Origin of the sequence: Candidatus Ponderosibacter sp. Uisw_141_02 (assembly GCF_048087665.1) — a bacterium.
In the GTDB taxonomy this organism is placed as follows: domain Bacteria; phylum Pseudomonadota; class Alphaproteobacteria; order Puniceispirillales; family Puniceispirillaceae; genus UBA3439.
Genome location: NZ_CP159807.1, coordinates 1206908 through 1262327, shown reverse-complemented (window position 1 = coordinate 1262327; position 55420 = coordinate 1206908). Strand labels below are relative to the sequence as shown.

Annotated in this window: 62 protein-coding genes and 1 riboswitch (2 of these 63 cut by a window edge); of the genes, 43 read left to right on the top strand and 19 right to left on the bottom strand. The window is 48.5% G+C overall.

Translation table 11 applies throughout. The features are described from left to right. The 10 genes from frc to ABXT40_RS06390 all read left to right on the top strand — a co-directional run. On the top strand, positions 1–286 hold the 3' portion of the coding sequence (gene frc, locus ABXT40_RS06435; RefSeq protein ID WP_443646971.1) for a formyl-CoA transferase. Its footprint begins 977 nt before the window's first position; the window shows 286 of its 1263 coding nt (coding positions 978–1263); its start codon lies off the left edge, out of view; the stop codon is at positions 284–286. A 76-nt stretch (positions 287–362) separates the two neighbouring features. Next, the gene (locus ABXT40_RS06430; protein ID WP_443644809.1) at positions 363–1277 is read left to right on the top strand and encodes a methionyl-tRNA formyltransferase; all 915 of its coding nucleotides are present in this window, start codon (positions 363–365) and stop codon (positions 1275–1277) included. 2 nt (positions 1278–1279) lie between these two features. Continuing rightward, positions 1280–2956 (top strand): formate--tetrahydrofolate ligase, encoded by a 1677-nt coding sequence (locus ABXT40_RS06425; protein WP_443644808.1) that lies wholly within the window; start codon positions 1280–1282, stop codon positions 2954–2956. 69 nt (positions 2957–3025) lie between these two features. After that, positions 3026–3883: a universal stress protein gene (locus ABXT40_RS06420; RefSeq protein WP_443644807.1), complete on the top strand. Its 858-nt coding sequence runs from the start codon at positions 3026–3028 to the stop codon at positions 3881–3883. Positions 3884–3990: 107 nt separating this feature from the next. After that, positions 3991–4992, top strand: coding sequence for a Bug family tripartite tricarboxylate transporter substrate binding protein (locus tag ABXT40_RS06415; protein WP_443644806.1), 1002 nt, complete (start codon positions 3991–3993; stop codon positions 4990–4992). Between the two features lie 40 nt (positions 4993–5032). After that, positions 5033–5563: a tripartite tricarboxylate transporter TctB family protein gene (locus ABXT40_RS06410; protein ID WP_443644805.1), complete on the top strand. Its 531-nt coding sequence runs from the start codon at positions 5033–5035 to the stop codon at positions 5561–5563. 30 nt (positions 5564–5593) lie between these two features. Further along, positions 5594–7114 (top strand): tripartite tricarboxylate transporter permease, encoded by a 1521-nt coding sequence (locus ABXT40_RS06405; protein WP_443644804.1) that lies wholly within the window; start codon positions 5594–5596, stop codon positions 7112–7114. 59 nt (positions 7115–7173) lie between these two features. Further along, positions 7174–8949: a hypothetical protein gene (locus ABXT40_RS06400; RefSeq protein WP_443644803.1), complete on the top strand. Its 1776-nt coding sequence runs from the start codon at positions 7174–7176 to the stop codon at positions 8947–8949. Between the two features lie 68 nt (positions 8950–9017). Beyond that, complete coding sequence (locus tag ABXT40_RS06395; RefSeq protein ID WP_443644802.1) at positions 9018–9248, top strand: hypothetical protein; 231 nt, start codon at positions 9018–9020, stop codon at positions 9246–9248. A 38-nt stretch (positions 9249–9286) separates the two neighbouring features. Further along, positions 9287–9973 (top strand): fumarylacetoacetate hydrolase family protein, encoded by a 687-nt coding sequence (locus ABXT40_RS06390; RefSeq protein WP_443646970.1) that lies wholly within the window; start codon positions 9287–9289, stop codon positions 9971–9973. Positions 9974–10017: 44 nt separating this feature from the next. Here ABXT40_RS06390 and ABXT40_RS06385 read toward each other — a convergent pair whose 3' ends face one another. Further along, positions 10018–11409 carry a multicopper oxidase family protein gene (locus ABXT40_RS06385; protein ID WP_443644801.1) on the bottom strand — a complete coding sequence of 464 codons (1392 nt, stop codon included), beginning with the start codon at positions 11407–11409 and terminating at the stop codon, positions 10018–10020. A gap of 105 nt (positions 11410–11514) precedes the next feature. Further along, the gene (locus tag ABXT40_RS06380) at positions 11515–12321 is read right to left on the bottom strand and encodes a substrate-binding domain-containing protein (RefSeq protein WP_443644800.1); all 807 of its coding nucleotides are present in this window, start codon (positions 12319–12321) and stop codon (positions 11515–11517) included. A 189-nt stretch (positions 12322–12510) separates the two neighbouring features. Here ABXT40_RS06380 and ABXT40_RS06375 point away from each other — a divergent pair, with 189 nt between their 5' ends. The 8 genes from ABXT40_RS06375 to ABXT40_RS06340 all read left to right on the top strand — a co-directional run bounded on the left by ABXT40_RS06375 (position 12511) and on the right by ABXT40_RS06340 (position 17456). Then, complete coding sequence (locus ABXT40_RS06375; RefSeq protein ID WP_443644799.1) at positions 12511–12894, top strand: winged helix-turn-helix domain-containing protein; 384 nt, start codon at positions 12511–12513, stop codon at positions 12892–12894. A 102-nt stretch (positions 12895–12996) separates the two neighbouring features. Further along, positions 12997–13299, top strand: a complete 303-nt coding sequence (locus tag ABXT40_RS06370) for a DUF3144 domain-containing protein (RefSeq protein WP_443644798.1) — start codon at positions 12997–12999, stop codon at positions 13297–13299. A 17-nt stretch (positions 13300–13316) separates the two neighbouring features. Further along, positions 13317–13703, top strand: a complete 387-nt coding sequence (locus tag ABXT40_RS06365; RefSeq protein ID WP_443644797.1) for a c-type cytochrome — start codon at positions 13317–13319, stop codon at positions 13701–13703. A 73-nt stretch (positions 13704–13776) separates the two neighbouring features. Continuing rightward, on the top strand, positions 13777–14004 hold the full coding sequence (locus ABXT40_RS06360; protein WP_443644796.1) for a DUF6494 family protein: 228 nt from the start codon (positions 13777–13779) through the stop codon (positions 14002–14004). Next, entirely contained in the window at positions 14005–15093 is a 1089-nt protein-coding gene (locus tag ABXT40_RS06355; RefSeq protein WP_443644795.1) for an Mrp/NBP35 family ATP-binding protein, read from the top strand. It begins immediately after the preceding gene. Continuing rightward, positions 15090–15863 (top strand): biotin/lipoate--protein ligase family protein, encoded by a 774-nt coding sequence (locus tag ABXT40_RS06350; protein ID WP_443644794.1) that lies wholly within the window; start codon positions 15090–15092, stop codon positions 15861–15863. The genes ABXT40_RS06355 and ABXT40_RS06350 overlap by 4 nt, the downstream gene beginning before the upstream one ends. Positions 15864–15903: 40 nt before the next feature. Continuing rightward, the gene (locus ABXT40_RS06345) at positions 15904–16425 is read left to right on the top strand and encodes a DUF6505 family protein (protein ID WP_443644793.1); all 522 of its coding nucleotides are present in this window, start codon (positions 15904–15906) and stop codon (positions 16423–16425) included. Positions 16426–16466: 41 nt separating this feature from the next. Continuing rightward, complete coding sequence (locus ABXT40_RS06340; RefSeq protein ID WP_443644792.1) at positions 16467–17456, top strand: DUF6352 family protein; 990 nt, start codon at positions 16467–16469, stop codon at positions 17454–17456. Between the two features lie 75 nt (positions 17457–17531). Here the strand turns inward: ABXT40_RS06340 and ABXT40_RS06335 are convergent, their stop codons facing one another. Continuing rightward, positions 17532–19562 (bottom strand): 4Fe-4S dicluster domain-containing protein, encoded by a 2031-nt coding sequence (locus ABXT40_RS06335; protein ID WP_443644791.1) that lies wholly within the window; start codon positions 19560–19562, stop codon positions 17532–17534. Between the two features lie 164 nt (positions 19563–19726). On the opposite strand from ABXT40_RS06335, the gene ABXT40_RS06330 reads away from it, so the two are divergent. The 10 genes from ABXT40_RS06330 (at position 19727) to ABXT40_RS06285 (ending at position 28898) form a co-directional block, all read left to right on the top strand. After that, on the top strand, positions 19727–20365 hold the full coding sequence (locus ABXT40_RS06330) for a DUF3305 domain-containing protein (protein WP_443644790.1): 639 nt from the start codon (positions 19727–19729) through the stop codon (positions 20363–20365). A 68-nt stretch (positions 20366–20433) separates the two neighbouring features. Next, positions 20434–21348 (top strand): DUF3306 domain-containing protein, encoded by a 915-nt coding sequence (locus ABXT40_RS06325; protein WP_443644789.1) that lies wholly within the window; start codon positions 20434–20436, stop codon positions 21346–21348. Between the two features lie 148 nt (positions 21349–21496). Continuing rightward, positions 21497–22111: a TorD/DmsD family molecular chaperone gene (locus tag ABXT40_RS06320; RefSeq protein ID WP_443644788.1), complete on the top strand. Its 615-nt coding sequence runs from the start codon at positions 21497–21499 to the stop codon at positions 22109–22111. A gap of 59 nt (positions 22112–22170) precedes the next feature. Further along, positions 22171–22368: a twin-arginine translocation signal domain-containing protein gene (locus ABXT40_RS06315; RefSeq protein ID WP_443644787.1), complete on the top strand. Its 198-nt coding sequence runs from the start codon at positions 22171–22173 to the stop codon at positions 22366–22368. Between the two features lie 31 nt (positions 22369–22399). Further along, the gene (locus tag ABXT40_RS06310) at positions 22400–25291 is read left to right on the top strand and encodes a formate dehydrogenase subunit alpha (RefSeq protein ID WP_443644786.1); all 2892 of its coding nucleotides are present in this window, start codon (positions 22400–22402) and stop codon (positions 25289–25291) included. A gap of 11 nt (positions 25292–25302) precedes the next feature. Then, the gene (gene fdh3B, locus ABXT40_RS06305) at positions 25303–25893 is read left to right on the top strand and encodes a formate dehydrogenase FDH3 subunit beta (protein WP_443644785.1); all 591 of its coding nucleotides are present in this window, start codon (positions 25303–25305) and stop codon (positions 25891–25893) included. Between the two features lie 119 nt (positions 25894–26012). Continuing rightward, on the top strand, positions 26013–26213 hold the full coding sequence (locus tag ABXT40_RS06300) for a hypothetical protein (RefSeq protein WP_443644784.1): 201 nt from the start codon (positions 26013–26015) through the stop codon (positions 26211–26213). Between the two features lie 33 nt (positions 26214–26246). After that, entirely contained in the window at positions 26247–27302 is a 1056-nt protein-coding gene (locus tag ABXT40_RS06295) for a formate dehydrogenase subunit gamma (protein ID WP_443644783.1), read from the top strand. 109 nt (positions 27303–27411) lie between these two features. After that, a complete protein-coding gene (locus ABXT40_RS06290) occupies positions 27412–28704 on the top strand; it encodes a c-type cytochrome (RefSeq protein ID WP_443644782.1) in 1293 nt (430 codons plus the stop codon). A gap of 56 nt (positions 28705–28760) precedes the next feature. Further along, on the top strand, positions 28761–28898 hold the full coding sequence (locus ABXT40_RS06285) for a hypothetical protein (protein ID WP_443644781.1): 138 nt from the start codon (positions 28761–28763) through the stop codon (positions 28896–28898). On the opposite strand, the gene ABXT40_RS06280 is transcribed toward ABXT40_RS06285, so the two are convergent. Further along, positions 28895–30247 (bottom strand): S8 family peptidase, encoded by a 1353-nt coding sequence (locus ABXT40_RS06280; protein ID WP_443644780.1) that lies wholly within the window; start codon positions 30245–30247, stop codon positions 28895–28897. The genes ABXT40_RS06285 and ABXT40_RS06280 overlap by 4 nt on opposite strands. 70 nt (positions 30248–30317) lie before the next feature. Between ABXT40_RS06280 and ABXT40_RS06275 the strand changes: the two genes are divergently transcribed. From ABXT40_RS06275 to moaE, 5 genes are all read left to right on the top strand, one after another. Beyond that, positions 30318–31058 (top strand): S1C family serine protease, encoded by a 741-nt coding sequence (locus ABXT40_RS06275; RefSeq protein WP_443644779.1) that lies wholly within the window; start codon positions 30318–30320, stop codon positions 31056–31058. Between the two features lie 141 nt (positions 31059–31199). After that, entirely contained in the window at positions 31200–32204 is a 1005-nt protein-coding gene (moaA, locus tag ABXT40_RS06270) for a GTP 3',8-cyclase MoaA (RefSeq protein ID WP_443644778.1), read from the top strand. 3 nt (positions 32205–32207) lie between these two features. Next, on the top strand, positions 32208–32750 hold the full coding sequence (gene mobB, locus ABXT40_RS06265) for a molybdopterin-guanine dinucleotide biosynthesis protein B (RefSeq protein ID WP_443644777.1): 543 nt from the start codon (positions 32208–32210) through the stop codon (positions 32748–32750). 4 nt (positions 32751–32754) lie between these two features. Then, a complete protein-coding gene (locus tag ABXT40_RS06260; RefSeq protein ID WP_443644776.1) occupies positions 32755–33990 on the top strand; it encodes a molybdopterin molybdotransferase MoeA in 1236 nt (411 codons plus the stop codon). A gap of 24 nt (positions 33991–34014) precedes the next feature. Next, complete coding sequence (gene moaE / locus ABXT40_RS06255) at positions 34015–34467, top strand: molybdopterin synthase catalytic subunit MoaE (RefSeq protein WP_443644775.1); 453 nt, start codon at positions 34015–34017, stop codon at positions 34465–34467. Positions 34468–34492: 25 nt separating this feature from the next. On the opposite strand, the gene ABXT40_RS06250 is transcribed toward moaE, so the two are convergent. From ABXT40_RS06250 to ABXT40_RS06240, 3 genes are read right to left on the bottom strand one after another with little or no spacing between them, the layout of a single operon-like run. After that, complete coding sequence (locus tag ABXT40_RS06250) at positions 34493–35140, bottom strand: TIGR02466 family protein (protein WP_443644774.1); 648 nt, start codon at positions 35138–35140, stop codon at positions 34493–34495. A 45-nt stretch (positions 35141–35185) separates the two neighbouring features. After that, positions 35186–35428, bottom strand: a complete 243-nt coding sequence (locus ABXT40_RS06245; RefSeq protein ID WP_443644773.1) for a hypothetical protein — start codon at positions 35426–35428, stop codon at positions 35186–35188. Further along, positions 35428–35922 (bottom strand): HoxN/HupN/NixA family nickel/cobalt transporter, encoded by a 495-nt coding sequence (locus tag ABXT40_RS06240; protein WP_443644772.1) that lies wholly within the window; start codon positions 35920–35922, stop codon positions 35428–35430. Before ABXT40_RS06240 ends, ABXT40_RS06245 begins: the two co-directional genes overlap by 1 nt. Positions 35923–36155: 233 nt before the next feature. Here ABXT40_RS06240 and ABXT40_RS06235 point away from each other — a divergent pair, with 233 nt between their 5' ends. Then, positions 36156–38459 (top strand): xanthine dehydrogenase family protein molybdopterin-binding subunit, encoded by a 2304-nt coding sequence (locus tag ABXT40_RS06235; protein ID WP_443644771.1) that lies wholly within the window; start codon positions 36156–36158, stop codon positions 38457–38459. A 7-nt stretch (positions 38460–38466) separates the two neighbouring features. Here the strand turns inward: ABXT40_RS06235 and ABXT40_RS06230 are convergent, their stop codons facing one another. Continuing rightward, positions 38467–38979, bottom strand: a complete 513-nt coding sequence (locus tag ABXT40_RS06230; RefSeq protein WP_443644770.1) for a DUF2244 domain-containing protein — start codon at positions 38977–38979, stop codon at positions 38467–38469. A gap of 142 nt (positions 38980–39121) precedes the next feature. Here ABXT40_RS06230 and ABXT40_RS06225 point away from each other — a divergent pair, with 142 nt between their 5' ends. After that, entirely contained in the window at positions 39122–39457 is a 336-nt protein-coding gene (locus ABXT40_RS06225; protein WP_443644769.1) for a DUF952 domain-containing protein, read from the top strand. On the opposite strand, the gene ABXT40_RS06220 is transcribed toward ABXT40_RS06225, so the two are convergent. From ABXT40_RS06220 to ABXT40_RS06210, 3 genes are all read right to left on the bottom strand, one after another. Continuing rightward, a complete protein-coding gene (locus ABXT40_RS06220; RefSeq protein ID WP_443644768.1) occupies positions 39436–39840 on the bottom strand; it encodes an HIT family protein in 405 nt (134 codons plus the stop codon). The two genes, ABXT40_RS06225 and ABXT40_RS06220, sit on opposite strands and share 22 nt — an antisense overlap. A 9-nt stretch (positions 39841–39849) precedes the next feature. Beyond that, complete coding sequence (locus ABXT40_RS06215; RefSeq protein ID WP_443644767.1) at positions 39850–40926, bottom strand: tartrate dehydrogenase; 1077 nt, start codon at positions 40924–40926, stop codon at positions 39850–39852. Positions 40927–41041: 115 nt separating this feature from the next. Next, positions 41042–42085, bottom strand: coding sequence for an aldo/keto reductase (locus ABXT40_RS06210; RefSeq protein WP_443644766.1), 1044 nt, complete (start codon positions 42083–42085; stop codon positions 41042–41044). A gap of 143 nt (positions 42086–42228) precedes the next feature. On the opposite strand from ABXT40_RS06210, the gene ABXT40_RS06205 reads away from it, so the two are divergent. Genes ABXT40_RS06205 through ABXT40_RS06195 form a run of 3 tightly spaced genes read left to right on the top strand, consistent with a single transcriptional unit; the run spans position 42229 to position 45575 of the window. Next, positions 42229–43581 carry an NAD(P)/FAD-dependent oxidoreductase gene (locus tag ABXT40_RS06205; RefSeq protein WP_443644765.1) on the top strand — a complete coding sequence of 451 codons (1353 nt, stop codon included), beginning with the start codon at positions 42229–42231 and terminating at the stop codon, positions 43579–43581. Next, positions 43581–44381 (top strand): DUF1365 domain-containing protein, encoded by an 801-nt coding sequence (locus ABXT40_RS06200; RefSeq protein ID WP_443644764.1) that lies wholly within the window; start codon positions 43581–43583, stop codon positions 44379–44381. Before ABXT40_RS06205 ends, ABXT40_RS06200 begins: the two co-directional genes overlap by 1 nt. A gap of 3 nt (positions 44382–44384) precedes the next feature. Continuing rightward, positions 44385–45575 (top strand): class I SAM-dependent methyltransferase, encoded by a 1191-nt coding sequence (locus ABXT40_RS06195; protein WP_443644763.1) that lies wholly within the window; start codon positions 44385–44387, stop codon positions 45573–45575. 13 nt (positions 45576–45588) lie between these two features. On the opposite strand, the gene ABXT40_RS06190 is transcribed toward ABXT40_RS06195, so the two are convergent. The 7 genes from ABXT40_RS06190 to ABXT40_RS06160 are packed head-to-tail and all read right to left on the bottom strand — an operon-like array spanning position 45589 to position 52446. After that, complete coding sequence (locus ABXT40_RS06190; RefSeq protein ID WP_443644762.1) at positions 45589–46032, bottom strand: nuclear transport factor 2 family protein; 444 nt, start codon at positions 46030–46032, stop codon at positions 45589–45591. A gap of 29 nt (positions 46033–46061) precedes the next feature. Next, a complete protein-coding gene (locus ABXT40_RS06185; RefSeq protein WP_443644761.1) occupies positions 46062–46805 on the bottom strand; it encodes an SDR family NAD(P)-dependent oxidoreductase in 744 nt (247 codons plus the stop codon). A 7-nt stretch (positions 46806–46812) separates the two neighbouring features. Beyond that, positions 46813–47964 carry a hypothetical protein gene (locus tag ABXT40_RS06180; protein WP_443644760.1) on the bottom strand — a complete coding sequence of 384 codons (1152 nt, stop codon included), beginning with the start codon at positions 47962–47964 and terminating at the stop codon, positions 46813–46815. 17 nt (positions 47965–47981) lie between these two features. After that, entirely contained in the window at positions 47982–48692 is a 711-nt protein-coding gene (locus ABXT40_RS06175) for an ABC transporter ATP-binding protein (protein WP_443644759.1), read from the bottom strand. A gap of 1 nt (position 48693) precedes the next feature. Beyond that, complete coding sequence (locus ABXT40_RS06170; RefSeq protein WP_443644758.1) at positions 48694–49680, bottom strand: FecCD family ABC transporter permease; 987 nt, start codon at positions 49678–49680, stop codon at positions 48694–48696. Next, positions 49670–50542, bottom strand: a complete 873-nt coding sequence (locus ABXT40_RS06165) for an ABC transporter substrate-binding protein (RefSeq protein WP_443644757.1) — start codon at positions 50540–50542, stop codon at positions 49670–49672. The genes ABXT40_RS06170 and ABXT40_RS06165 overlap by 11 nt, the downstream gene beginning before the upstream one ends. Before the next feature lie 56 nt (positions 50543–50598). Continuing rightward, positions 50599–52446, bottom strand: a complete 1848-nt coding sequence (locus tag ABXT40_RS06160) for a TonB-dependent receptor plug domain-containing protein (RefSeq protein ID WP_443644756.1) — start codon at positions 52444–52446, stop codon at positions 50599–50601. A 130-nt stretch (positions 52447–52576) separates the two neighbouring features. Continuing rightward, positions 52577–52762, bottom strand: a riboswitch (cobalamin riboswitch). Between the two features lie 141 nt (positions 52763–52903). Here ABXT40_RS06160 and ABXT40_RS06155 point away from each other — a divergent pair. Then, a complete protein-coding gene (locus tag ABXT40_RS06155; RefSeq protein WP_443644755.1) occupies positions 52904–53113 on the top strand; it encodes a DUF2842 domain-containing protein in 210 nt (69 codons plus the stop codon). Positions 53114–53163: 50 nt separating this feature from the next. Further along, the gene (locus ABXT40_RS06150; RefSeq protein ID WP_443644754.1) at positions 53164–53706 is read left to right on the top strand and encodes a SprT-like domain-containing protein; all 543 of its coding nucleotides are present in this window, start codon (positions 53164–53166) and stop codon (positions 53704–53706) included. 98 nt (positions 53707–53804) lie between these two features. Here the strand turns inward: ABXT40_RS06150 and ABXT40_RS06145 are convergent, their stop codons facing one another. Next, positions 53805–54008: a hypothetical protein gene (locus tag ABXT40_RS06145; RefSeq protein ID WP_443644753.1), complete on the bottom strand. Its 204-nt coding sequence runs from the start codon at positions 54006–54008 to the stop codon at positions 53805–53807. On the opposite strand from ABXT40_RS06145, the gene ABXT40_RS06140 reads away from it, so the two are divergent. The 3 genes from ABXT40_RS06140 to ABXT40_RS06130 all read left to right on the top strand — a co-directional run. Further along, positions 53996–54340, top strand: coding sequence for a hypothetical protein (locus tag ABXT40_RS06140; protein ID WP_443644752.1), 345 nt, complete (start codon positions 53996–53998; stop codon positions 54338–54340). The two genes, ABXT40_RS06145 and ABXT40_RS06140, sit on opposite strands and share 13 nt — an antisense overlap. Positions 54341–54536: 196 nt before the next feature. Continuing rightward, entirely contained in the window at positions 54537–55148 is a 612-nt protein-coding gene (gene hpf, locus ABXT40_RS06135) for a ribosome hibernation-promoting factor, HPF/YfiA family (protein WP_443644751.1), read from the top strand. A 117-nt stretch (positions 55149–55265) separates the two neighbouring features. Then, positions 55266–55420 carry the beginning of a trimethylamine methyltransferase family protein gene (locus ABXT40_RS06130; protein ID WP_443644750.1) on the top strand. It continues 1411 nt past the right edge of the window, so only the first 155 of its 1566 coding nucleotides appear in the window; its start codon is at positions 55266–55268; the stop codon falls past the right edge of the window.

The window sequence follows — 55420 nt, the reverse complement described above, 5'->3', positions numbered from 1 at the left end:
ATGTAACCCGCTTGATATTCCGGTTGGCCCGATCTTGTCGATGAAAGAAATTGCCGAAGATGAAGGTCTTTATGCGACCGGAACTTTGGTAAAGGTCGATCATCCAGAACGCGGCGAATATATCTCGGTTGGCTGTCCGATAAAACTGTCCGACAGTCCGGCTGATGTTCAGCGCTCGCCATTGCTTGGTGAGCATACAACCGAAATTTTGACGGATGTTCTTGGTTATTCAGCTGAAGAGCTGGCCCAGATCATTGAATCAGGCGCGGTTGGTGCGGCTAAATAGGAACGTTATTTTGGTAGACCATTTATAAAAATGGTTTATCGGTGAAATTAAGCTTTGCACTTTAGGAGAGCAGGCAATGAGAATTGTATTACACGGACAGCAGGCTTTTGGTCAGGCTGTTTTGGAAAGACTTTTAGAACGCGGCGAAGATGTTGTTGCTGTTTGTTGTGCGCCGACAAAAGAGGGGAAGCCCGAGGACCCATTGGTCGAGCTAGCGCGTGAAAAGGGTTTGCCCGTTCATCAGCCTGCATCATGGAAAACCGCTGAAGCATTGGCGTTGATGCAATCATTCAATGCTGATGTTTGTATGATGGCATATGTTTTGTTGTTTGTGCCGCAGGAAGTGCGCGATGCACCGAAATATGGAACCTTTCAGTATCATCCGTCGCTTTGCCCAGAGCATCGCGGACCATCCTCGATCAACTGGCCGATTGCAATGGGGAAACCCCGCACTGGCTTGTCTATTTTCTGGCCTGATGATGGTCTGGATGAAGGCCCGATGATGTTGCAGAAAACCTGTGAAATCGGTCCTGATGAAACGCTTGGCGATGTTTATTTTAAAAAGCTGTTCCCAATGGGCGTTGATGCGATGATCGAAGGTCTTGAACTGGTCAAGGCTGGCGTCATCATCAAACATGACCAGCGTTTGGAAGATGGTTCATATGAAAGCTGGTTTGGCAAAGCCGCTGCCGAGATCGATTGGTCAAAGCCGGTGGCCGATATTTACAATATTATCCGTGCTGCCAATCCTGCGCCAGGGGCGTGGACAACAATTGCTGGTAGTGAATTGAAAATTTATGACAGTGCACGCATCGACGGCACTGGAACGGCTGGTGAAGTTGTTTCAGTTGACGAAGACGGCGTGACGGTACAGGCCGAAGGTGGACGTATTTTAATCAAACGTGTTCGGCCTGCCGATGGTGGAAAAATGGCGGCAAGCGAATGGGCTGCCGCTGCTGGAATTAACTCTGGAACAAAGTTAGGATCATAGCCGTGAGCTTCAAAACAGATATCGAAATTGCACGCGAAGCCAAGAAATTGCCAATTCAGGAAGTCGGCGCAAAGCTTGGTATTCCAAGTGCTGACCTACTCCCTTTTGGGCATGATAAGGCAAAAGTTTCTGAGAGCTTTATCAAAAGCCTGGCCAAAAAAGAAGATGGCCGCTTGATCTTGGTAACCGCGATTAATCCAACACCTGCCGGTGAAGGTAAAACCACAACAACCGTTGGTCTTGGCGACGGCTTGAACCGGATTGGCAAAAAAGCTGCCATCTGTATCCGTGAAGCATCACTTGGCCCGTGTTTTGGAATGAAGGGCGGCGCCGCTGGTGGTGGTTATGCCCAAGTCGTGCCAATGGAAGATATGAACCTGCATTTCACAGGTGATTTCCATGCCATCACATCAGCGCATAACCTGCTTGCCGCGATGCTTGATAACCATATCTATTGGGGCAATGAGCTGGATATCGATATTCGCCGTGTTGCTTTCCGCCGTGTTCTTGACATGAATGATCGTGCGCTTCGCGAAATCGTTTGTAATCTTGGCGGTGTGGCCAATGGTTTCCCTCGTGAAGCCGGATTTGACATTACCGTTGCCTCTGAAGTGATGGCGATTTTATGCCTTGCAACGGATCTTGCTGATCTTGAGCGTCGCCTTGGTGATATTATTGTTGCCTATCGCCGTGACCGGTCACCTGTCTTCTGTCGTGATATCAAGGCCGATGGCGCGATGACAGTTTTGTTGCAGCAGGCAATGCAACCAAATCTTGTGCAAACGCTCGAGAATAACCCTGCATTTGTCCATGGTGGCCCATTTGCAAATATCGCGCATGGCTGTAACTCAGTTGTGGCAACAACAACAGCGCTAAAGCTGGCTGATTATGTTGTGACCGAAGCTGGTTTTGGAGCAGACCTTGGTGCCGAAAAGTTTCTCAATATCAAATGCCGCAAAGCAGGGCTTCGTCCTGATGCGGTTGTTATTGTTGCAACTGTTCGTGCGATGAAGATGAATGGTGGCGTTGCCAAGGCCGATCTTGGCCAAGAAAATGTTGACGCTGTTAAAAAAGGCTGTCCAAACCTTGGTCGCCATATTGAGAATATCAAGCAATTTGGCGTTCCGGCGGTCGTTGCCATCAACCATTTTGTAACTGATACCGACGCTGAGGTTGAAGCGTTGAAAGACTTTGTTGCCGCGCAAGGCAGCGAAGCTATTTTGTCAACACATTGGGCAAATGGCAGTGAAGGCACAACCGAGCTTGCCAATAAAATTGTCGCTTTGATTGAGGGCAGTCCATCACAATACGCACCGCTATATCCGTCTGAAATGCCTTTGTTCGAAAAAATCGAAACGATTGCCAAACGCATTTATCGTGCCGATGAAGTGATTGCCGATGCCAAAATTCGTGACCAGCTGAAACAGTGGGAAGCACAGGGCTATGGTGATTTGCCGGTTTGTATGGCCAAGACCCAATACAGCTTTACCACCGACCCAAACCGTCGTGGTGCGCCAACGGGTCATAGCCTGCCAATCCGTGAAGTCAGATTGTCGGCTGGGGCTGGTTTTGTTGTGGTGATTTGTGGTGATGTTATGACCATGCCGGGGCTGCCACGAGTGCCATCAGCAGAGACCATCAGAATAAATGAAAATGGTTTGATTGATGGCTTATTTTAGGCTTGATCTCACGGACAGGTATCATAAGCTTATAATTCAGTAATATAATATTCTTGGGGGAGAGAATTCATGCTACGCAAAATTCTAGTGCCAGTCCGTGGTGATGGTAAGGGCGATAATGTCCTTGCCCATGCAGCCGCGCTGGCGCGCGGATTTAATGCGCATATTGAAATCACTCATTGCCGTGCAAAGCCGGAAAATCTGCTTCCCTTCGGGGTGCCAATTCCGGCTGCGCTTCGCGCCCAGCTTGTTGAAAGCACCAGTCAGGTGTTCGATATTGAAGAGGCCGGACTTCGCGACGAAGTGTTGGCGTTAAGCAAAACCCTCAATATCCGCATGTCTGAAAAGCCCGATGGAAAGTCAGTCACGGCAAGTTTTGTCGAAGAGGCAGGGCGTCAGATTGATGTGATTGGGCATCATGGCAGGCTTGCCGATATCATTGCCGTGGCCAAGCCGGACATTGACCGTAATCTCGGGGCGAATACCCTTAAAGCGGCTTTGTTCAATACCGGCAGGCCAGTTTTAATGTGTCCTGAACCGAGCGGGGCAATCCCTGATATTTTAGGAGCCAATGTCACCATTGCATGGGATGGATCACGAGAAGCATCGCGCGCCGTCATCACCTGCTTGCCAATACTTACCGCGGCAAAAACGGTAACAATTCTGACCGTCAAGTCAAAAGAGGTCAATGTAAAGCCATCTGAGCTGCAGGAATATCTATCAGCCCACGGCATTTCATCTGAGATTTTTGAAATCGAAACCAAGTCACGAACAGCGCAGGCGCTTTTGGACAAATCCAAAGAGATTGGTGCAGATCTAATGGTACTTGGTGCCTATAGTAAACATCATGATTTAGAAAGGCTTTGGGGTGGCACTACCCAATTTATCGTAGATCATGCAACGATCCCGGTAATCATGACAAATTAGTTGTCGGCCTGACAGTTTCAGGCAGTAACTTTTAAAAGCCATCGGATTAGAAGAATGGCACGGATATGGAGAATTTTTCCATGCACAATAAACCAGAGGAGAAGACTATGAAGTCCATTAAAAGATTAGTTTTTGGCGCAGTTAGCATGGTTCTGGCGGCAACGTCAGTGTCAGGTATTGCGGTTGCCGGCGGACATGGCTGGGAGCCTACCAAGCCAATTGATTTCATTATCATGGCAGGTAAAGGCGGCGGCGCTGACAAAATGGCTCGTTTGATGCAAGCTATTGTTGAAAAAGAGAATCTATCAAATCGGCCGTTGGTTCCAACAAACAAGTCCGGTGGTTCAGGTGCTGAGGCTTTGATTGCAGCCTCTAAGGCAAATGATCCGGATCACACAATCATGGTGACGTTGAACTCGTTTTATACGACTCCACTTCGTCAACCTGGTCTGAAAATTGATAGCTTGAGCTTTGCTCCAGTAGCACGGATGGCTGAAGATACATTTTTGCTTTGGGTCCACAAAGATAGTGGCCTGAAAACATTTGCCGAATTCCTAGCCAAAGCAAAAGCCGACGGTAATAAATGGGTAATGGGTGGAACTGGCAAAAACTCTGAAGATAACATCATCACCGACTTCCTGAACGACAACTACGGCTTGTCTATGAAGTACATCCCGTATAAGGGCGGCGGAGCTGTTGCAAAGCAGGTTGCTGGTAAGCAACTGAATTCATCTGTAAACAACCCATCAGAAGCTCTTGGTTTCTACGAGTCTGGCGATATGGTTCCATTGGTTGCGTTCACAAAATCGCGTCTGCCAATGTTCCCAAATGTGCCTACATTGAGTGAAGTGTTTGCAGGCGGTAAGCAGATTAGCTGGTCTTATTTCATGCAGCGGTCTGTTGTTGGCGCACCTGGAATGTCTGAAAAAGCTCAGGCTTATTATACTGATCTTTTTGCTAAAGTTTACGCTTCAAAAGATTGGCAAACATACAAGTCAAAGAAGTCACTCATGGGTGATCTCATGTCTGGTGCTGAGCTAAAGGCTTATTGGGCAGACCAAATTGCTAACCATACAAAAATTTTGAAGGCATCGGGCGCTATTAAATAGTGTCGATAACAAAATAAAATATTGAGAGGGATTTGAGGATATGCGTAGAGCTGAAATTATAACGGCAGTTATCTTGGGAATCCTCTCAATATATTTAATGTGGAAATCAGGGGAGGCTCCGGATTGGAATTCTGATATCGCCCGCTTTGATAATATCGGGTTGATAGAAGGTGAAGGCCCAGGTAGTGGGTTCTGGCCATTCTGGTTGTCCGCTATCATGCTGGTCTGCTCGATTTGGATCGGTGTTAACTGGTACCGCAGAACGTCACCGCCATCACAGTCAGACGAGGAGTTTCTGGATGGTTATGGACGACGCATGTTATTCGTTGTCGGTGGTGGTCTTTTTGGTTTTTTGATTTTAATTGAGATAGCTGGGTTTTATGCCGCAATCTTGGCCTTCATGATTTACTATGTTCGCTTCTTGGGACGACATAGTTGGTGGGCAACATTGTCCATTGCATTTGGCTTGGTTATCGCCTGTTTTTTCTTTTTTGACATCGCTATGCGTATTGTTCTCCCAAAGGGGTTGTCAGAGCCTCTGTTTATCCCCTTGTACGAACTCTTTCTATAATCACTGCCAGAATAACTGAGGAACAATAATATGGATGTTATCGCAGCTCTAATGAGCGGTATTTTGGTTGCGCTTGAACCAATCAATCTTGGTCTTGCAATCGTTGGTGTGATTGTAGGCTTGTTTGTTGGTGCAATGCCTGGCTTGGGTTCGGTGAATGGCGTTGCCATTCTGCTGCCGTTTACTTTTGTAATCCAGGGTTTCACCGGTGGTGCAACGTCACCAATGATTTTCCTTGCCTCAATCTATTATGGCGCAATGTATGGCGGGGCGATATCGTCTATCACGCTTGGTATTCCGGGGGCGTCAACCGCGGTTGCAACAACCTTTGATGGCCGGCCTCTTGCATTAGCTGGCAAGGCACATGTGGCTCTTGTTGCTGCTGCCTTGGCGTCATTTGCCGGCGGTACAGTCTCAAATGTCATGTTCACCGCCTTTGCGCCATTGTTGGCGGCTGTTGCCCTGTCATTTGGTGATCCTGAGGTCTTTGCGTTGATGTTGCTTGCCTTTGCGACTTTTGTTGGTCTCGGCGGTGATGATATTCCCAAAACAATCTTTTCGATCTGTATCGGCCTTGTATTGGCAACCGTTGGTTTTGATGTTGTCTCAGGCGAGCCGCGTCTGATATTTTTTGATATTACCGGCTTTTCACATGGCATTCGCTTCCTTGTCCTTGCCATCGGTGTTTATGGTATTGGCGAGATGCTCTGGACAATCAATACCTCGCGTTACGGATCATCAATGTCGAATGTTGATGTCACCGCCCGTGCCGTTATTGATGCGATCAAGCAGTTTAGACATGCGTGGCGCGGTACTGTCATCGGCTCACTTCTTGGCTTTTTCGTTGGTATTCTGCCAGCCGCAGGGGCAACCCCGGGGTCATTGATGGCCTATGGTGTTGCCAAACTGACATCGCGTAACCCAGGCGAATATGGCAAAGGCTCGATCGACGGCGTTGCAGCACCTGAAGCGGCAAATAACTCGGCCTCAACAGGGGCAATGTTGCCAATGATGACGCTTGGTATTCCGGGGTCGCCAACAACGGCTGTTCTTCTTGCTGGTATGGTGATTTGGGGTTTGCAGCCAGGGCCGTTGCTATTTACCAACCAGCCTGATTTCGTTTGGCCGCTGATTGGCTCATTCTATATCTCGAACGTGATTGCCGTGCTGATCAATCTGGCCTTCATCCCCGTATTCTTGTGGATGCTGCGGATGCCATTTACGATTTTGGCGCCTCTGATCTTTGTTCTGTCGCTTGTTGGAACTTATGCTGCCTATCAGGATATGTTCGACGTCTGGTTGATGGTGCTTGTTGGGTTTGGTGCATTCTTCCTGCGCTTGCTCGACTATCCGGTCGCACCGGCGGTTCTGGCGATTGTGCTTGGACCGATTGCCGAACCAAAATTGCGTCAGTCACTTTTGTTCTCTGACGGTGACTTTATGATCTTCTTCAACCGGCCAATCGCTGGGCCGATCACGGTCATCGCCATCGTGCTGATCCTCTTGCCATTGTTCAAGTTGATCCGAGACAAGATGAGACAAACAGCATAAAACAAAAGGGGCACTTCGGTGCCCCTCCTTAATTTCTGGCGTTGAGTGGATCGCGAAACATGGCTCAAAAACCATCTTTACCCGATAATGAATTTCACGCATGGAACCCGGGCCTTAGTTCCAATTTGCCAACAAGGCTGTTGCCACTTATCACCTTATTCCGGCCTGAAAATAGCGATGTCGGCTATCAGCAGGCGAAAGAAGCGGCCGATTTTTCCGGCCTTGCGGTTGAGCATCTTTGCGCCTTAAAGGTGGAACGGCTCGTTGCGCATGAGGTGCTTATCCGCGTCACTGCCGATTTATCGGTGCCTGATGGGCCAAGCTATGAATATCTTGGTTTGCAGCTTCGCGGCATGGTCGATAGAATTTATCGCCATTATATGGTTCCCGAAATGCAGGATATTGCAGCCGGATTTGATCTTGTGCGGCAACGCGCTAAGCAGGAACTGACCGTGCTTGTTGATGAAATCTGTTCTTTTGATGCGCCGCAGAAAAACCCAAAATCAGGCTTTTTCGGATTTTTGAAACGGCAACCAAAACCCATAGATAAAAACTCAAAACCGCCGGAACTACAGGCCTTAGATCAATTGCGGCAGCGGGTTCGCAATAAGGATGATTTTCCTGCCGCCTGCATGACCGCTCTAATTAATGTGGTGAGCGGCATTTTAGGAAAGCAGGGGCGCATTGTCACTGACCGGCAATTGATTGTTGAACTGGCGCTTCGGGTGTTTTGCAATGATCAGGGCAGTACTGAAATTGGCCATTTGATTGCGCCGATTTTCGAAAAGGCGGCCAAGGCCGAGGGCTATCAGTTTTTGCCAGCACAAAGCGAACCAATTGTGATGAATACAAAAGGGGCGTCGGCCGCTGGGAAAAGCACGATCCGCCCACAACAACGGCGCCTCGCCGAACGCATGGGCGTGCCATGGGAAGATTTTGCCCTTATCAGCCCAGATTATTGGCGTAAATATCTGCTGGATTATGACAGTCTTGGTGTTGATTATAAATATGCCGCCATGCTGACCGGCCGGGAATTGGAATTTGTTGATAAAAAACTTGATCGCTATATGGCGCAAAAGGCCAAGAAAAAAACCGTTCCGCATCTGCTGATTGACCGGTTTCGGTTTGATAGTTTCAAGATTGACAGTGAGGGCGATTACAAAAGTACGCTATTGAGCCGGTTTGGATCGACAGTCTTTTTGTTTTTTGCGGTCACGCCGCCGCTAGCAACCGTTGAACGTGCATGGCAACGCGGGCTGACAACAGCGCGTTACAAGGCTGTGGATGATCTTCTCTATCACAACATCGAGGCTTTCACCGGCATTCCCGAATTGTTTTTTTCATGGATGTCGATTACCGATAAAAATATTTATTTCGAATTTTTGGATAATGATGTTCCGTTTGGCGAATTGCCAAAAACAATTGCCTTTGGCCGCAATGGTTCGATGACGGTTCTTGATCCGGTGGCCTTGTCCAATATTGATCGGTTCAAAGAGGTTAATGTTGCCGCAACACGACCCGAAGATGTGTTAAGTCCCGATTGGATGCCAAGCTATCAATTTTTGCGGCAATGTATTGAGGCTTTGCCAAAGCTGGAATTTGCAGATCAGGACAGCGCGAAAATATATGGGCGCATCGAAAAGGCTGAATGGGTCTATAAAAATGCTGCGGCTAAGCCAAATAATGCAAATGCAGATGGGTGCTTGGTTGCAGTCGGATGGGATGCGCCACCCGCGCCAAATTCCTTGCCAATCGAGGTGATTGATAGCGATGAGGTCAAAACGGTGACGCTTGGCGCATGGGGCGCGTCGCAGCGATCGGACGTTCGGAAATAAATCGGACATTTCAAGGAACGCATTGTCATGTATAAATTGAACAGATTGCCATGAACAAAGCGATTGCCATGAGCAAACAGATTGTTTTTATTCGCGCGGTCAAGGGTGTCATTATTGGGCAATTGCTGATATCAGTTGTCGGGTTCGGCGCTCTGTTTGAACTCTATTCTGCAAATTTCTTGATGAAGCATTTCTGGGCAGTGCTGTTGGTGCTGTTTGCGCTGGCTTTCTTGATAGCAGAATTCTTGGCCTATCTTGAGCGGCGCATAGCCTATTATGTGGCACGCCGGTCTCTCTAATCTATTTACTTTGTTATTGGTAAAAGGAAAATTCCAAGATAACGAATTATTTAATTGAGCCGGCACAGCAAGTCAGCTTGCCAGTTCGTGGCAGCGATGCTGCTTTTCCGGTGCGCCGAATCTATTGTATTGGCCGCAATTACGCCGATCACGCGATTGAAATGGGGCATGACTCGGGTAAAGAACCGCCATTCTTTTTCCAGAAAAATGCGGAAAATGTTGATACCAGCGGTGAGTTTCCGTACCCGCCACAAACCAGTGATGTGCATTTCGAAATGGAAATGATTGTTGCGCTGAAAAGTGGCGGTGTTGATATTCGTGAAGAAGATGCGCTTGAACATGTGCTTGGCTATGGTCTTGGGCTGGATATGACGCGCCGCGATTTGCAGGGCGAGGCCAAAAAGATGGGTCGTCCGTGGGAAATCGGCAAGGCATTTGAGAGGTCTGCACCGATGAGCGAACTGGTACCAGCCAGTGACACTGGTCATCTTGATCAGGGGCGCATTGCGCTTCAGGTAAATGGCGCCGAACGTCAGGTTGGTGATTTGAACCAGATGATCTGGAAAGTGCCGGAAATGATTGCCTATCTTTCGCGCTTTTATGACATTGCTGCTGGTGATCTCATCATGTCAGGTACGCCAGCCGGTGTGGGGCCGATCGAACGCGGTGACGTGATGGTTGGCGAGGTTGAAGGCATCGGCTCATTTACCGTTACCGTTGTCTGATAAAACAGCCATTAGCTGAAACAGCCACAGATATGGGCGTGGTGCTAGTCGATTGATAGAACCGCGCCCATGCCTGATGCGGCATGTTCTAGCATATGACAATGAAACAGCCATAGACCCGGATTATCGGCTCTGAAAACTAGGCTGATACGCTCTTGTGGTTGCATAAGCCATGTGTCGCGCTGGCCTGCAGGCAGGGCAAGCGTCGGATCATCCGACATAACCCAAAAATGATGGCCATGAAGATGCATCGCATGGCGCCATGCTGTGTCGTTATAGACATCAAGCGATACAAGGTCATTTTGATCAATCTCGGCAAAAAGCGTCGAATAATCGCCAATCTGGCCATTGAAAGCCCATAGTTTTTTGTGTTTTTGTGCCAATTCCCGAAGTGACAATTCCGCACCTTCAAACATTGCTTTTTGCAAATTGCCCATTGCGCCACCCTGCATGTGAATTGGGATGCGGCGCAGTTTGTTCAAAGATGGTAACGGTGCGGGTTTTGGCGGGTTGACCGGCGTTTTGGCGAGGTTCGAGTGGCCAAGCGCGGGGTCAACAACCAGTGTTGCGGCGGGATAAGGCTCACCAGTGCTGATTTCGGCAAGCTCAATGCTGCCGCGATCCATATCCAGAATAACATCGGCACGTTGCGCGGGCGCTAAGGTGATCTTAGTCACTTGTTCCGGCTGGCAAAAAGCGCCATCAAGTGCGATCAAAGTCGCGGGCGCTTCGGTTAATTGGATTGTCATAATGCGTGCATTGGCGGCACTGATTAGGCGCAAACGGATGCGTGCCGTGTCTTTTACGCGAAATTCGGGTGCCGATTTGCCATTGACGGTAAGCCAGTTGCCAAGCCGTCCACCATGCGACCAATCATGCAGCCCACCTAATGATGCTTGGTCGATTTGCCCGTCATTATCCAGCCGCCAATCATCAATCATCAGACACAGATCATGATCAACCTCAGGGTCTTGATCATCATCAATAATCAAAGGGCCATAAAGGCCGCGTGCCACCTGTTCCCAGCCCATATTATGGGCGTGATACCAATAGGTGCCGCTGTCATTTAGCGGAAATTCATAGGCAAAGGTCTCGCCAGGTTCGATCGGTGCTTGCGTAAGATTGGCAACACCGTCCATTTCATTCAAATTACGAATGCCATGCCAGTGAATGGTTGTCGCCACATCGAGATTATTTCGAACCTCAGCGCGAAGCATTTCGCCTTTGCGATAGCGCAGCATGGGGCCTGGACACGATTGGTTGTAAAGCCATAGATCAGTGTCAGGCTGGCCAGTGCCAGCAATATTTAGCCGTGTCTTGCCAGCGGTGATTTGCTGCATTGATGGTGCGGCAATCACGCTAGTCCAAGGCGTGGAGGCGGCCAATGAGCTTGTTGCACCGGCGGCGGCGAGGGTAAGAAAATGGCGTCGTTTCATGATATGTTGATAGCACCTGATGACGGCATTGACGATAGAAAATCAGTTGTATCGGCTGATTTGTCACAGGTTATGCCAGCTGGTTGCCACGCGTTTGCCAGCAATTTAAGGGGTCGCATTGGGGAAAAATAAAGGTCTGTTTTCATGCTGGAAAGTGGCAATTGCGGTTTGCCCCTTGGGAGATAATAGCCAATCTACAAAAATTCGAGATTCACCAGCCTTTATTGTCGGGCAATGGGTCTGGCTTACCAAAACAATGCCATATTGGTTAAATAATGCCGGATCACCCTGAAATAGCGGAATATGTGTGGTTTTATTTTTAAATGTCAGCCATGTTGCGCGATCGGTAAGCGCATAGGCATCAGCTTGAACGGCAAAATTAAGCGTTGCCCCCATACCAAGGCCGGTTTCAAGATACCATTTACCGCTGGCATCTTTTGGCGTTGCGCTAGCGGCCTGCCAAAACCGACGTTCGGCCTTATGCGTGCCGCTATCATCACTTCGTGACGCAAATCGGGCTTTGGCAGCGGCAATTTTCTGAAAAGCCTCGGTAGTTGTTTTGGCGGTTCCGATTTGTGCCGGATCATCCTTTGGCCCAACAAGAATGAAGTCATTATACATTAAATCATGGCGTTGACTGCCAAAGCCGTCGATCACAAATTGTTCTTCATCAATTTTTGAATGGACAATGACCAGCTCGGCATCACATTTTTTGGCATTGCGAAGCGCCTGACCCGTGCCAACGGCAACAATCCGCACAATAATATCGTTTTCAGCCTCGAATAGCGGCAATAGATGGTCATAAAGGCCGGAATTCTGGATTGATGTGGCAGATTGAACAATGATAACGGGCGAGGCGGCATGGCTCATTAGGGCAAAAAAGCTGGTAAAAAGGGCGATGCAACCTGCCATCACCAACCGTGTCAAACACGATAGGCCGCGCAGGATTGAAAAAAAGCTGAAACGAAACCGGATCATCCATATCTTTTATTGAATATTGAGAAGCGTTGCAAACCCGATGTTTTGTTTTTCATATCGCCTCGCATGTGGATAATAGGTAAGGTTAATGCGGACAGGGTTTGTTGGCGAAGGAGGTCGTTTTTGACCGCACCGAAAAAGACAAGGCATGCGGCCCAAGAACCGGGGGTGCGTACAAAATTATTCATTGCCGATGAGACCATTGGCCTTGGCAAAATCAATTTGCTGGCCTTGCTTGGCGAGGCTGGGTCGATTAGCGCGGCCGCGCGCCAAATGGGAATGAGTTATCGCCGAGCATGGTTCTTGCTTGATTCAATGCAAAGCGGGTTTCGCGACCCCTTGTTTGTGACCGAGCGCGGCGGGTCGAGCAAGGGCGGTGCTAAATTAACCCCGCTTGGTGAAGATTTGATTCGCCGCTATCGGGCGCATGTCGCGCTTGTTGATGATCAATCAGCCGATATTTTGTCATGGATGAGGGCCGTTCAGATTGGCCAAAATGATGATTAGGTGATGCTGTTTGATAAAACAGCGCTGGCAACGGGTTCATCTGTGCAGAAAAAACTGATAGAGTGACAAAATAACATCATTTAATTTAGGATTTTACCAACAATGAAATTCCCGCCATGGCATCAACGGCCTGATGAATTTGATCCGGAAACACATCGTGACGGCATTTTGGACAGCCAGTCCTTTTTGCGTGTTGCTGACCAGTTTATCTCGCTTGCAAATCAGCGAAACAAAAAGATCGAATCAACCGAATTGCAGATGGTGATGCTTTATGCTGCGGCGCGTTATGCCGCGCATGTTGGTAAAAATGTTCTTGAAATTGATGAACAGGAAGACTTTGTTCAGCATATGGTGGCGCAATATACCGATATGTTGCGCGAACATATGGCCGACCCAACAGTCTAGAAGAGGGTTTGATTATTTTGCGTTTGTTTGGTCTGTCTATCATTGCCGCATCGTTGCTTGGTGGCGTTGGTATGGGAACGTCAGCACAAGCCGGTACCGCTGTTGAACGGGGCCTCAAAGTGGTGCGCGAGCATTGCACGAGATGCCATGTTGTGCCGGGCATCAATCCTTATGGCGGTATTGGATCCACCCCATCATTTTCAGCGATGAAATGGCTTGATGATTGGGCGCATCGTTTTGAAATTTTTTATATTTTGCCGCCGCATCCATCGCTTGTACGGATCGAGGGCGTTAGCGAGGCAAGAAGTGAAGCCCTGCCAGCCTTTAGCAAAGAGATCGTCCTTACCCTTGAGGATGTTGATGATATTTTGGAATTTGTCAAAACGCTGAAAACCCCCGAATAAACAGACAGCGTTTTAACGAATACCCCCCAATTTGAAAGGCCTGATTTAACAGGCCAATATGATAGGAATGACGATGAGCAAAGAACAACGTGATGATATGACAGCCAGTGAAATGGCAATGCGGAAATTTTTAAAGCAGCTGGGCGTTACCGCACATCAAGAATTGGCTGACGCGCTTGCCAAAGCAGTTGCCGATGGCAAAATTGCGGCTGGCGCAGAATTGGCGGTAACAGCACGTGTTGAGATTGCTGATCTGCAATTCACACATGACGTTACGGCAAATTTGGTGGCACCTGAATAAATGGCCGCATTGACCCAAGACCTGATTCTGGCGGCGCTTGCTGATGTTCAGGACCCGTCGCAGGGGCGTGATATTGTTGCGCTTGGCATGGTAACCGGATTGCAAATCAAGAACAGCAATATCAGCTTTGCCCTTCAGGTGCCTGCGCATCGCGGGCCAGCAATGGAACCGGTGCGCCGTGCCGCGGAAAAGGCAGCGCTGGAAATCGAAGGTGTGACCAGCGCAACGGTGATGGTTACAGCGCATGCTGGCGATCAGGCGGGCATGAGCGTCCTGTCTGAAGATGATGGGCCAGTGACCGAAAAAATCCTTGAAAGCAAGGTGCGCCGCTTTGTTGCGGTGGCATCGGGCAAGGGCGGTGTCGGCAAATCGACAACAGCGGTAAATCTGGCCATTGCCTTGCGCCTAGAGGGGTTGCGGGTCGGTTTGCTTGATGCCGATGTCTATGGCCCGTCACAGCCGCGTATGCTTGGTGTAAGTGGTCGTCCGGCTTCGGCTGGTGGTGACATGGTAAAGCCGCTGGAAAGCTATGGCGTGCATTTGATGTCGATGGGTCTGTTGGTGCCTGATGACACCGCGATGATCTGGCGTGGGCCGATGGTGCAGTCCGCGCTAACGCAAATGCTGGATTCGGTTGCATGGGGCGTGCTTGATGTGATCATTATTGATTTGCCGCCCGGAACTGGCGATATTCAGATATCATTGGCGCAACAGGTTAATCTGGCGGGCGCGGTGATTGTGTCAACGCCGCAGGATATTGCGCTTCTTGATGTTGTCAAAGCATTGACCATGTTCGAAAAGGCAAATGTGCCGGTTCTGGGAATGGTGCAGAATATGTCGCATTGGAGCTGTCCAGATTGTGGTCGTAAAGACCATATTTTCGGTGATGGTGGCGCAGCGCGTGAGGCGAAAAAACGTGGTATTGAACTGCTTGGGGAAATTCCCCTGTCAATGGCGGTGCGGGTTGGATCAGACTCAGGAACACCGATTGTTGTCGCCGAGCCGCGATCTGAACAGGCAAAGACCTATCGCACCATTGCCAAACGTTTGATGGAGGTCGCCGACCTTCGCAATGAGGAAAGCGCATGACATTATATTACGAAGATGATCCAGCAGATCAGACAACTGTGCCGCAATTGCCGCCTTTGCTTCGGGCCGTTGAAGTGCCGGCTGGTCAGGATGTGCTGGCCAAGGCTGTTGCGGTTGCCGCAACTACCGAAGTTGGCACTGTTTTCTACGCTGAAAGGGCCGATCGGATGCAGATTGCCGTTCGGCTGGAGCCGGACGTGCCGGTTCGTCAAGCGGGCCAGATGCTGTTTGCGATGATGATCGGGCTTGGTGACTCAATCGGCGCGCTGGCGCCACCCGAAATTGCTGTCACCTATCAATTGCCGGGCTATTTGATGTTAAATCGTGGACGTGCCGGATTGGTGCGTCTGGTGATTGATCCGGCAGCCGGCGCTGATGATGTGCCTGACTGGATGATTGTCAGCGCTGACGTGCGTTTGACCGCCGAAGAACAGGATCAGGCTGAATGGTCGCAAACCCCTGGCGCAGAACAAACCTCGATGGCCGAAGAAGGGGGCGGGTTCATTTCGCGCACCCGCTTGGTTGAATCAAGCTGCCGGCATTTTCTGGCTTGGGTAAACCGCTGGCAAGATGACGGTTTCCGCCCGCTTTATGACAGTTGGATGCAGAGGCTAGAAGCATCCGCGCCAATCGATTTCGCTGGCGGTGAACAGGCTGAATGGCTTGGTCTTGATGAACATGGCGGCGCGTTGGTTAAACTTGATGGAAAAGCGTCATCGGTTATGCCACATGAACTCGAAGCTGTTTGTGGCACGCCAGTTCTGCCCTAAGGGGCTGGTCTGTTGTGGATAGGAAATTGGTAAACCAGCTATGAAACTCGCAAAAACCATCCGGTTTGACCCGTCTGATCTGAATGTGTTTCCGCTGGCAGCCGATGAAGGCGAATGGGCGCTTGTCGGCACTTTCTGCTTTGCTGGTATTGGCGAGACAGATATTAAAGGCAAGGTAAAACAAGCGTTTAGCAATGGGTTTCTCGGGCTTGATTCAATGGGCTTCTCAACCTTGGTTAGCATTGTCACGGTAAAGCCGGATGATCTTGGCAAGATTGAAAAACGGCTTTGCTCGATTTTTATGAATGAGTTTGGTGCCCCTGACGAAGCAGCGGCGATGGCCGCGGTAACTGAAGAGATCAAGTTCATGGCAGATTTATGCGCTGAACATAAAACTGGCACTTTGCTGGCGGTCCAGCGCAGCCTTGGCGATGGAGGGATTCGCGAGTCGTTTCGCAGCCTTGCCAAGCCTGAATCCTGTGCCGAACAGAAAATATGGACAATGGTCGATGATGATGATGACGTAGCAGATAGCACTGAACATGCGCATGGTCAGGAATAATAGGCACCGGTGATTGGGCCTTGATGGAGTTTAAGAACGTAATGAGCAATGATTTTTGGCTTACCTCTGGATGGCATTTAACAACTCGTGACGATCATGGGCATATGATGCCAAGCGCTGATTTTATGCGCGCCTATTTCATGCGTGAAGAAGTGGCCCCTGAAGAGGGGTCATGTGATGCTGAAATTGCGCTTCATAAGAAATTGGTTGATGATCCTTTTGCTGCGGTGGTGCCAACAGATTTGTTTGAAATTGCTGATAAAGATGTTGTGCATAATTATCAGGCGGTTTTGCGGTTCCGTAATTTTCTGGCAGATTACCCGACTTTGGAATCGGCCTACATGGCAATGGCACGCAATGCCCAGCCAAATATCCCACCGCTGTTTTTTGAACAGATAGCGCAGATTATTCTTCGTAATATTCTTGATTGCGAAACTGACCCCTTGCAATTGCGGGCAGCCGAGATTCTATTCCGCAATCAGGTGGTAACGCTTGATGATGGGCGTATCATGGTTGCGGATCACGCAACAGTGCAGCTGCAATCAGGCATGCAAAAGGCGCTTGAGCCAACAAGTGCGAATGATGAGGTGCAAATTGATATTCTTGCAACGGAAACGGCTGATGAATATTGGGAACGATCCGACCTGTTTAACACATCAATTGACATCGCCTATACCCAGCCAGCACTTGATGGTTTGGCGCGAGTTTTAGAAAAATGGATTGCGCATTTTTTACCGCTTGCGGTTCGCGTTTCGCCAATGGTCAAAATCGAAGATGAAGCCTGGTCATGGCATATTGGCCTTGATGCCGAAGCCACCAAAATTCTGAATGACCTGTATCGTGGTGACGAGGTTGATGAGCCGAGATTGCGGCGCATTTTATGTCTTTTCAAATTGGAAACCGATAACGGGTTTGTTGCTGAAATGGCGGGTAAGCCGGTTTACCTTGGGCTGGCAATGGATGAGGCAGGGGTCGTAAGAATGAAACCGCAGAACTTGCTTGTAAATCTGCCGGTTAGCGATCCATCTTAATTTAATATTTGAATATATATAAGGCTGATCTGCGGCAGATTTCGAATCCAACCTGCCGCAGATTTAACGGCTTGATTAATTCAGGTAATCGTCAGTCGTGCGGGGTTTTGGCCGATCGCGCATTTCCATCATTTTATCTTTCTGCTCGAACATGGCCTCAACACGGCAATCCTCACACATTTTCAGGATGTCGGTCTTTGCGCTGTCTTGAAACATGCTGTGATCGGCAAGCTTGCTGATCACTCGCTCGATTGATTTCGAACTGCCAAATGGTTTGCCGCAGGATGTGCATTCAAATGGTGTATCTTCAATAATCAGCTCGGTTGCCATCGCGCTGTCGGCAAGATTGAATTGCGGCATAAGCGCGATCACTTTTTCAGGGCAGGTTGCAACGCAAATACCGCATTGCAGACATGCATCTTCACGGAACAGCAATTGCGGTGCATCAGGATTATCCTGCAACGCGCCAGCGGGGCAGGCGCTGACACAAGACAGGCAGATCGTACAATTATCTGTATCAATCTCAACACGACCATAAGGCGCGCCAGAAGGCAAATCAATCACGGTTCCCGCCGTACCATTTGCGTTGGCAAGGCCGCGCATGGCAAGCCGTGTCATCGAACGCGGCGCACCAATCGGGCTGAATGGCGCTGGTTTGGCGCTGCTTTTACACGGGCTGTTGTAAAAGATTTCGGCAACCGCGTCAGGATCGACAGCATCAACAAGAATAATGCGGTTATCGGCATCAGCCTTAACACCGGCAAGCATTGATCTTGCCAGTGTCGCCTGATCGACAAGTGGAGCATTTTCAACATCTTTGACCGGATTCAGCAGCACAAAGACCTGCTGATAACCAAGCGCAATTGCGGCCACCATAATATCATGTCCAGCACGGCCCATTGCATGCATCGAAACAGGTAGCAGGCTGGCTGGTAAACCGCGGCCAAAACGGGCGATGGTTTCAATCATTTCGGCGCCATAGGAATCATCATGAAGCAACAGGCTTGGGGCTTTGCCCCCAGCTGTCTGATAATAATCATGAAGGTTGGCGATGCTGGTTAACAGCCCGTCTGCAGGCGGGTAGGCGGTTTGTGCCGCACCCGATGGACAGACAGCGCCACAAAGGCCGCAGCCACCGCAAATGGCCGGATCAATTGCAACATGATCGCCAAGGCTTTGAATGGCACCGGCTGGGCAGACATCAAGGCAACGTGAACAGCCACCAATTTTATTGCGCGAATGAGCGCAAAGATTTTCATCAAAATTCACATAGATTGGCTTTTCAAAGCCGCCAATCATTTGCGCGGCTTCGCTTTCGATAGCGGCAAGCGCGTTGATATCATCACCAGCGGCGCGGAAATATCCGTCGCGTTTTTCCCAGCCGGTGAAAAGTGGTGTATCGCCGGTTAAATCGATCAGAATATCGCAGCTTGTTTCGACATCATTTGCTCGATTTTCAAATTGAAGCGCGTCACGGCTTGATGGCAAGGCTGCGCCAAATTGGTCAACCACTAAATCGAAATGCGTGAAATGGCCTTTGGCGCTTTTGATTTTACCCGTTGCAAGGATGCCGCAGTCCTTTGTTGGAAATAGATCATCGGTTGGATTGGCAATCATAACGGTAACGCCCAATTGACCATTTAATTTCTGGCCAAGCGCAATGGCAGCATCGGCACCGCCGTTCGGACGACCCATATCGGCATAAATTAAACAGCGGCCGTCAGAATTTAGCGCAAGGCTTCGTGATGGTGTTTGGCGATCACTTGCCTGCTTGATCAAAGCGGCAATTTTGGCGGTGCTGCTTTCTGACTCATCTGACCAGCCAGCGCGCTCACGGATATTGACGGTTGCAGGCGAGGGGCATTCAATTTCTTCGGCAATGGCGTCAAAAACTGATGTTTCCTGTGTGCAGGCAATCAACAAAGATTGATTCGCGTCACGGGCGTCGCGCATGGCAGCGGCCAGATCGCCTGTTTCTGTCCGGCAAAGTGAGGTTGCGACCTTGCAGCCACCCTCGGCACCGCAGGCTTTTGCCAGTTTGGTGCCGTCGAGCGTCATCGTGCCATCGCAATTGCAAATCATGACCTTGGCGTCTGATAAATTCATCGAAAAAAACCTTTTGTTCGCATTGTGGTCAGGGTTGTTTGAATACAAGTTGTTCCGCTAACCTAGCTAACATCGCGCTAAAGACAAGTAAGTATAACGATATACCTTGCAAAACATAATCATTTTGATGGATAGTCGGGGGCATTGATGGGAGTTTATTTAACGTGACGAATGTAATTTCGCCAGATAATCGGCATGTTCTTTATGCGGTTCGATTGATTATCGAACGCCAGCCGATTGACAATAAATGGCAATCACATCGCTGGGTAATCCATGATCTGGTGCCCCTTGAGCTCAGCACCGGAGACGGATTACCGCCAAGTAATGATGTTCATTTTCAGCGCTTGCGACAGCCCTTGGGTGATGAAGCTGGTGAAGCACTTTTTACCGCTGAAGCATCGCTCGATCTGCATCGAGCCGAAGCTGAAGCCTACGCAGAGAATTTGGCATCATCTGAACCGGCGATTTATGCAGTTTTGCGGCATAATGAAGATGAAAATTATTCAGGTGATGATGATATCGATATTCATCTCGCTGAAATCAGTTTGTCACCCTATAATATCCAAGATTATGAGGATTGCGGCGAAGATCAGGTTGAAAAACTACCCTTGCAAGGTCCGATTGCCGATTTTGTAAAAGAGTTTGTTGAAATACATTTCAACCCGGAACCATTTATAAAGCGCAAACGTGACAAGGCGCGCGTCGATCGTGACCAGCTTGGTGGAGCTGATCCACGCTTGCGCCGCGACGGCGACATGTTTCAAGTGCCAACCGATCACAAGAGCCGTGATGAATATCACTAGATCTATGCTAGGGTGCCATCGCAAAAGTGGTTATATTTTTCAATAGATCAAAATATGGGGTCAAGTGAATGGCGCGTCGCATGAAATATGATGTTGAGGCCAAGGAAGAAGCCAAAGACGGCGAGGGTGGATTTTTGTCGCGCTGGTCAGCGCGCAAAAGTCAGATAGCCAGAGGCGAAGACGTGCCAGATGAGGTGCCAGCGCCCGAAACCGCCGAAGATACTGGCGTCGAAGATGAGGAAGACGCTGCTTTAACCGATGCTGAACTTCTAAAAAAATATGATCTTCCCGATCCTGAGGCGGTTACCGAAGAAAGTGTGCTTGAGCAGTTTTTGAACGGTAAGGGTTTGCCTGGGCGCGTGCGGCAAATGGCGCTGCGACGTCTATGGCGTCTGAATCCGCTATTCGGTGTTGTTGATGATATGGTTGAATATGGTGAGGATTATACCGACGCCGCCACCGTCATCGAAGGCATGCAAACCGCCTACACCGTCGGCAAGGGCTATGCAAAAGAGGTTGTTGAGCCGGAAGAAGCTGATGCCCTAGACGAGGAAACTGAGGCCAAAGAGGGCGATTCCGAAACCAAAGAGGGTGAAGTAGACGGCCAGCAGGATGAAAATGAGCGTGGCGATGATTCGGTCGACCAGCTTGATCAAGCAAAGGCAAGTGAAACAGCCGAAACCAGTGACACCGATAACCTTTTGGTGCAAAATAATGATGGTGAAACTGTCCTGATCCAGGGTGAGTTACCAAAAATGCTGGGTGAAAGTCAGGTGGTTTTGAGTAAATTAGTTAAGAATACGGCTAATATTGACGATGCCGTGCCGGCTTCATTCGAAAAAGGCACTGCTGATATTAAGGCGCTGCAAGCGCCCGTTGGCTGCAATGCCCAAATGAAAGAAAGCATCAATAGCGAAGAAAAAACTGAGCAAAATCATATTCCTGCTTGGCGTCCAGCAAGGATGGATTTTCGGAAAAAATAGATCCGTTCAAACCGTCACCTTCCTTTGGTTTACGTCTGTTTAAAGATTGTTTCCAAAATTTATAAAAAATCTTTCCAAATGTGAACTGTTGGATTGCGGGGGTGGTTTTGATGTGTTAGCGTTTTGTTTACAAAGTTGGGATTGTTGAATGACAAACGCAGATATTGCTCCGATTGAAATCGCCGAAGAAGACGCTCTTCGCGCTGATATGTACGACTTTATTGCCTCTTTGCTGCGCAAGGAGCCCAGTGACGAGTTGATCGCTGAGGTTGCGCTCTTGCAAGGTGATAAGACGCCAATCGGCAGTGCTTGCCTTACTTTGGCGCATCTGGCAAAAACACTTGATAACGGTCTGATACGGAACGAGTATGTGTCGTTGTTTATTGGTGTCGGGCGCGGTGAAATTCTGCCATTTGCGTCGTATTACCTAACTGGTTTTTTGAATGACAAGCCGCTGGCAAATCTGCGTTCTGACATGGATGCCATCGGTATTCGGCGCGCTGACGGAGTGAAAGAACCTGAGGATCATATCGCTAGCCTATTTGATATGATGTCGGGTTTGATTCGGGGCCGGTTTGGGCGGCGTTATTCAATCGCTGAGCAAGCGACGTTTTTCCTTAAGCACATTGAACCTTGGGCTGATTTGCTGATGCGCGACATCGGGGCCGCAAAAACTGTAGTGTTTTTTGCGCCGGTGGGCGCTATTGGTCTTGCCTTTTTAGAGATTGAAAGCCAAGCTTTCAGTATGGATGGAACAGGGTAGCGTAAGGCTCCTGTTTTATAGAGTCACGCATGAGGTGTGGCGCATTTTTGGAGGGAAAAATGGAAGATACAAACAAAAAAGATGCAGTTGCAGGTCGTCGTGACTTCCTCAAGGGTTCTGCAGTATCTGTTGCGGCTGTCGGTGTGGTAGCGGTTGCGGGTAAATCAGCATCAGCAGGCGAAGTTGAAGTGGTGTCAGGTTCTGGCTACCGCGAGACGGAACATGTGAAAGCTTTTTACGCTTCAGCACGGTTTTAATTAACTTTTCTTGTTTTTTTAGGAGGATAACATGCTTAGAAAGAAGACGTCCGGGGTTGCGAGAGGCCCCCAGTCATCATCTTTCATTGGCAAGGCAGCCGAAACGGTTGTTGACCGCCGCGCATTTTTGCGTGGTTCAGGTCTTGCTATTGGAGGTTTGGCAACCGCCGCAGCATTGGTTGGGTCAAATGTGACTCCGGCAAAGGCTTCAGTTTCTGGAGCAGCTGCGGTAATTAAAAAGTCAGTTTGTACTCATTGCTCGGTCGGTTGTACCGTAATTGCTGAAGTGCAAAATGGCGTTTGGACTGGGCAGGAGCCTGGTTGGGATAGCCCAATCAATCTTGGCGCCCATTGTGCTAAAGGTTCTTCAGTCCGTGAAACAGCAAGCGGCGAGCGTCGCCTGAAATACCCTATGAAGCTGACTGGTGGAAAATGGGTACGGATGAGCTGGGATGATGCCATTAATGAGATTGGCGACCAGATGCTCGATATCCGCGAGAAATCTGGCCCTGACTCAGTTTATTGGCTTGGATCTGCAAAGAGCAATAACGAACAGGCTTATCTGTTCCGCAAGCTCTATGCTTATTGGGGTTCAAATAACGGCGACCATCAGGCTCGTATTTGTCACTCAACCACAGTTGCCGGTGTTGCGAACACCTGGGGCTATGGCGCGATGACTAACTCCTATAATGATATGCACAATTCAAAAGCCATTTTCATTATTGGTGGTAACCCTGCCGAAGCGCACCCTGTCTCGCTGATGCATGTTCTAAAAGCAAAAGAACAAAACAATGCACCTGTGATTGTTTGTGATCCCCGCTTTACGCGGACAGCAGCCCACGCTGATGAATATGTTCGCTTCCGTCCAGGTTCAGATGTTGCGCTTATTTGGGGCATCATGTGGCACATTTTTGATAACAAATGGGAGGATAAAGAATTTATTCGCCAGCGTGTTTACGGCATGGAAGATGTTATTGCCGAAGTCAAAAAATGGAATCCAGCTGAAACTGAGCGTGTGACCGGTGTTCCTGGTTCGCAGCTAAAGCGTGTTGCCAAAATCATGGCAAATAACCGTCCAGGCACCTTCATTTGGTGTATGGGAGGCACGCAACATACAAACGGGAACAACAACACCCGAGCTTATTGTGCGTTCCAGCTTGCACTTGGAAATATGGGTACTGCCGGCGGTGGTGCAAACATTTTCCGGGGCCATGATAATGTTCAAGGTGCCACAGATATGTGCGTTCTTTCTCATTCACTGCCTGGCTATTATGGTCTGTCAGCTGGTGCCTGGAAGCATTGGGCGCGCGTCTGGGGCGAGGATATTGATTGGCTGAAAGGCCGCTTTGCATCAATCAAGGGTAAAGACGGCAAGTCTAAGAACCTTATGAATTCAAGTGGCATTCCTGTGTCGCGCTGGATTGACGGTGTTCTTGAAGACAAAGAAAACATTGATCAGCCAGACAATCTACGTGCGATGGTGTTCTGGGGTCATGCTCCAAACTCACAGACACGTATGAAGGAAATGAAGACGGCAATGGAAAAACTCGATCTGATGGTCGTGGTTGATCCATATCCAACTGTTTCTGCTGTCTTGTCTGATCGTACAGATGGTGTTTACCTGCTGCCAGCAACGACACAGTTCGAAACCTATGGGTCTGTAACTGCGTCAAATCGTTCACTTCAGTGGCGGGAAAAGGTCATCGAGCCTTCATTCGACTCACTTCCTGATCATACAATCATTTATAAGTTTGCCAAGAAACTTGGCTTTGCTGACCAAATGTTCCGTAAGATCAAAGTGACCAATGATGAACCGTTGATTGAAGACGTGACCCGTGAATTTAACGGTGGAATGTGGACAATCGGTTACACTGGCCAGTCACCAGAGCGTTTGAAAGCGCATATGGCTAACCAGCACGTGTTCGACAGAACATCACTGCAGGCCGTAGGTGGCGAGCTCGACGGTGAATATTACGGTCTGCCTTGGCCTTGCTGGGGTACTGCAGAGATGGGCCATCCAGGAACACCTTTGTTGTATGACACCTCAAAGCCCGTAGCTGAAGGTGGTCTGTGTTTCCGCGCCCGTTTCGGTGTGGAGCATGAAGGCAACAACCTGTTGGCTGAAGGTTCCTATCCTGTTGGGTCCGAAATCAAGGACGGTTACCCAGAGTTTACTATGGGTATGCTGAAAAAGCTCGGCTGGGACGGCGACCTTACCGCAGATGAGCGTTCGGCAATCGAAAAAGTCGCTGGTGACAAGACTAACTGGAAGGTTGACCTTTCAGGTGGTATCCAGCGGGTTGCGATCAAGCATGGTTGTGCGCCATTTGGTAACGCGAAAGCACGGGTAAAGGTCTGGACATTCCCAGATCCAATTCCGCTACATCGTGAGCCTTTGTACACATCACGTCGTGATCTCGTCGCCGATTATCCAACCTATTCAGACCGTAAGCTATATCGTCTGCCGACTTTGTATAAGTCGATCCAGGATGTAGACCACACGGCTGCTTATCCGATGATTTTGACCTCTGGTCGTCTTGTCGAATATGAAGGTGGTGGTGACGAAACCCGTTCAAACCCATGGCTTGCAGAATTGCAGCAGGACATGTTTGTTGAGATGAATCCATTCGATGCCAACGGAAAGAATATCCGTGACGGAGATATGGTGTGGGTTAAAACACCTGAAGGTGCGCAGATCAAGGTGATGGCTCAGGTTACTGAGCGTGTTGCTAAGGGTGTTGCCTTCTTGCCATTCCACTTTGGTGGACATCTTGAGGGTAAGGATCTTCGTTCCAAGTATCCTGAGGGTTCCGATCCTTTTGTACTTGGTGAATCAGCCAACACAGCGTTCACTTATGGTTATGACTCAGTGACATTGATGCAGGAAACGAAATGTTCGCTCTGCACAATTGAACGCGTATAAGGGAGGTACACATGGCAAGAATGAAATTTCTATGTGATGCAGAACGCTGTATCGAATGTAACGCCTGTGTTACTGCATGTAAGAACGAGCATGAGGTGCCGTGGGGTGTAAATCGTCGTAGGGTGGTTACCATCCAAGACGGTAAGCCTGGCGAACGCTCAATCTCTGTTGCATGTATGCATTGTTCAGACGCGCCTTGCACGGCCGTTTGTCCTGTTGATTGTTTCTATCAGACCGAACAAGGTGTGGTTTTGCATTCAAAGGATCTTTGCATTGGCTGTGGTTATTGCTTCTATGCATGTCCTTTCGGGGCACCGCAATATCCACAGGCTGGTAACTATGGTTCACGTGGCAAAATGGACAAATGTACATTCTGCGCAGGTGGTCCAGAAGAAGACATGAGTAGTCTGGAATTCCAGAAATACGGACGTAACCGTCTGGCTGAAGGCAAGCTGCCAATTTGTGCGGAAATGTGTTCAACCAAGGCACTGCTCGCAGGTGATGGAGACCAAGTCTCTAACATCTTCCGTGAGCGTATCGTCGCCCGTGGATTTGGATCTGGCGCTTGGGGATGGGGTACTGCCTATTCCATCAAGGGCTAATCAGCGATCATAAAATTTGGTGGATCCCCCTTGATGGGGGTCCACCCCTTTTTCTATCAATTTCGCCCAAGATGCCGGGCAGCTATATGCGATCCGCTTCTGGGGTTTGTGAGGGGCAAATGATTGCAATCACTCGTAAATTTTTAGTTCTCTTCGCGCTGACTGCGGTTGCCGCCGGTCTGTCAGCTTGTGCTGAAGAAGAACAGAACCGGGTTCTCAGCTACCAAAAGGGAACCTATCTAGGTAAAGTGGATCAGCAATTGTCTGAAGACCAGCTGCGTACGCTGATCATTCGTTCAAACGCTCAGCGTGTGAAATAAATGCGCGATTTAAAGCTATGGAGACCGGGGAATATGTTACGCAAATATTTAGGTGTTTTGGCCATTCTCGCGACATTGTTTATCGGCACTACTGGGGTTGTTATGCCCGTTGTGGCGCAGACAAGTGGTGAAGTACCAGGTGCAACGCTTGGAATAAATTCTGACTCAGATTTGTGGCGCTTTGTGCGGACTGGTAACGCTGGGTCAACACAGATGAAAAACGAATTATCAGCCATTATGATCCAGTCAGAAGGTGATAATTGGCGTGCATTTCGTAATGGACCATTGTCAATTTATGGGGCTTACGGCCTAGCAGGCATAATTGGCTTACTGGTTGTTTTTTACATGGTTCGTGGCCGTATAAGGATCGATGCAGGCCCATCAGAGGAAAGAATACTCCGCTTTGGCACGATTGACCGGTTCGCTCATTGGTTAATGGCGGGGTCTTTTGTGGTATTGGGAATAACCGGCTTGAATTTGCTTTATGGTCGCTATGTTCTTTTGCCAGTTATTGGCAAAGACGCCTTTGCAACCATCACAACCTTTGGCAAATATGCGCATAATTATCTGGCTTTTGCCTTTATGCTTGGTTTGGGCCTGTCGTTTATTTTATGGGTTCGCCACAATATTCCAAACAAACTTGACCTGAAATGGTTGGCGATGGGCGGCGGTATCTTTGCCAAAGGCGTTCACCCTCCAGCACGTAAATTCAATGCTGGTCAGAAAATTATTTTTTGGGCTGTCATGATCGGTGGCCTATCTGTCAGCATGTCAGGCATTGCGCTGATGTTTCCGTTCCAGACAAATATGTTTGCTGAAACATTTGCTCTTTTGAACGGCATTGGATTCAATCTGCCAACTGATTTCACCGCACTTCAAGAACAGCAGATGAACCAGCTTTGGCATGGTGTGGTCTCGCTTGGACTTATGACCATGATTGTTGCGCATATCTATATCGGTTCCGTTGGTATGGAAGGTGCTCTTGATGCGATGAATTCAGGTATGGTTGATCGTAACTGGGCAAAAGAGCATCATAATCTTTGGGTTGAAGAAGAAGATCAAAAAGCCAACCCAAAGCCTGCTGAATAATTGATGTCTATTGACGCTTAGGTGTTCAATGTCATCTTGTTATTCCATCTTTAAAGCAGCCAGCTCATTTTTGGGCTGGCTGTTCCTATGTCTGGGTTTGATTGGTTTAATGCCAATCGCAGCATCTGCCTTTGACCGTTACACCGCGCATGGTGGGCCGGTTCGTGATTTGGCACTTTCGCCTGATGGAAAGCATTTTGTCACCGCCAGTTTTGACTATTCAGCGGTGTTATGGTCAGCCGAAGAGATTGCCGAGAAATCGACCTTAATCGGGCATGAAGCGGCGCTGAATACAGCGCAGTTTTCGCCTGATGGGAAATGGCTTGCCACCGGCGGTGATGATGGTCTTGTTCTTGTCTGGAACGCCGATAAATTAACCGATAAATCGGCTGAGCCGATTATTCTTCGCGGTCATAGAGGCAAAATCGTTCATCTTGCCTTTTCGGCTGATAATAGCATGCTTGCCTCGGCCAGTTGGGATGGATCAATTGGCATCTGGCCATTGGATTCAGGGCCGGAAAAGGCCGAATTGGGTGTCCGGTTTATCACAGGGCACGAAGGGCCGGTAAATGCGGTTCAATTTTCCGATGACAGCCAGTTTCTTTACAGCGCCGGATATGATGGCCAAATCCGCTATTGGCGGTTGGCAAATGATGAATATCTTCGCAGTGTCGTGAAAAATGGCTGGAGCGTTTCGGTATTTGTCGTTGATGAAGCGCGTGACCTTGTTGCATTTGGATCATCCGATGGTGTGATGAGCGTTTCGCGCATGTCAGATCAGACGGAATTGCTGCGCGTTGGCGATGAACGCGTGCCGGTTCTATCAATTTTTTATCATGCTGATGAAGGGTTTTTGGGGTTTGGCAATGCCAAGGGGCGGGTGCTTCTTGCCGATACCAAAGACTGGTCGGTCATTCGTGATTTCCATGCGGCCAATGGCCCGATTTGGAGCTTGCTTGTTATGCCAGATGCGCAATCGCTGATGGTTGCGGGTCTTGATGATTTTATCACACGCTGGCCGATTTTCGAGTTTCCCCCCGAATTTTTGGAAAAGCCCGGCCCAGCACGCCGGTTTCACCCAAAACAGGAAGTTAGCAACGGTGAGCGTCAATTTGCTCGTAAATGCAGTGTTTGCCATACTTTAAAGGCTGATGGTAAGCGCCGTGCAGGGCCGAGTTTGTTTGGTGTGTTTGGTCGGCAGGCTGGCGGGCTTGAGGGCTATCCCTATTCGAAAGCATTGCAAACATCTGATATTGTTTGGAGTGCAGCAACCATTAACCGGTTATTTGAAGAAGGGCCTGACAAGGTTACGCCCGGAACAAAAATGCCAATCCAGCGGATGAAAAACGCCAAAGATCGTGAAGATCTTGTGACGTTCTTGCAATCTGCAACACAAAAATAGATAATCACCTTGGCGTTATGTCGCAGTGACAATGGCCATGTAATGGAGAAGTTAACATGAAAATGTTTTTAATCAGCAGCGCTGTTGCAATCATTATCGCCTTTGTTGCCTATAATGTGCTGACTAGCACAGGCATGGATACAGCATCGGTCTATTCAAGTGATAATGTAAGGCTGACAGGCAACGGTTCCTAGCCTCTGATTTTAGCCTTTGCATCCTGCCGATACGGATTGCAGGTTGTATCAAGCTTGCTATCCGATAGAAACAGCCCATAGCCTGCTGCCGTTTTAGCGGGGGTCAGGCTGGTTTTCACCGCTTGGGCGAGGGCTTTCCCGTTCAGGCGGTTTGGCTTCGCTGCATTTGCAATACAAATCGCATAAGCGGTCAGTTTTGGCACAGCAAAGCTGCTTCCAGACATCATACGCTGTTGCGCGTTGACACCGCGTGCCAGTAAATTTTCAGCTGGCAAGCCAATGTTGACCGCTATTCCGAAATTTGACCCATTAGCAAGCCTGCCATCGGGCATGGTCGAGGTGACCGTAATCGCATTTTCCAGCGTATTTACAGCCGGATAAGTGGGTGCTTCACCAAGATCAACGCCATTATTTCCGGCCGAAATGATAAACAGAATTTCGGGATGACGTTTCGCTGCTGCGAAAAAATATGTCCAGTCGTCAGGCGATTGACTGCCAAGCGGCATCATCACAATACGGGCATTTTGCGCCGCTAACCAATCCACCGCATCACCCATTAATGCCATATCAGGGCGAGGATAGCGCAGTGGTAAAAGCTGAAACCCCACCCCAGATTGGTGGAGAATATCAACAACATAGCTTCCGTGGCTTTGGGGGTAAAAGGGGCTTTGGCCAAGGCTGGCATCAAATGGCAGATTATCCCCATCCCACATATCGCGAGCGACAAGGACGCCGGAAGGGGCATAGATCAGATATCGCTGAAATGCGGGACGCCGATAATCGATTCCTGAGTCAATATGCCCAATCCGAAAATGCTGGTTCGGTTTTGATTTAGCGGGGGCTTTTGGCCGTATTGACGGCGGGTTGATCCATATCTTATCAGCAGATTGATCATGTCTTTTGACCGTCACATATTGCATGCGGCCATCATCAAGATAGCTGATTTGCCGTGTTTCGATCATCGTACAATCGCGGGTAAACACGGATAGTGAAAGGGGTGTTTCGTCTTGTAAAATCTCGCCGCGCATTGCGCGCAATCTGCCCGATATGAAAACAGTCCACAGTTTTGCCATCATTTTTTGATCGGTTTGAAAGGTGAATTGCAAGCGGGTTGCGGGGCCGCGCTGACCAAGCTGATGACGATCAAAGCGCCATTGGTTTTTGGTGGCAAATTCAGTGGCAAATTTGTGAACTTCGCTCGGATTCGCGGTGAAATCGTCTTTTGCCTGCAAATCGCGGCAAAATTGTGCAAAGCTATGCATGTTGGATGGTTGCTTTGCTGCGACATTTTGAACAGGGGCAATCATCAACAGGCTGGCGGCAATAGAACCGAAAACAATACGGATCATGCGAAAATAGCTGGTCTTGAAACGTGGCGATAAATGATTTTTTGGCTTTGATCGTTTGATAGGAACCTCGATGGTAAATTACCTGATAGATACAAACTTTCAACGGCAGATTATCTTTGCCCTCATAGCCACCATTCTAGGCCTGTTTGGCAATGCTGCCAAGGCAGAGCATGGCGAACAGACATGGGCACAAGCCCAAAAATCTGTTGTGGTGGTTAATCCGGTTTGGCCAGGATATGACCGCCGGGGATTTGGCGCGCCAAAAGGAACAGCACCAGCTGGAAGTGGTATTTATTTCAGCATTGATGGCGCGAAAGAATCAATCTTTATCATCACCGCTGCTCATGTTGTGACTGCTGCAAAATCCATTGAAATCATTGATTTTTCTGGAAATGTTGCCACGGCAATAATTCATGCAATTGACACAAGACGTGACATTGCCATCCTACGAACCGAACTGATCGGCACCGGCATTGCAGTTCGGCAAGATGAGCCCTTGATCGGAAGCCATGTTTGCGCGCTTGGCAACAGCTTTGGTCTTGGTACAGGAATGACCTGCGGTATTGTGTCGGCGGTGCAGCGTTCCAATATCGGGTTTAATGATATCGAAGATTTTATCCAGACCGATGCGGCGGTAAATCCGGGGATGTCTGGTGGAGCCTTGGTTGATCCACAAGGCCGGTTGGTCGGTTTGATTGATGGAATTTTCACCAAAGAAGCCGATATTGACGCTGGGGTGAATTTTGCCATTTCAGTACCGCTCATCCAGCAAAGTTTGGCATCGCAATTAAAGGTAGGGGTTCAATTTTAGCCGAAAAATTCTTGTACGGTCTGACTAGCGTCAGTGGCCAAGTCTCTCTATACTGAAAGGCTTCTTTCTGATGCGACAATTTACAGCCGGTTAATGGTCGGCTTTGGGAACAAAGGTTATAGTTGAATTATGGATAATGTAATGCCGCCGAAAACCCTTATCGACCCATTTGGCCGGACGGTTGATTATATCCGTGTGTCGGTTACTGATCGTTGCGATTTCCGCTGTGTTTATTGCATGGCTGAACATATGACCTTTTTGCCGAAGGCCGAATTATTGTCGTTGGAAGAGTTGGAACAGGTTTGCCGCAACTTTATGGCTCTTGGTACACGCAAAATTCGGTTAACCGGCGGCGAACCTTTGGTGCGCCGCAATATCATGCATCTGATCCGCAATCTTGGTAGCGAGGTCAAGGCAGGCAATCTTGAGGAGCTAACCATCACCACAAACGGCAGCCAGTTGCATAAAATGGCGGATGAACTTGTTGATGCTGGCGTTAAACGGCTGAATATCTCAATTGATACGCTTGATCCAGATCGGTTTCGTGAAATTACCCGTTGGGGTGATCTTGATAATGTTCTTGAGGGGCTTGAAGCGGCAAAACGTGCCGGACTTGCGATCAAGCTAAACGCGGTTGCCCTAAAAGGCGTTAATGAATTTGATCTTGGCAATATGGTGGCATGGGCCGGTGATCAAGGGTTTGACATGACCATCATTGAGGTTATGCCAATGGGTGATATCGGCAATGAAAACCGCGTTGATCAATATCTGCCGCTGTCACAGGTGCGTGCCGAATTGTCAAAACGTTTCACCCTGACCGATAATAATTTTCAAACCCCCGGGCCAGCGCGCTATGTGACTGTTGAAGAAACCGGCCGCCGTCTTGGCTTTATCACACCGCTGACACATAATTTTTGTGAGTCATGCAACCGTGTTCGGGTGACTTGTACCGGTCAGCTTTATATGTGTCTTGGTCAGGATGACAATGCTGATCTTGCCAAGGCGCTTCGCAATGGCGGCGAAGACGGGTTGCGCGATGCCATTATCGAAGCCATTGGCCGTAAACCAAAGGGGCATGATTTTGTCATTAGCCGGCGCGCGCCAAATGCGGCAGTTGCGCGGCATATGAATGTAACCGGAGGCTAGGCGATGACTGAGGCGCGTCTTATCCGTCCCGGTCGGCATGGCGCTATATTCGGGTTTGCGGGCTGGTCTGGTTCAGGCAAAACCACGCTTGTTGAAAAAATCATTTCCCATATCAGCGCTAGCGGGGTTGATGTTGCCACGATTAAACATGCGCATCATCATTTTGATGCTGATCATCCGGGAAAAGATAGCCATCGCCATCGCGAAGCAGGATCGCGGCAGGTTCTAGTGTCATCGGCCTATCGGTCGGCGCATTTCATTGAACATGGCGAAAGAGGCGAGCCTGATCTATCCGTTTTGCTTGACCAATTGGCGCCGGCTGATTTGGTTCTTGTTGAAGGCTTTAAAAGCTATCCTATTGAAAAGATAGAAGTTCACCGGCCATCAATTGGCAAATCGCAGCTTTATCCAAATGATGATCTGGTGATTGCCTTGGCAAGTGATGAGCCGATTCCGGAATGTCTATTACCGTTTTTCGACCTTGAAGATGTTTCCGGAATTGCGGCTTTTATTCTGGTGCAAACAAAGTTGAAACAGGCGAGCTAGGGCCATGTCCAACCAACGGACGGCCCCCATCCCCATTGATCTGGCACGAAGCCAATTGCTTGCCAGTATTGATGCGATTGCGGCGACCGAAATCCTGTCGCTTGATAATGCGTGTGGCCGGATCGCCGCTGAAACCATTACCAGCTTGATTGATTTGCCTCGAACGCATAATGCCGCAGTCGATGGTTATGGTGTTGATTCGGCAGAACTGGCCGCAGCACCCGATAAACCGTTTAAAATTATTGGTGTGGCACGGGCGGGACATCCTTTTGATGGGGTGATTTGCGCTGGCGAAGCCATTGAAATCTACACTGGCGCGATTATGCCGTCTGGCCCCGATTGCGTTGCCATGCATGAAGATTGCACTCGTACCGGTGATGAGGTGTTGATTGCGGGGAAATTACCAAAGGCAAGCAATATGCGCCCGCCAGGTGAAAACCTGGCTAAAGGCGAGGTTGTTATCACTAAGGGGCAGGTGATTACGCCAGCTTTGATAGGCCAGCTTGCTGCATCGGGGACAGCGCAGATAGAGGTTGCCCACCGCCTTCGCGTTGCCGTTTTGTCAACCGGCGATGAAGTTGTGGCCGCTGGTTCTGACGCTGCGCATGGACAAATTTTCGATGCGAACCGCCCAATGTTAAAAGCCATGTTGCAAAGCAACCAGATTGAGGTGATTGATTGTGGTATCGTTCCTGATCGGCTGGATGCGCTTGCTGATGCGTATGAACAGGCTTTGCGAATGGCTGATGTTGTCATTTCGTCAGGCGGTGCATCAGACGGTATTGAAGATCATAGCCAGCAGGCCATGCGCCAAATTGGGGCAAGTTGTGCATTTTGGCGGTTGGCAATGAAGCCTGGGCGGCCAATGGCAGTGGGGCGGCGTGAAAAACAGCTTATTTTTTGTCTCCCCGGAAATCCGGTTGCGGCTTTTGTTTGCACGCGCTTATTGATCAATCCGGTTTTGACGCGTCTTTTGGGTGGTATTGTCCAGCCGATTTTAAAGATTGGCGTTCCAGCCGGATTTGCGCATCGCAAAAAACCGGGCCGTGCCGAATTTTTGCGGGTTGCTCTTGTTGATGATGGTGACGGGCAGGTTCTACAGCTTCATGGCCGTAAAGGGGCAGGGGTGATTTCATCATTGACCGGCGCGGATGGTCTTGTTGAAATTCCGCTTGAAAATGCTGGTGTCGACAAGGGCTTGATGTTGAATTTTCTGCCATTTCATGAACGTGGCCTTTAGGCTGGTCGTTAGGTGAGGGATAAAATGAGCGTGAGAATAATCGAAGATGATTTTGATATTGCGCTTGAGCATGAAAAGCTGAAATCGCGTGATGCTGGGGCAATTGTCACCTTTACCGGAACCGTCCGCGATCTGCCAAATGGTGGCGGGTTGAACGCAATGACGCTTGAACATTATCCAGGCATGACCGAATCTGAAATTGAGGTGATCATTGATCAGGCAAAATCACGCTGGCCTTTGGCCAAGGTCACGGTCATTCATCGTGTTGGCCGGATGTTGCCAACCGAAAATATCGTTTTTGTCGGCTGTTCCTCGGCACATCGCGCGGCAGCGTTTGACGGTGCCAATTTCATTATGGATTTTCTAAAAACCAAAGCACCATTCTGGAAATTGGAAGACGGGCCTGATGGCGCAAACTGGGTTGATGCGCGTGATTCCGACAGCAAAGCGCTTGATCGCTGGAACCTGCTGGACTAGGGCTTTCATGCCCGCCTATGCCAATTTATCGCGGGATATAGTCGTTTTTCCATTTCAAAACGACATTGAAAGATATCGAAATGCGCGGCATTTCCGCCATGTTCGGATGAACCAGATGATGCAAAAAGGCCGGCCATAAGAATAAATCACCATTTTTTGGCAAAAGTCGATGTTCGGCATCGACCTGTCCATCATTACGGATTGAATTCATATTGGCCTGTGGGCGCGGGTCGAAAAAGCTAATGGCACTTGGATTCAAGTCTGACCGGAATGTATCGGCATCGCTTTGATCGGGCACAGAAACATAATAGGTGCCCGACAGCCATGAATGGGGGTGGTTATGCAGATTGTGATAATCGCCGCGCATATTCACATTGGCCCAGCCTTGCAAAATCCATTCAAGGTCATAATCAATACCGGCATGACGCGCATAATCCAAAACGGCGCGATCACAACATTGCCGAAGCCAGATTACGGCCGGATGGTCGGTCATGAATAAATTGTCGGAAGTGTAATCAACCGTCATATCGTCACGGGCGATGTTCTGTTCCAATAAATGATCAGCCAGAACCGGATTTGCCGTGTCATGACCGGGAAGGCTTAGCGACATGAATTGTGTCGGCCATAGCTGTTTGAATTCTGGTTTCCCGGGGGTGTTTTCTGATTGTGACATTATCTAGATGCTCCGGATGATGATGATTGAGTAACAGAAAGATGTTTAATAGGCGCCCAGTTTTGCAAGGCATTGAACGGCAATTGTGCCACCAGTCCACAGGCAGAGACAAGCTGTTATCGCCGAAAACAGATTGCCAAAAACAGCGCCTCGCGTGCCGGCAAGCGACAATGGCATGGCAACGACAATGGTAAGTAACCCCATACCCACCAAGGCGCCAATACAGAATAAAATCACATAAATGAACGAAAGCGTAATGGATTGCGTTGCTGTGACGGCAAGAACCATCAAACTGCCTGAGACCCTGCTGCCCCGTGCGCAAGGCCGACCACCAGTGCCAGAAATGGGCTTTTGGTCGCATGTTTGTGATCATGCGCCAATTCATCATGCGGTATGGTTGCGTTAGGTTTAGGGTGATCATTCAAATGGCTGTGCATATGCAAATGGCGTTTGCCATCATGTTCATGGATATGAATATGGATACGGCGACGATACATCTGCCAGATCAATTGCACGCCAAGATATAGAATCAGCAAACTGGCACCTAGTTCCAGCAAGGCCTGCTTCTGTTCGCTTAAAGCCTGCCCAGTTGACAACAGAACCGCGCAAAGTGCCAAAAGCGCAATACCATGACCAGCACCCCAGTAAAGCCCCCGCCGCATTAATCCATGCTTGCCGCCCTGACGGTTCCACATGGCCGAAACGGCGGCAATATGATCCGCACCCATAGCATGTGTCATGCCCAAAAACAGACCAAGCGACATAAGGCCGAAAATTTCCATTGATTGCAACGCCTAGGCTGGAACAGATATCAAAGGTGATCCAATATCACGAATTTGAAGCCGCGTTGAACACTTATTCAAAAATTTCCTGATTTTGCGTTTCAAACTGATTTATTCATGTCTTTTCGCCATGATTGCTGGTTGCCAAATTTATGATTTAGCTGTCACTATGAGGGTTAAGAACAAACGGATCTTTCCGTTCTCACCCTGTTTTATTATGTACGAGTTTTTTTATGAATGATCAGACTGGCCCCGCCTTAATAGGGCGTGTTGAAGATATCCGTTTTGTATCTGGCCATGGCCAGTTTACCGCAGATATTGTTCCCCAAAATGCACTTCACGCCGTATTTTTCAGAAGCCCTGTTGCCGCTGGCATGATTACCAGCCTCGATTGCAACGCGGCCAAGGCTGCGGCGGGCGTTGTGGCGGTTTTGACCGCAGCTGACGCGGCGGCTGATGGTGTTGCAAATATGGTATGGACAGGTGGGCCCGTTCGTGAAGATGGCGGCGTGACGGTGGGTAGCCCGCGCCCATTGCTGAGCGGGGCAGAAATCCGGCATCTTGGCGAGCCGGTGGCAATGATCATTGCGACGTCACGTCAGGCGGCGGCTGATGCGGCTGAATTGATTGATGTGCAGATCGACGCGGCAGATGATGTTGCGCTGTCGGTTGAGAATATGCTGAATGGGCCGCTGGTTTGGCCGGGTACCAATGATAATATCGCGTCATTGCATCGACAGGGTAACCGTGACGAGGTTGATACCATTCTCGCAACATCAGCCCATGTCAGCCATTTCGAATTTGATATTTCGAAAATCACCGCCTGCACAATGGAAATGCGAAACTCAATCGGCTTTATTGACGAAAATGGGAAATCCTGCGTAACGACAAGTGCGCAAAGCCCCTATCAGCTTCATGGCGAGCTTGCCCAGCTATTTGGTATCACCACTGATGAAGTGCGGGTCATTTCGCCCGATGTTGGTGGATCATTTGGTATGAAAGGTGCGCTTTATCGTGAGGATGCGCTTGTTGTTTGGGCTGCACGTCGCTTGCAAAGGCCCGTTTTCTGGGCGGCAGATAGGGGTGAATCCTTTCTCAGTGACGAACATGCCCGCGCGGTAAGCGGCACGGCCTCGCTTGGCCTTGATAAAGATGGTAATTTCACCGCCCTTTGGGTCGATGCCCATATTGATGCAGGTGCCTATCTGTCACGCCGTACCAAGGGATTGCTGAATAATATGGGCGGCGTTGCCGGACAATATAAAACCCCCGCCATTGCAACCCAAATGTCGTTTTTCTTCACCAATACAATGCAAACATCGCCCTATCGCGGTTTTGGACGGCCTGAAGCCACCTATGTTATTGAACGGCTAATTGATCAGGCAGCGCGCGAAACTGGCCGTGATGCGCTGGCACTTCGCCAGCAAAATCTAGTGTCGCCTGATGCGATGCCATATCAGACCGCACTGACATTTTTGTATGATTGTGGTGATTTTCCAAGAATCGTTGCTGCAGCCGCGAAAAATGCCGATTACGCAGGGTTTGCAGATCGGCGAAAGGACTCTGAATCACGCGGTTTGCTTCGTGGAATTGGCATCGCCAATCCAATCGAGGTGGCTGGTGGGCCGTTAAAACAGGTGCGAAAAGACATTGCGCGGATTACCGTTCGTCCAGATGGTCAAATTGTGATTACACCCGGATTAATGTCGGTTGGGCAAGGGCATGAAACTGCCTTGGCGCGAATGGCGTCAAGCCGTCTTGGTGTCGATATGGATGACATCATTTATCAGCAGGGCGATACTGACCTCCTTCCATCTGGACGGGGTAGTGGTGGATCGGCTGCAACTGTGATTGGCGGGGCGGCGGTTCACGTTGCTTTGAATGAATTTGTGGCGGCTGGCAAATCCATTGCCGCCGGGGTTTTGGGATGTGAAATTGATCATGTTGCGTTTGACGCCGGCCTGTTTAGCAACCCGTCGAATACGACGCTAAAGCCCATGAATTGGACCGACATTGCGGCGCATAGTAATGCCACTGGAGGCTTGTCAGTTCTTGGCGAATTTCTGCCCCCTGATGTAACTTACCCGAATGGCTGCCATATTTGTGAGATCGAAATTGATCCGGCAACCGGCAAGGTCAGTTTTGCCGATTATGTCGTTGTTGAAGATGTGGGAACCGTGCTGAACGCCGATCTTGTCGAAGGCCAGATGCATGGCGGGATCGCTCAAGGCATTGGCCAAGCCCTTGGCGAGATTTTAAAATTTGATGAAACCGGTCAATTGATCAGCGGCTCATTCATGGATTATCAGATGCCAATCGCGGCTGATTTTCCGAATTTCAGAGTTTCGACCATTGCCGTGCCAACAAAGATTAATCCGCTTGGTGCCAAAGGTGTTGGCGAGGCGGGAACGGTTGGCTCGCTTGCAGCGACAATGAATGCTGTTGTTGATGCGATGGCATCGGCTGGCGTGCGGGCATTTGAAATGCCAGCAACGCCGCACCGGGTTTGGCAGGCATTGCAAGGGGCAAAGCAATAACAGTGTGTTAAGCCGAGTCCCGCGCCAATCTGGATCGGCTGAGCATGCCGTCGATTTCGCGTTGTAATTTGGCTTTTTCGATTGGATGCAGAAAGGCGCCAATCTCAGTTTCGACGCCATGGCTGGATAGGATCACGCGCTGATGATAACGCGCTGCCGGTGCGGGGGCGACTGGTGGGCTTAATTGAACACGAAGCCAGCCAACCGGATATTTGGATATGGCGGCATTACCATGTTGATCTTTATGTTCGACTGTTAGGGTTTCGGTCGTTGTTTCAATGGTTTCACGAACCTTGGCGGCGCGGTAATTCAGCTTGAACGCGCCCCAGACAACAAGAAGCTCCAGCCCTAGAAACCCAATAACCGGCCAAGCGCCTGCCAGAAAAAACCCCAAACCAATGGTAAACAGTAATCCGGCAAGAACCCCAATCACAATCGCGAATCCCTTTGGCGAAAGCGACCGGTGCGGCCAAATGGTTAGCCGTTCAAGCGGCTGTGATTCGGTTTGGTTCTCACTCATTGAATAAGGAGATGGTGATATTGGGTCGCGCCGTCAAGATGGGGCAGGGCATTCGCGAGAGGATTGCTTTCTGCCAAAATGATGTTTAGGGCTTGATAGGCAGTCCAATAACCAGATTTGCTTTGATATTTTGAGGAATGAGATGGGCAATATTTATAAAATTTGTGATGCTGATTTATGGGATTCGGCGGAAAAAATAGGCCGGTTTACCGGCGCGGAAATTGATCTGAAGGATGGCTTTATCCATTTTTCGACTGCTGATCAATTGGCCGAGACCTTGCGGCTGCATTTTTCCGGACGTGACGGATTGCGCCTGATTACCGTTGATGCCAGCGTTCTGGATATTCAATGGGAACCGGCGCGAAGCGGCGATCTGTTTCCGCATCTTTATGCTGATTTGCCCTTATCGGCGGTTCGCTCGGTTGACCCGTTGCCTCTTGGCAGTGACGGGCTGCATCAGTTGCCAAGCCAGCTTTGAATTGATTCGATGCGGGCGACCTTGGTTGCGTCTGCCAACGGTTCGGCCCTGCCATTTCCCCAAATCGGGTGCGGCCATACAGCGTCACCGACATGCCGTGCAACGATGTGAAAATGCAATTGCGGCACCATATTGCCAATGGCGGCGCTGTTGACCTTGTCAGCATCGCAATGCGCCTGCAGCGCCTTGCCAAGGCGCCGCGTCAGTTTCCATAGGGATTCAGCGGTTTTTTCATCAAGATCATGAAGTTCGGTTGCGGTGGTTTCCGGCACGACCAGCAGCCAGAAAAAACGCGCATCATCAACTAACCTCACCTGCAATGACCCCACCTTTGCCGCCAAAATACTGTCTTTGGCAAGGGTGGGGTGCAAGGTGAAGGCCATGTGGCTTGCCTATCCAGTAACAATTTTGGCAATACCAGTGCCGCAAGTGACGGTATCGGCTTTGCCGCCAAGATCGCCAGTACGCAATTCTGGTGTTGAAAGGGCGGTGTCGATGGCATCAGTGATGCATTTGGCGGCCTCGGCAAACCCAAGATGTTCAAGCATCATGGCACCAGCCCAGATTTGGCCAACAGGATTGGCAATGCCCTTGCCAGCGATATCAGGTGCCGAGCCATGAACCGGCTCAAACAGTGACGGGAATAGCCGCTCGGGGTTGATATTGCCGGATGGGGCAACGCCAATGGTGCCGGTACAGGCGGGACCAAGATCTGACAAGATATCGCCAAACAGATTAGAGGCCACGACAACATCAAACCAATCGGGGTGAAGTACGAAATTGGCGGTCAAAATGTCGATATGATATTTATCCCAGCTAACATCACCATAAGATTTTGCAACCTCTTCAACGCGCTCATCCCAATAGGGCATTGTAATCGAAATACCATTTGATTTGGTTGCCGATGTCAGATGCTTGCGGGGGCGACTTTGTGCCAGATCAAAGGCGAATTTCAATACGCGATCAACCCCAATACGGGTCATAACGCTTTGTTGGGTTACAAATTCGCGGTCAGTATCGGGGAACATGCGCCCGCCAACCGAAGAATATTCGCCCTCGGTGTTTTCGCGGACAATCATCATATCGACATCACCTGGCCCGCGATTGGCCAAAGGTGACGGCACGCCGGGCAATAGCTTGACCGGCCGCAAATTGACATATTGATCAAATTCGCGCCGGAACAGGATGAGTGATCCCCATAAAGAGACATGGTCGGGGATGCCGTCAGGCCAGCCAACAGCGCCAAAATAGATCGCATCATGATTGCCAATTTGCGCTTTCCAATCATCAGGCATCATTTGCCCATGTTTGGCATAGTAATCATAGCTGGCGAAATCAAAATGATCGAAATTCAGATTGATATCGAACCGTTCCATCGCGGCCTGCAATACGCGAAGCCCCTCGGGAATGACTTCTTTACCAATCCCATCACCGGGGATAACTGCAATATTTAATCTGTTCTTCGCCATGATTGCTTCCATTTGAGTGAGTTATGCCAATGATTGGCCGGAAATAAGGCTCCAGAATGGTCGCTTACCGGTCAGTCTACAAGATGTTTTTCCAAAAAATTGATTGGCTTTGACGTCAAAACGGCATCGGGAATTTACGATAGGCAATGGTAATATCTTCCATAACCGCCGTCCCTAGCGTTATATCAGCTGCGCCCAATGCAACATCAAGCTGGTCAAGATTGGTTGCGCCAAAAATTGCTGAGGTCATAAATGGACGATTCATCGCCCATGCCAGCGCCATCTGGGCGGGGTTTAACTCATGTTTGGCCGCAATATTCATATAGGCATCAAGCGCTGGCCACATTGTATCGCAAATGCGCCCACCAAGATTGGCGACATGGCTTCGCCGTGACCCGTCAGGCGTGATATCGCCTTGATATTTTCCAGTTAATAATCCGGCTGCCAGCGGCGAAAATGCGAGCAAGCCCACTTTTTCGTGATGCGCCACTTCAGCCATATCAAGATCAAAATGACGGCAAAGCAGGCTATATTCATTCTGCACGCTAACCATTCGTGGAAGGCCTTGGGCGGCCGCAATCGACAGCCACCGCATCGTTCCCCATGCGCTCTCATTCGATAGGCCAACATGACGGATTTTGCCAGCGTCACGGCATTTCTCAAGATGCTGAAGAACCTCGATCATATGATCAAGCACCTCGTCACTATCTTGGCCGCTGGCGTCATAGGTCCAGTTCTGCCGAAACATATAAGACCCACGGTTGGGCCAATGTAATTGATAAAGGTCAATGTAATCGGTTTTCAGCGCACGAAGCGAGGCATCAAGCGCAAGATCAATGCTGGCAGGCGTTATCGGCGCCCCATCACGGACATTCATATAGCCCTTGCCCGATACTTTGGTGGCCAGAATGATATCTTGCCGCCGCCCTGTTGCGCCAAGCCAGTCACCAAGAATGCGTTCGGTATCGCCTTGTGTTTCCTTGGCAAGCGGGTTGACCGGATACATTTCAGCCGTATCAATGAAATTAACGCCGTGATCAAGCGCCATATCAATTTGGGCATGCGCTTCAGGGGCGGTGTTTTGGCTTCCCCATGTCATAGATCCAAGGCAAAGTGCGCTGACTTTTATGTCGGTTCGGCCAAGCTGATTATAACGCATAGATTTCCCCTAATTCTGAGTGCTGGGTGGCAAATCGTTCAAATCCGCGATTTTGACCCTGTTTTCCTTATGACTAGCCAAAAAGGCAATGGAATGCCAAACAAATATAACTATAGTGATACCGAATAGTCAGGGTGGATTTTATGCGTATTGCGGTTATTGGTTCGGGCATTTCCGGCTTGGCGTCAGCTTTTCTTCTGCAAGGGCATGGCGATGTCCATCTTTTTGAAAAGGCCGCGCGTCTTGGCGGGCATAGCCATACGGTCGATGCCATTTTTGGCGATGTTACCGTGCCGGTTGATACAGGCTTTATCGTTTATAATCCGCTGAATTATCCGAATCTAATTCGGCTTTTTGATCATTTGTCGGTGCCCAATATCGAAACTGACATGTCGTTTTCCGTGTCGCTTGGCGGCGGGCAGATGGAATATGAAGGTTCGGTCAGAGGGCTTTTGGCGCAGCCGGAAAATTTGCTGAAAGGCCGATATTGGTCAATGCTTTCCGATCTTGTGCGTTTTTATAAAACCGCCGCGCGTCAGGTGGATAGCGGGCCAGATGGCGAAACCTTGGGTCAATTTGTTGCCCGCCAAGGCTATGGAAACGCTTTTGTTGATGATCATCTGGTGCCGATGGGCGCAGCGATCTGGTCGGCCACATCCAACGCGATGATGGATTTTCCGGTGCGGGCATTTATGCGATTTATGGAAAATCATAAATTATTGAATTTTATTGATCGGCCGCAATGGCGAACGGTTGCTGGCGGGTCGCGTGAATATGTCATCCGGATTGCGGCCAAGCTTGGGGACCGGATTCATCTTGAAACCGATATTATTGGCCTTAGACGGGCGAATGGCGGGGTGATGGTGAATCTCAAGGGTCAAGGTGATGTGTGGTTTGACAAGGTTGTGATGGCAGCGCATGCCGATCAATCTTTGGCGCTTATTGACGATGCCAGCCCGCTTGAACGCGAACTGCTTGGTGCCTTTGGGTTTCAGCGCAATCATGCGGTGCTGCATTCGGACGCTTCGCTTATGCCGAAACGACGCGGTGCATGGGCAGCGTGGAATTATGTGTCCGAAGCGGCAGCGCCCGCATCGCATGGCGGGGCGGGTAATACTGGGCAAGGCGAATCGTCCCCCCCAAGCGATCTATGCCTGACCTATTGGATGAATCGGTTGCAGTCAATTGATCCTGCCTATCCTTTGTATGAAACCCTAAATCCGGTTCGAATGCCCGCTGCTGCATTGATTCATGGCGAATTTGACTATCGCCATCCGGTTTTTGACGCCAAGGCGATTGCCATGCAGCCGCGCCTTGCTGAAATTCAAGGGCAGAATGGTTTGTTTTTTGCCGGTGCATGGACAGGTTTCGGATTTCACGAAGATGGCTTAAAATCAGCGGTGGCTATTGTGAAAACACTTGGGGTTGAAGTCCCGTGGGACACAAAAGTAGCAGCTTTTCCAAAATCATCCGAACCGATGCAAGGCATTGCCTAATGTCGGCATGCGATCTTGTTGTCTCGGATATTGTCCATACACGACATGGTGGTGAGCATCATCCGGTATCGCATGTTTTGCGCCGGCCTGGCTTGTCGATCTGGATTGATCTTGATCGCTTGCAAGAGGCAAATCGGCAAAGCCCGTTTTTTTCTGTCGATCGGTTCAATTTGCTTGGGTTTCATCAAGCCGATTACGGGCCAAATTTCAAATCAAAGGTCGCGCTGGTTCAGCTTGCCGATTATGTTCGCCAGATCGCTGGCGAAGTGATTCCTGAAAAAAATGTTGAAACGGTGCATCTTTTGACCTTTCCGCGTATTTTGGGGGCGGTGTTTAACCCGCTGTCGGTCTATGTGGCGGGTGATGCGTCAGGGCGCGATATTCTGTATATCTATGAAGTGCGAAACACTTTTGGTGACATGCATGCCTATATCGGCGCGCCAACCCCCAATCATGCAACGCTTGAGGCCGAAAAGATCCTGCATGTGTCGCCATTTTTCCCGTTGAAAGGCCACTATCGGCTGCGTTTGCGGATGGATGATGGCGTTATTAGTCTGGCCATGCGTTATTTGATTGACGACCGGCCAGCACTTACCGCGACATTGCGCGGAACCCGTCGTAGGCTTGCGAATCGCCATCTTTTTCAAAGTCTGGTGAAGACCAGACAATTTCCCTTCAGACCAATCATTTCAATCCATTTTGAGGCTTTGAAACTGTGGCTGAAAAAGGTACCGTTCTATCCAAGGCCAGCTCCGCCTTCCAAATGGTCGCGTACTAAAAATTTTGATAAGGCTAATTAAGTAATGTTTTCCAGTTTTTTGCAGCGACATCAAGATAAATTGCTTTTCGCGGTCCTTGGCAATCTTAAATGCGGTGAGGTTTTTCTGACCATGCCAGATGGCCAACAGCATCAGTTTTCGGGCCCATCAAAAGGCCCAAAAGCCGATTTGAAAATTCACAGTAAAGAAGCGGTTCGCCGAATTCTAAGTGACGGTAAAATGGGGTTTTGCGAGGCATTTATGGATGGACATCTAAGCTCTGATGCGCTTCCTGAATTAATCGAGCTTGCGGCGCGTCACGACACCTACCTTGAAGAACAGCTAAAGACAAATCTGCTTCGCAAATGGGGGTTACGGCTGTTTCACCATTTGCGCCGCAACAGCAAAGACGGGTCGGCGAAAAATATCGCGCATCATTATGATCTTGGTAACAGTTTCTATCAGGCATGGCTCGATCCAACCATGACCTATTCATCGGCGGTGTTTGATTCGGATGACGATGATCTGACCACGGCACAAATCAATAAATACAAGCGGCTTGCCGAACTTGCCGATATTCAGCCCGGTGATCAGGTTCTGGAAATCGGTTGTGGCTGGGGTGGCTTTGCCAAATATGTCACCAGCGAAATTGGCGCAAAGGTGACAGGAATTACCATCTCAAAAGAACAGTTTGCCTTTGCCAATCATATGATTGACGAAGCTGGGCTTGGCGATAAGGTCGATTTGCGGCTAATGGATTATCGTGATCTGGAAGGGCGGTTTGACAAAATTGTCTCGATCGAAATGTTTGAAGCCGTTGGCAAGGATTATTGGCCAACCTATTTTGCGATCATGTCAAAAGTGCTGAAAAAGGGCGGGCGTGCGGTGATTCAATCAATCACAATTGACCATGCTGCCTATCACTCCTACGCCAATCAGCCAGATTTTATTCAGCGTTACATCTTTCCAGGCGGCATGTTGCCATCATTGCCAATGCTGGAGCGCCCCTTGGCGGATGCCGGATTGCATCTGGTTTGCGAAAGCGGCTATGCCAGTCATTACGCACGCACGCTAGACCAATGGCGCCAACGATTTAACGCCGCGTGGCCACAATTTGGCGAACAGCAGTTTGATAACCGGTTCAAGCGCATGTGGGACTTGTATCTTGCCTATTGTGAAGGTGGGTTCCGCGCTGGCATGATTGACGTCAAACAGATGCTTTTGATGCATAAATAAGGGTTTTGCCTGTTTATGCTGTTTTCAGCCGAAATAGCTTGAGAATGGGTCGGATGATCGCGCCAATCACCGGCAAATAACGAAGCAATTGACTGGCACTATCCCAATGATCGATATGTTTGCTAATTTTCCCGTCAGCATCGATATGAATCTCGGTCATGCCATGAAACAGCAAATTGCTATGCGGCCAGTTTTTTAAGCGGCCAGTCATATCCCAGCGAAGATAGCTTGCGCTTTTTGAATGGGCGACATCACTGACGGTGAATTTTGGGTCGGTGCAGGTTTCATACATATGATTGAAAACCTGCCGAAAGCCCGCTTTGCCATGAATAACATTAAAGGGATCGCTGAACACAACATCCTCCGCCACAAGATCGTAAAGTTCTTCGACATTTTCCGGAGTGAGGGCGGTGAAAGCTGAAACATAAGCATCAACAGGGTGGGGTTTTCGCGGCATTTTTAAAGTCCTTTGAAATGACGCCAACGCTAGAACGCGCCGGTTTGTTTACCAACAAGGCGAAAAAACAGGCGGTCGGGTAAAAGCCGAAGCAACCCCATCTTGCGGGTAAAGGATTTTGGAAAATTAATTGAAAAATCATGCCCTTGCATACCGGTGATGATGGCGCTGGCAGCGCTGTCAGCGCTAATCAGATCGGGCATTTCAAAATCATTGACGGCGGTTGCTTCGCTATCGACAAATCCGGGGCAGATAACCTGAATTCTAAGGCCGCGCGGCACAAGATCAAAATACAGCGACTCAGCAAGTGATATCAATGCCGCCTTGGTCGGGCCATACGCAGCTGATTTTGGCAATCCGCGCCACCCCGCAACCGATGACACAATGGCAATATGGCCTTTGCCATCGCGAACCATATCGGGAACGAGGCCAGCCAAGGCATTGACCACGCCAAGATAATTGATGGTCATGTGATTGGCATAGATTTGCGGATCAATTTTTGTGCCATCCTGCGGCTGATAAATGCCAGCATTCAAAATAGCGACATCAATTGCGCCTGATTTAGCCTTGGCTTTGCGAATGGCGTAGGCGAGACTTTCTGTGTCGCCAACATCAGCAGCATAGCCATTAAATGAGTTAAGTTGGTTTGCTAAAGCTGTAAGGCGCTGCTTTCGGCGCGCAACACCGCTTACCGCATGGCCGTTTGCCGTCAATTGTGTAGCAAGCGCAGCCCCAATGCCGGAAGAAGAGCCTGTAATTAAGTAATGTGACATTAATAATTTATCCACGACTTCTGAAGTTTACGGGAAAAGTGACATAATCGAGCTTCAAACCGTGCGGTGCCATGGGAAATTTTCCGGACATTCTAATTACATCAATAAAGTTTTTAATAGACTCATTAGTAACTGATTTCCCAATTGTTTCGATGCTCAAAATTTCCCCTGTTCTACTGATTTTAAAGCTAATTCTAACATGGCTGCTCAGCTTTGATTCTAAAGTTCGTTTTACTATATCACCCCGAATTGTCGTCGCCCAATTTTTGAGCAGTTGTTTTTTTACACCTAATTCTTTGGTAGAAGTGGAAAATTGAGTTTGAGTTGTAAAACTCTGATTTTGATTATATAAATCTGCATTTATTGAGGCCGTCTTTGTGTCTGGTGTGTTTTCTAGAAGATCTAAAATTAAAGTTTTTTTGCTATTAATTTTTCCAAAATTGTCAGATTTTTTACCTTCAAAGATTTTAGTTTGAATTTGTTCGGCGTCAGGTGCGGCGGCTAATGTTTTATTCAGGCTTATACCCATCTGATTTGTCGGTGATTTGCTATCACTTGCAGTTACCAGGCGACGGTTTTGCTGATCCGGCTTTTTAGGTTGACTTGATAGCCTTGCATCAAGATCAGTTTTGTGGTTACCGGTAGCTTTATCATTAAAAGCATTTTTGTCCATATATTCGAGTTTTCTGGCTGCCAGATCGCTAAAGCTGGCGTCTGTTAGAGCTGTCTTCTGGTTTGGGTTTCTTGTCTGCAGTGTCTCTTTTGCAATGATTGTCGAATTTGGCGTTGGTTTTGGCTTTGGGATTGTCTTTAGCTTGTTTTTTGAAGTTTCTGATGAAAGAATCTCGGGTTCTGTAATAGATTTTGACTGAGAAACAATCTTAACTTCTGAAATGATATCGGGCTTTGACACAACACTTTGCTTTGAAACACTTATGGACTTTACTTTAGAAGCCGCCTTAGCAATATCCTTGGGGATTTCCTTTTGTGGCAATTTATCTGGCTCTGGCTGGTAAATAACAAATTCAACCTTTTTAAACTCATCGTTTATATGATTTGTTTTTGCAGGGTATGCCTCTCTAAGTGCTATAATCAAAGCAATGTGAACCAGCACAGATATTAGCCAACTGTTTGATATAAGTTGGCTTGGTGTTCGCATAATAGAGGAACCCTTTCTTAACATAAGAAGATTTCCTTAAAATGTTTTTTGCTTAACAGTCTGTTTGGTGAGCCATCCGCGACAACCTTGCCAGCTTTTATCCCTAAAAAGCGGGTAAAGTAGCTTTGCGCAATTTCAACGTCATGTAGCGAAGCAATTATAGTTATGCCAGTTTTGGAAAGCTCTTGAATAAGCGACAAGACTGATATTTTTTGAACGGGGTCAAGACTGGCGAGTGGTTCATCTAAAAATATTGTTGATGTTTGTTGAACCAGCGCCCGAGCGATAAGCACGGACGTTAATTCACCGCCTGACAGGGACCCGATGTTTCGGTTGCTCAGTTTAGATGTGTTTGTTGCTAGCAATGCATCCTTGATCGAAAAGTTGATTTTATCGGATAAATTCACATTTGATTCATTCTGATACCTAAAATCTCGCAGAGTAAAACCGAGCAGCGTTTCGACGCTAACATCCCAAACAATTTCCCTTGTTTGCGGGACCCAGGCTGACAAGCGCGCTCTGTCTTCAAAACTTTGTGAAGAAATATTGGAAAATCCTTGATGCGGTATGAGGCCTATAATCGCCTTCATCAAGGTTGATTTTCCCGCCCCATTCAAGCCAATAATTCCTACAGCTTCACCCGAATTTACTGATAGGGTTGTGGGCTGAACAAGCTGTATTCCATTCAACGTTACACTGAGATTTGAGGTTTTGATGCTATGAGGCATATCAATTCCTCTGCTTGCTAACGAGGTAAAGGAAAAATGGTGTCCCCAAAAGTGCAGTTAGGACGCCCAGCTTTATTTCACTGGCGGTTGGTAGCAACCTGATGGTTATATCTGATATTAGCACTAGCAGTGCGGCAATTGGTGGCGTCCATATGAGGGTCTTTCCTGGCTCATGTCTGACAAATGGCCGGACAATATGCGGTGTCACCAGGCCTACAAAGCCAACAATCCCAACCACGGATGTGATAGAGCCTACGGTGAGCGCTGTGCCAACCAGTATGTCGCGTCGTAATTTTGGGATGTTGGCGCCGATGGACGTGGCAGTCTCTTCACCCAATGTTAACAGATCTAAGCCATTAGCAGCGCGCAGCAGAAAGAATGAGCCAAGCATCACCAGCGGCGCAGACATGAGAACATGATGATAGGACACATCGGTAACCGATCCCAACATCCAGAAAACAATCTCATTAATGGCAAAGGGGTTCTCAGAAAGGCTGAGGATAAGAGTGGTAAAAGCGCCGGAAAGGGAAGAAATACCAACGCCAATAAGAATAACGCTATGTTTGCTAGCAGCTTTGCTAGTGAGTTTTATGAGGGCCCAAGAGGCAATAGCGGCAAACCCCAGGGAAAAGGCCGGTGTGTAGTAGAGGCCCAAAGCACTGAAGCCAAGCCCAATCGACAAAACAGCGCCAAGGGCGGCGGCGGAGCTTATGCCGACAACACTTGGTTCGGCCAGCGGGTTGCGAAGAAAGCCCTGCAGGCCGGCGCCAGCAATGCCAAGTCCAAAGCCAACAATCAAGCACATTAAGGTTCTGGGCATGCGAAGGTGCCAAAGAATAATTGTATCGGGGGTAGCGTGGCTATAAAGCGGGGCGATGATCGCGGCAAAAAAGTCGATTTCCACATGCCCAATCTGGAGGGAAGCATATGATCCGATGGCCAATAAGATTAAGATCAAGCCGCTCATTTTTTTTCGATTAAGAGGCATTGGTTTGACCAACAAGTTTCATATATTCAAGGCTCAAGCTATTAATTAGACTGACCGCCTCAGGCGTGCCGCATGACCAGCGCTTGGTTTCAATAAAAAGCGCTTTGGTTTTACTGCTCGTATTTAACAAGGCTGGATGATATCGGTTGGGGGTGTTTTCATCGCTGGCGCTATTATTACCATCCAAAATCAACACATCCGGTTCCGATTTTATCAGTGCTTCTGCCGATATGTAACGCCCTTCGTTGTAGCCTAGGAACTCAGAATAGCTTTTAAAGCCAGATCGTCTGATTATACTTGAAATCAGTGAATTGCGCCCATGAACGTACCTGTTATCAGAATATTGAAGGGCAATTAATTGCTTTGTATTTTTAACGTTCATCGTCGTAGATCTCAAAAGCATGGTTAATTCCTGTGCCCGGTGTTCTGCATGCAATAATTTTCCCAGGATAAAGATATTATTTTCAATATCTTCAACCGACCTTGCAAAACTTATAAGTCGTAAGTTAACGCCGAGTTTTTCGAGAGCAAACTTCGTCTTTGCTGAAGAAAAATTAGATGCCAAAACCAGCGTTGGATTTAGGGCGTAAATTACCTCTGCATTAAAAGTAACTTTTTGCAAACCTTTGACCTCTTCGCTAATGTGCGAATAGCGGTCATCATCTGCAAGAGCGGACACAGCGACTAAGTTTTTTGTACCGATAAGAGCTACAACCAGCGAGTCTATGCAGAGGTTGGTTGATACGATTCCACTATTATTTGATGCTTTTTTTTCTGAAGCACCGACTTGGTGCGCTGTGTTGATCAGCAATGCTCCAAACACCAATAAATATTGGATCAATTTTTGATATTTTTGTTTCAATAGCACGAACAACTTTCGAAGGAACCATAGACCCGACTCAGACAAAGTGAGGGCTATCACCATGATTTAGCCAGTTTTATAACAGCTGATCTGCCCTTGACGTTGTATCCCCAAGTCTCTTTGTGGTTTCTATCAAATAAATTATTTATTTCAGCAACAAAATTAATGTCCTCTGATATTTTTTTGGAGAAAGAAAAGTCTAAAAGGGTGTAATTAGGAAGCTTTTTCGCGCCCGAACCATCTGTGTAATTATCCCAATTTCCAACTACTGTTGTTGTTCGAATGGTAAATTTGCCATTAGCAAACGGTGAGTTAAGGTCAGTGCTAGTGTTTAGGGTGTGCCGCGGTCTCCGAATTTCTATTGAATTGTCAGAGTTTTTTGCAACCAAAAATGTATGACTCAACCGAAACTTTGCCCAATCAGAGATGTTTGTTTGGAGTTCCGTCTCTAATCCCTTTCTTGTACTTTTACCATCCTCGTTTATTGTCCTCGCTCCTTGAAAAACAATTTCATTTGTTAGCTGGTCTTGGAACGCCGTAGTACTGATTGACGCTTCGTTTTGAGCAATATTGTGATGCAAGCCAATTGAGATGCTGGTGTTTTTTTCTGGTAACAGGTTTTCCCCTCCAGTGTAGTAGCCGTACCCTCCAAAGCGTTCAAGGTAGGTTGGGTTCACTACGCCGGTTCCCGCATCGAGACTAATAGACGTTTGCTTCTGATTGAGCGCTATTACATATCCTAACTTCCATGTTGTGGCGTCAGAAAATTGGGTTGACTTGTCATGTCGCAAGCCAGCTTGGAGCAAATTGCCGTTTTTTGAAATGTGCCGATATTCTAGCGCAGCAGCATTGCCATCTCTTTTCTCCGAATTTAAGTACTGATTTTGATCGCGGTAGGTTTCCCCGACAAAAGAAACTGTGTTTTTGGAATTGTTCACCAAGGCGCCATCAAGCGCTGTTTTGTGGTGGTATTGGAGAAGTGTTTTTGTAATTTTAGTTTTTGTTAACCCCCAAACAACATCGTTTTGGGTGTTGGAAAAAATACTATTCTGGATCTTTATTTCGTTGCTAGAGGTGCGGTTTGTCCCATATTTTTTGATCGTTAAAGCTATTTGATTTTCGTTGTTTTGGCCGTTGCTTGCATTTGATACAACGTAGGTGTTTTCCGGACCTGCTGAGGCACCGTCATAATCGAAATTTTCTTCTGAGGCTCGAATACTGAGGTCGAAGCTAACGTCCCCATCAGTTGCGCCATATGAATTCAGGGATATAGTGTTTCTATCAAAGCCGTCTTTATCGCCGTTTTGGAAAGAGTAGTCATATTTATGACTGGACGTTTTGGAAAATGAAACTCGATTTTTCGTATTAAAAGCAGAGAATGTATCAGAGAAAGCCACACCGGTTCTTTCACCTGCTTGAATTGACGCATGGGCGAGATCAGTATCTGACGCATCTTTCGTAATAATGTTGATCACGCCAGATGATGCTGCGGGTCCATAAAAAACTGTCTGAGGACCGCGTAAAATTTCAATTTTCTCTATATTCTCCGCTGAAATTCCATGGAACTGGTAGCCATTGCCATCCCCAGTGATTGCGACACCATCGATCAGGACGAGTGCGTGGTTTGCTTCGCCCCCACGAATTCGGACTGAATTAAATCCGCCGCTTTCGCTGACTGCGACGCCAGGAACGCGTTTCAGGAGAGTTAATATGGTTATATCTCCGGCTTCACTAATTTGTTCGCTGGTTATTACTGAAACGGAAGAAGCGCTATCTGCCAGAGGGATTGGGGTAAATCCCCCCGAAATAATGATATCGTCAAGCTCAAATGTTTCTTGGGCAATAGCGCTGGTTGCTAAAAGTGATAAGATGGCGGCTGATAAATAGATTTTATTAGTTTTCATAGTCAAGCTCCCGTATAAATTGAACTTTCAAAGCTCAAATGGGTCCACGTCCAAGTTAGCGTTTTTGCTAACCGATCAAAGTTGACACCATTACGGGGAATCCGCTGTCAGCTAAGCCCTCTGCAAAGCAACACGGTGGTCATGATTGGCAGGTCTCCTGGCTAGCAGATCAACACCTTATCTTTCCTTCCCACCCAATAAGGGCAGTGGATTAGCAAGATAGGCTAACTGCTTACAGTTGCAGAGGGCAGCTCGTGTTTTAAGTTCACGATTCCCTTTTAAGTGCTTTACGCACACCAATTAGCAAAACTATTATGAGGTTTTTAAATTTAGTCCAGTTAAAAATCACATTAAACTCGACCTTGGAGCATGTTAATTTTTTATTGCGTGTTTTTAATTTTAAGCGATCTATTGGAAGCTAGGTTTAAATGTTACGGTTGTCACATTATCTTAATTCATGCCTGATAGAAAAAGGGATGCTCACATGTTTCGTTGGCGACACTTAATTGTTGCGGTAGGACTGGTTCCTGCCTTGATAATTTACATCGGTTTAGTGATGCAAATTGCAGATATGTTGACCAGTATTCATATGTTACTCGATCTTCTCTTTTACGTTGTAGCAGGTCTCGCTTGGATCCCGCAGCCAGTAAAGTGGTTGGCTGGTTAGCAACACATGAAAGCCACTAGAAACGATTGATCTGAATTGAAAGGTCTTTGATGTTCAAACGACATTTCTCAAATTTTTTCGAACGTGTTGAACATGCTGGCTGTCCAGCTTCCCCAGCATTATCAACAAAATCCGCGTTAGAACCTGAGCAGGCCATATCTCGGCCACTTGCTGATGCAATCGAATTGGCAACAAAATTGATGCATGAGCATGGTTTGACTGGTTGGCGTGTAAAGCTGGATCATGCGCGACGACGCGCTGGTCAATGTGATTACAATACAAAGGTCATTTCGCTTTCACGGCTTTATGTTCGCAATGCCGAAAAAAACCATATTCGCGATACGATTCTTCATGAAATTGCGCATGCGCTTGTTGGACCACATCACGGCCATGATGCGGTTTGGCGGCAAAAGGCTCGCGAAATCGGATGTACGGCGACACGCTGCCATAGTTTGAGTTTTTCCAGAGCGCGGTGGGTCATGCAATGCCCAAATGGTTGTTTTTCGGTCGACCGCCACCGCCAAAAATCGGGTCTTGTTTGCGCCACATGCAAAGCATCGGTTGAATTTATCACCAATAATGGCGGAATGTGAGCTCTTGTTTTTACTCGATTCCTCAAGGGTTTGGCAATTGCGCCATGCCTTGGCTCGGCTGGCTCAGCCGGGTCGACAATGGGTCAGTTTTGCCTTTTTCACCAAGGAAGAACTGGCTTGCCTTGTTCAGCTTGCTGAGCGACAGGAGTTTCGGATTGCTCGCCCAGAGATAAAGCACAAAAATAATTACGTGTTTCAAGATTTTGATATTTGTTTTCCCGCACCGCGTATTGAAGCTTTTGATCGTTTTGCCAATTGTTTGGAAATTGGACTTTTTCAAGCGGGGCGGATGATAACTCCATCGCCATTTCTCAACGATTTTCGGTTCAATGATTTTGCCATCCAGCGCTATGCCCCTGGATCACGGGGGATTGGCATTCATCGTGATGGTTTGCGGTATCGACATATTGTGGTGATTGCCAACCTCGCTGGGAAGTCACGTTTATTTTCAACGCCAAGTCGTGATGTTGGAAAACGCCGAGTTATTGATGATCGCCCCGGCCGTATTGTGTTATTGTCGGCGCCAGCGTTTGCAGGGCGTACTGGTGAGGCGGCGCGGCCTCTTCATGGGGTTGACCATGTTGAGGGCGGCCGTTTGTCATTGGGGCTGCGTGTTGAATGTCCAGAAAAATAATTCAATTGCTTACTTGTCAGGCATTGTAAAACTTGGCAACGTAGACATCTGGAGCGTTCGTTTTGTTGCTCCGCTCCGCAGCTTGTTCTTGCACTTTGACAAGCGTTTTTTTAGATAAGTGCCTGATCTTCGCGCGTTCCAGTAGGCGTCCACGCGTGGCCTTGGTTCTGGTCGAAGATTAGGAGATTATTTATCGATGCAAATTAGTATTTCTGGAAAAAACATGGATACCGGTCTTGCTTTTCAGGAGCATGCCGAACTGTCATTGAATAATATTGTTGAAAAATATTTTAATAATGCTGTCAGTGGGCATGTGACACTCGAAAAAGGGGATTCTGGTTTCACCGTAAAAACGCGTGTCGTTTTGTCTCGGCGCATGGAGCTTGAATCGACGGGCCGTGCACCAGATGCGCATGCGGCGTTGGATGCGGCGATTGAACATGCCGAAAAAAGACTTCGGCGACACAAGAGGCGTTTAAAGAGCCATCGCAGTGCCTTAACCACTCTTGAAGAGGACGATATTGATATTGCGCCTATGGCGGTATACGCCGGTGCAGCCCAATTGCCCGATGCCAGCAGTGATGAAGATGATCTTTTGCCAATTGTTGCTGAATTATCATATGACATTGAGGTGCTGACCGTTGAACAGGCCGTGATGCGGCTAGAGCTTGGCGGGTTGACAATGCTGATGTTCCGAAATGCCAGTCATTTCGGGCTCAATGTTGTTCATCTTCGTGGTGATGGGTCGATTGGCTGGATTGATCCGCGTGGAGCTCGGCATTTGGCAAATCTTAAACAATCTTCCTAAAGAAGGGTAAAACAGGCCTTTGTCTTCAGGCGGCGTGTTTTGGCCATGCTAGATCTGTTTTTGAACGGTTGCCGATTGTCCTGCTGGTAGCGTTTAAGAGCATTATGAGGATCCTACATGTTGGCATCAGAGTCCCCGGCGATAAAACGCCAGTCCAAACGCAAGCGCAATGCAGCACAAGCGGCCGAACGGTCTTTTCTTGCCGACCAGCTTGATTGGGCACCGCCGGCCTATAGCGATCCACCAATCGAGCCAATTGATGCTGATGGTAT

What these genes read in the sequence shown, in the direction of transcription:
- ABXT40_RS06430 (WP_443644809.1), top strand. Translation starts at nt 363, where the DNA reads ATGAGAATTGTATTACACGGACAGCAGGCTTTTGGTCAGGCTGTTTTG.
- ABXT40_RS06420 (WP_443644807.1), top strand. Translation starts at nt 3,026, where the DNA reads ATGCTACGCAAAATTCTAGTGCCAGTCCGTGGTGATGGTAAGGGCGAT.
- ABXT40_RS06415 (WP_443644806.1), top strand. Translation starts at nt 3,991, where the DNA reads ATGAAGTCCATTAAAAGATTAGTTTTTGGCGCAGTTAGCATGGTTCTG.
- ABXT40_RS06410 (WP_443644805.1), top strand. Translation starts at nt 5,033, where the DNA reads ATGCGTAGAGCTGAAATTATAACGGCAGTTATCTTGGGAATCCTCTCA.
- ABXT40_RS06405 (WP_443644804.1), top strand. Translation starts at nt 5,594, where the DNA reads ATGGATGTTATCGCAGCTCTAATGAGCGGTATTTTGGTTGCGCTTGAA.
- ABXT40_RS06400 (WP_443644803.1), top strand. Translation starts at nt 7,174, where the DNA reads ATGGCTCAAAAACCATCTTTACCCGATAATGAATTTCACGCATGGAAC.
- ABXT40_RS06395 (WP_443644802.1), top strand. Translation starts at nt 9,018, where the DNA reads ATGAGCAAACAGATTGTTTTTATTCGCGCGGTCAAGGGTGTCATTATT.
- ABXT40_RS06385 (WP_443644801.1), bottom strand. Translation starts at nt 11,409, where the DNA reads ATGAAACGACGCCATTTTCTTACCCTCGCCGCCGCCGGTGCAACAAGC.
- ABXT40_RS06380 (WP_443644800.1), bottom strand. Translation starts at nt 12,321, where the DNA reads ATGGCAGGTTGCATCGCCCTTTTTACCAGCTTTTTTGCCCTAATGAGC.
- ABXT40_RS06370 (WP_443644798.1), top strand. Translation starts at nt 12,997, where the DNA reads ATGAAATTCCCGCCATGGCATCAACGGCCTGATGAATTTGATCCGGAA.
- ABXT40_RS06360 (WP_443644796.1), top strand. Translation starts at nt 13,777, where the DNA reads ATGAGCAAAGAACAACGTGATGATATGACAGCCAGTGAAATGGCAATG.
- ABXT40_RS06355 (WP_443644795.1), top strand. Translation starts at nt 14,005, where the DNA reads ATGGCCGCATTGACCCAAGACCTGATTCTGGCGGCGCTTGCTGATGTT.
- ABXT40_RS06350 (WP_443644794.1), top strand. Translation starts at nt 15,090, where the DNA reads ATGACATTATATTACGAAGATGATCCAGCAGATCAGACAACTGTGCCG.
- ABXT40_RS06345 (WP_443644793.1), top strand. Translation starts at nt 15,904, where the DNA reads ATGAAACTCGCAAAAACCATCCGGTTTGACCCGTCTGATCTGAATGTG.
- ABXT40_RS06340 (WP_443644792.1), top strand. Translation starts at nt 16,467, where the DNA reads ATGAGCAATGATTTTTGGCTTACCTCTGGATGGCATTTAACAACTCGT.
- ABXT40_RS06335 (WP_443644791.1), bottom strand. Translation starts at nt 19,562, where the DNA reads ATGAATTTATCAGACGCCAAGGTCATGATTTGCAATTGCGATGGCACG.
- ABXT40_RS06325 (WP_443644789.1), top strand. Translation starts at nt 20,434, where the DNA reads ATGGCGCGTCGCATGAAATATGATGTTGAGGCCAAGGAAGAAGCCAAA.
- ABXT40_RS06320 (WP_443644788.1), top strand. Translation starts at nt 21,497, where the DNA reads ATGACAAACGCAGATATTGCTCCGATTGAAATCGCCGAAGAAGACGCT.
- ABXT40_RS06315 (WP_443644787.1), top strand. Translation starts at nt 22,171, where the DNA reads ATGGAAGATACAAACAAAAAAGATGCAGTTGCAGGTCGTCGTGACTTC.
- ABXT40_RS06310 (WP_443644786.1), top strand. Translation starts at nt 22,400, where the DNA reads ATGCTTAGAAAGAAGACGTCCGGGGTTGCGAGAGGCCCCCAGTCATCA.
- fdh3B (WP_443644785.1), top strand. Translation starts at nt 25,303, where the DNA reads ATGGCAAGAATGAAATTTCTATGTGATGCAGAACGCTGTATCGAATGT.
- ABXT40_RS06300 (WP_443644784.1), top strand. Translation starts at nt 26,013, where the DNA reads ATGATTGCAATCACTCGTAAATTTTTAGTTCTCTTCGCGCTGACTGCG.
- ABXT40_RS06295 (WP_443644783.1), top strand. Translation starts at nt 26,247, where the DNA reads ATGTTACGCAAATATTTAGGTGTTTTGGCCATTCTCGCGACATTGTTT.
- ABXT40_RS06290 (WP_443644782.1), top strand. Translation starts at nt 27,412, where the DNA reads ATGCCAATCGCAGCATCTGCCTTTGACCGTTACACCGCGCATGGTGGG.
- ABXT40_RS06285 (WP_443644781.1), top strand. Translation starts at nt 28,761, where the DNA reads ATGAAAATGTTTTTAATCAGCAGCGCTGTTGCAATCATTATCGCCTTT.
- ABXT40_RS06280 (WP_443644780.1), bottom strand. Translation starts at nt 30,247, where the DNA reads ATGATCCGTATTGTTTTCGGTTCTATTGCCGCCAGCCTGTTGATGATT.
- ABXT40_RS06275 (WP_443644779.1), top strand. Translation starts at nt 30,318, where the DNA reads ATGGTAAATTACCTGATAGATACAAACTTTCAACGGCAGATTATCTTT.
- moaA (WP_443644778.1), top strand. Translation starts at nt 31,200, where the DNA reads ATGCCGCCGAAAACCCTTATCGACCCATTTGGCCGGACGGTTGATTAT.
- mobB (WP_443644777.1), top strand. Translation starts at nt 32,208, where the DNA reads ATGACTGAGGCGCGTCTTATCCGTCCCGGTCGGCATGGCGCTATATTC.
- ABXT40_RS06260 (WP_443644776.1), top strand. Translation starts at nt 32,755, where the DNA reads ATGTCCAACCAACGGACGGCCCCCATCCCCATTGATCTGGCACGAAGC.
- moaE (WP_443644775.1), top strand. Translation starts at nt 34,015, where the DNA reads ATGAGCGTGAGAATAATCGAAGATGATTTTGATATTGCGCTTGAGCAT.
- ABXT40_RS06250 (WP_443644774.1), bottom strand. Translation starts at nt 35,140, where the DNA reads ATGTCACAATCAGAAAACACCCCCGGGAAACCAGAATTCAAACAGCTA.
- ABXT40_RS06245 (WP_443644773.1), bottom strand. Translation starts at nt 35,428, where the DNA reads ATGGTTCTTGCCGTCACAGCAACGCAATCCATTACGCTTTCGTTCATT.
- ABXT40_RS06240 (WP_443644772.1), bottom strand. Translation starts at nt 35,922, where the DNA reads ATGGAAATTTTCGGCCTTATGTCGCTTGGTCTGTTTTTGGGCATGACA.
- ABXT40_RS06235 (WP_443644771.1), top strand. Translation starts at nt 36,156, where the DNA reads ATGAATGATCAGACTGGCCCCGCCTTAATAGGGCGTGTTGAAGATATC.
- ABXT40_RS06230 (WP_443644770.1), bottom strand. Translation starts at nt 38,979, where the DNA reads ATGAGTGAGAACCAAACCGAATCACAGCCGCTTGAACGGCTAACCATT.
- ABXT40_RS06225 (WP_443644769.1), top strand. Translation starts at nt 39,122, where the DNA reads ATGGGCAATATTTATAAAATTTGTGATGCTGATTTATGGGATTCGGCG.
- ABXT40_RS06220 (WP_443644768.1), bottom strand. Translation starts at nt 39,840, where the DNA reads ATGGCCTTCACCTTGCACCCCACCCTTGCCAAAGACAGTATTTTGGCG.
- ABXT40_RS06215 (WP_443644767.1), bottom strand. Translation starts at nt 40,926, where the DNA reads ATGGCGAAGAACAGATTAAATATTGCAGTTATCCCCGGTGATGGGATT.
- ABXT40_RS06210 (WP_443644766.1), bottom strand. Translation starts at nt 42,085, where the DNA reads ATGCGTTATAATCAGCTTGGCCGAACCGACATAAAAGTCAGCGCACTT.
- ABXT40_RS06205 (WP_443644765.1), top strand. Translation starts at nt 42,229, where the DNA reads ATGCGTATTGCGGTTATTGGTTCGGGCATTTCCGGCTTGGCGTCAGCT.
- ABXT40_RS06200 (WP_443644764.1), top strand. Translation starts at nt 43,581, where the DNA reads ATGTCGGCATGCGATCTTGTTGTCTCGGATATTGTCCATACACGACAT.
- ABXT40_RS06195 (WP_443644763.1), top strand. Translation starts at nt 44,385, where the DNA reads ATGTTTTCCAGTTTTTTGCAGCGACATCAAGATAAATTGCTTTTCGCG.
- ABXT40_RS06190 (WP_443644762.1), bottom strand. Translation starts at nt 46,032, where the DNA reads ATGCCGCGAAAACCCCACCCTGTTGATGCTTATGTTTCAGCTTTCACC.
- ABXT40_RS06185 (WP_443644761.1), bottom strand. Translation starts at nt 46,805, where the DNA reads ATGTCACATTACTTAATTACAGGCTCTTCTTCCGGCATTGGGGCTGCG.
- ABXT40_RS06180 (WP_443644760.1), bottom strand. Translation starts at nt 47,964, where the DNA reads ATGCGAACACCAAGCCAACTTATATCAAACAGTTGGCTAATATCTGTG.
- ABXT40_RS06175 (WP_443644759.1), bottom strand. Translation starts at nt 48,692, where the DNA reads ATGCCTCATAGCATCAAAACCTCAAATCTCAGTGTAACGTTGAATGGA.
- ABXT40_RS06170 (WP_443644758.1), bottom strand. Translation starts at nt 49,680, where the DNA reads ATGCCTCTTAATCGAAAAAAAATGAGCGGCTTGATCTTAATCTTATTG.
- ABXT40_RS06160 (WP_443644756.1), bottom strand. Translation starts at nt 52,446, where the DNA reads ATGAAAACTAATAAAATCTATTTATCAGCCGCCATCTTATCACTTTTA.
- ABXT40_RS06155 (WP_443644755.1), top strand. Translation starts at nt 52,904, where the DNA reads ATGCCTGATAGAAAAAGGGATGCTCACATGTTTCGTTGGCGACACTTA.
- ABXT40_RS06150 (WP_443644754.1), top strand. Translation starts at nt 53,164, where the DNA reads ATGTTCAAACGACATTTCTCAAATTTTTTCGAACGTGTTGAACATGCT.
- ABXT40_RS06140 (WP_443644752.1), top strand. Translation starts at nt 53,996, where the DNA reads ATGATAACTCCATCGCCATTTCTCAACGATTTTCGGTTCAATGATTTT.
- ABXT40_RS06145 (WP_443644753.1), bottom strand. Translation starts at nt 54,008, where the DNA reads ATGGAGTTATCATCCGCCCCGCTTGAAAAAGTCCAATTTCCAAACAAT.
- hpf (WP_443644751.1), top strand. Translation starts at nt 54,537, where the DNA reads ATGCAAATTAGTATTTCTGGAAAAAACATGGATACCGGTCTTGCTTTT.